This window comes from Modicisalibacter muralis (genome assembly GCF_900102945.1).
GTDB classification, from domain to species: Bacteria; Pseudomonadota; Gammaproteobacteria; order Pseudomonadales; family Halomonadaceae; genus Modicisalibacter; species Modicisalibacter muralis.
In genome coordinates, this window is record NZ_FNGI01000017.1 from 1 (window position 1) to 46,788 (window position 46,788).

At 62.8% G+C, this 46,788-nt stretch carries 46 protein-coding genes and 1 tRNA gene; 20 read left to right on the forward strand and 27 right to left on the reverse strand.

The annotated features are described in order from the left end of the window. On the forward strand, positions 1–64 hold a 64-nt coding region (locus BLR92_RS20185), incomplete at its 5' end, for an integrase core domain-containing protein (protein ID WP_353961332.1). Between the two features lie 95 nt (positions 65–159). Here BLR92_RS20185 and malG read toward each other — a convergent pair. The 3 genes from malG to malE form a co-directional block, all read right to left on the reverse strand. Then, positions 160–1,050, reverse strand: coding sequence for a maltose ABC transporter permease MalG (gene malG / locus BLR92_RS18965; protein WP_089730856.1), 891 nt, complete (start codon positions 1,048–1,050; stop codon positions 160–162). 11 nt (positions 1,051–1,061) lie between these two features. Then, positions 1,062–2,567 carry a maltose ABC transporter permease MalF gene (malF, locus tag BLR92_RS18970; RefSeq protein WP_245704275.1) on the reverse strand — a complete coding sequence of 502 codons (1,506 nt, stop codon included), beginning with the start codon at positions 2,565–2,567 and terminating at the stop codon, positions 1,062–1,064. Between the two features lie 69 nt (positions 2,568–2,636). Then, a complete protein-coding gene (malE, locus tag BLR92_RS18975) occupies positions 2,637–3,827 on the reverse strand; it encodes a maltose/maltodextrin ABC transporter substrate-binding protein MalE (protein ID WP_089730858.1) in 1,191 nt (396 codons plus the stop codon). A gap of 222 nt (positions 3,828–4,049) precedes the next feature. Here malE and BLR92_RS18980 point away from each other — a divergent pair, with 222 nt between their 5' ends. The 3 genes from BLR92_RS18980 (at position 4,050) to BLR92_RS18990 (ending at position 7,715) form a co-directional block, all read left to right on the forward strand. Then, on the forward strand, positions 4,050–5,570 hold the full coding sequence (locus BLR92_RS18980) for an alpha-amylase (protein ID WP_089730859.1): 1,521 nt from the start codon (positions 4,050–4,052) through the stop codon (positions 5,568–5,570). A 130-nt stretch (positions 5,571–5,700) separates the two neighbouring features. Continuing rightward, positions 5,701–6,084, forward strand: coding sequence for a DUF2946 domain-containing protein (locus BLR92_RS20190; RefSeq protein ID WP_353961333.1), 384 nt, complete (start codon positions 5,701–5,703; stop codon positions 6,082–6,084). Positions 6,085–6,242: 158 nt separating this feature from the next. Further along, on the forward strand, positions 6,243–7,715 hold the full coding sequence (locus BLR92_RS18990; protein ID WP_245704276.1) for a PepSY-associated TM helix domain-containing protein: 1,473 nt from the start codon (positions 6,243–6,245) through the stop codon (positions 7,713–7,715). Positions 7,716–7,789: 74 nt separating this feature from the next. Here BLR92_RS18990 and BLR92_RS18995 read toward each other — a convergent pair whose 3' ends face one another. Next, on the reverse strand, positions 7,790–8,275 hold the full coding sequence (locus BLR92_RS18995) for a GNAT family N-acetyltransferase (protein ID WP_089730862.1): 486 nt from the start codon (positions 8,273–8,275) through the stop codon (positions 7,790–7,792). A gap of 142 nt (positions 8,276–8,417) precedes the next feature. Between BLR92_RS18995 and BLR92_RS19620 the strand changes: the two genes are divergently transcribed. Continuing rightward, the gene (locus BLR92_RS19620) at positions 8,418–8,576 is read left to right on the forward strand and encodes a YhfG family protein (RefSeq protein WP_139171626.1); all 159 of its coding nucleotides are present in this window, start codon (positions 8,418–8,420) and stop codon (positions 8,574–8,576) included. A 5-nt stretch (positions 8,577–8,581) separates the two neighbouring features. After that, positions 8,582–9,193, forward strand: a complete 612-nt coding sequence (locus BLR92_RS19000) for a putative adenosine monophosphate-protein transferase Fic (protein ID WP_217636616.1) — start codon at positions 8,582–8,584, stop codon at positions 9,191–9,193. 54 nt (positions 9,194–9,247) lie between these two features. Here the strand turns inward: BLR92_RS19000 and astB are convergent, their stop codons facing one another. The 5 genes from astB to BLR92_RS19025 are packed head-to-tail and all read right to left on the reverse strand — an operon-like array spanning position 9,248 to position 15,421. Further along, positions 9,248–10,609, reverse strand: a complete 1,362-nt coding sequence (gene astB, locus BLR92_RS19005; RefSeq protein ID WP_089730864.1) for an N-succinylarginine dihydrolase — start codon at positions 10,607–10,609, stop codon at positions 9,248–9,250. After that, positions 10,606–12,075, reverse strand: a complete 1,470-nt coding sequence (astD, locus tag BLR92_RS19010) for a succinylglutamate-semialdehyde dehydrogenase (protein ID WP_089730865.1) — start codon at positions 12,073–12,075, stop codon at positions 10,606–10,608. Before astD ends, astB begins: the two co-directional genes overlap by 4 nt. A 9-nt stretch (positions 12,076–12,084) precedes the next feature. Further along, on the reverse strand, positions 12,085–13,104 hold the full coding sequence (astA, locus tag BLR92_RS19015; protein ID WP_089730866.1) for an arginine N-succinyltransferase: 1,020 nt from the start codon (positions 13,102–13,104) through the stop codon (positions 12,085–12,087). Continuing rightward, positions 13,104–14,168, reverse strand: coding sequence for an arginine N-succinyltransferase (locus tag BLR92_RS19020; RefSeq protein ID WP_089730867.1), 1,065 nt, complete (start codon positions 14,166–14,168; stop codon positions 13,104–13,106). Before BLR92_RS19020 ends, astA begins: the two co-directional genes overlap by 1 nt. 38 nt (positions 14,169–14,206) lie before the next feature. Next, positions 14,207–15,421: an aspartate aminotransferase family protein gene (locus BLR92_RS19025; RefSeq protein ID WP_089730868.1), complete on the reverse strand. Its 1,215-nt coding sequence runs from the start codon at positions 15,419–15,421 to the stop codon at positions 14,207–14,209. A 250-nt stretch (positions 15,422–15,671) separates the two neighbouring features. On the opposite strand from BLR92_RS19025, the gene BLR92_RS19030 reads away from it, so the two are divergent. After that, positions 15,672–16,466, forward strand: coding sequence for an SDR family NAD(P)-dependent oxidoreductase (locus tag BLR92_RS19030; RefSeq protein WP_089730869.1), 795 nt, complete (start codon positions 15,672–15,674; stop codon positions 16,464–16,466). 3 nt (positions 16,467–16,469) lie between these two features. Here the strand turns inward: BLR92_RS19030 and BLR92_RS19035 are convergent, their stop codons facing one another. Further along, positions 16,470–18,005, reverse strand: a complete 1,536-nt coding sequence (locus BLR92_RS19035; RefSeq protein ID WP_089730870.1) for a C69 family dipeptidase — start codon at positions 18,003–18,005, stop codon at positions 16,470–16,472. Positions 18,006–18,136: 131 nt separating this feature from the next. Between BLR92_RS19035 and BLR92_RS19040 the strand changes: the two genes are divergently transcribed. Next, positions 18,137–18,769 (forward strand): class I SAM-dependent methyltransferase, encoded by a 633-nt coding sequence (locus BLR92_RS19040; RefSeq protein WP_089730871.1) that lies wholly within the window; start codon positions 18,137–18,139, stop codon positions 18,767–18,769. Between the two features lie 15 nt (positions 18,770–18,784). On the opposite strand, the gene BLR92_RS19045 is transcribed toward BLR92_RS19040, so the two are convergent. From BLR92_RS19045 to fabV, 5 genes are all read right to left on the reverse strand, one after another. Beyond that, positions 18,785–19,750, reverse strand: a complete 966-nt coding sequence (locus BLR92_RS19045; protein WP_245704277.1) for a GlxA family transcriptional regulator — start codon at positions 19,748–19,750, stop codon at positions 18,785–18,787. Between the two features lie 16 nt (positions 19,751–19,766). Further along, the gene (locus tag BLR92_RS19050; RefSeq protein ID WP_089730873.1) at positions 19,767–20,324 is read right to left on the reverse strand and encodes an isochorismatase family protein; all 558 of its coding nucleotides are present in this window, start codon (positions 20,322–20,324) and stop codon (positions 19,767–19,769) included. Positions 20,325–20,441: 117 nt separating this feature from the next. Then, positions 20,442–21,326: a 23S rRNA pseudouridine(2604) synthase RluF gene (gene rluF, locus BLR92_RS19055; RefSeq protein WP_089730874.1), complete on the reverse strand. Its 885-nt coding sequence runs from the start codon at positions 21,324–21,326 to the stop codon at positions 20,442–20,444. 52 nt (positions 21,327–21,378) lie between these two features. Beyond that, positions 21,379–22,344 carry a GlxA family transcriptional regulator gene (locus BLR92_RS19060; RefSeq protein WP_175488856.1) on the reverse strand — a complete coding sequence of 322 codons (966 nt, stop codon included), beginning with the start codon at positions 22,342–22,344 and terminating at the stop codon, positions 21,379–21,381. 11 nt (positions 22,345–22,355) lie between these two features. Next, the gene (gene fabV, locus BLR92_RS19065) at positions 22,356–23,570 is read right to left on the reverse strand and encodes an enoyl-ACP reductase FabV (protein WP_089730876.1); all 1,215 of its coding nucleotides are present in this window, start codon (positions 23,568–23,570) and stop codon (positions 22,356–22,358) included. 197 nt (positions 23,571–23,767) lie between these two features. On the opposite strand from fabV, the gene BLR92_RS19070 reads away from it, so the two are divergent. Further along, the gene (locus tag BLR92_RS19070; protein ID WP_089730896.1) at positions 23,768–24,163 is read left to right on the forward strand and encodes a DUF7079 family protein; all 396 of its coding nucleotides are present in this window, start codon (positions 23,768–23,770) and stop codon (positions 24,161–24,163) included. Positions 24,164–24,174: 11 nt separating this feature from the next. Here BLR92_RS19070 and BLR92_RS19075 read toward each other — a convergent pair whose 3' ends face one another. Further along, positions 24,175–24,669 carry a glutathione peroxidase gene (locus BLR92_RS19075; RefSeq protein ID WP_089730877.1) on the reverse strand — a complete coding sequence of 165 codons (495 nt, stop codon included), beginning with the start codon at positions 24,667–24,669 and terminating at the stop codon, positions 24,175–24,177. 220 nt (positions 24,670–24,889) lie between these two features. Between BLR92_RS19075 and BLR92_RS19080 the strand changes: the two genes are divergently transcribed. Both BLR92_RS19080 and BLR92_RS19085 read left to right on the forward strand, forming a co-directional pair. After that, positions 24,890–26,533, forward strand: a complete 1,644-nt coding sequence (locus BLR92_RS19080) for an acyl-CoA dehydrogenase family protein (protein ID WP_089730878.1) — start codon at positions 24,890–24,892, stop codon at positions 26,531–26,533. Positions 26,534–26,548: 15 nt separating this feature from the next. Further along, complete coding sequence (locus BLR92_RS19085; protein WP_217636615.1) at positions 26,549–27,025, forward strand: copper chaperone PCu(A)C; 477 nt, start codon at positions 26,549–26,551, stop codon at positions 27,023–27,025. 11 nt (positions 27,026–27,036) lie between these two features. On the opposite strand, the gene BLR92_RS19090 is transcribed toward BLR92_RS19085, so the two are convergent. The 4 genes from BLR92_RS19090 to BLR92_RS19105 form a co-directional block, all read right to left on the reverse strand. Next, positions 27,037–27,645, reverse strand: coding sequence for a LysE family translocator (locus tag BLR92_RS19090; protein ID WP_089730880.1), 609 nt, complete (start codon positions 27,643–27,645; stop codon positions 27,037–27,039). A 7-nt stretch (positions 27,646–27,652) separates the two neighbouring features. Next, positions 27,653–28,099 carry a DUF2501 domain-containing protein gene (locus BLR92_RS19095; RefSeq protein WP_089730881.1) on the reverse strand — a complete coding sequence of 149 codons (447 nt, stop codon included), beginning with the start codon at positions 28,097–28,099 and terminating at the stop codon, positions 27,653–27,655. Between the two features lie 75 nt (positions 28,100–28,174). Then, the gene (rnk, locus tag BLR92_RS19100; protein ID WP_089730882.1) at positions 28,175–28,585 is read right to left on the reverse strand and encodes a nucleoside diphosphate kinase regulator; all 411 of its coding nucleotides are present in this window, start codon (positions 28,583–28,585) and stop codon (positions 28,175–28,177) included. 232 nt (positions 28,586–28,817) lie between these two features. Beyond that, positions 28,818–29,357 (reverse strand): PRC-barrel domain-containing protein, encoded by a 540-nt coding sequence (locus BLR92_RS19105; protein WP_089730883.1) that lies wholly within the window; start codon positions 29,355–29,357, stop codon positions 28,818–28,820. A 438-nt stretch (positions 29,358–29,795) separates the two neighbouring features. Between BLR92_RS19105 and BLR92_RS19795 the strand changes: the two genes are divergently transcribed. Together BLR92_RS19795 and gdhA are read left to right on the forward strand one after the other, a co-directional pair. Next, positions 29,796–29,951, forward strand: coding sequence for a hypothetical protein (locus tag BLR92_RS19795; RefSeq protein ID WP_175488857.1), 156 nt, complete (start codon positions 29,796–29,798; stop codon positions 29,949–29,951). 119 nt (positions 29,952–30,070) lie between these two features. Beyond that, complete coding sequence (gene gdhA, locus BLR92_RS19110; RefSeq protein WP_089730884.1) at positions 30,071–31,423, forward strand: NADP-specific glutamate dehydrogenase; 1,353 nt, start codon at positions 30,071–30,073, stop codon at positions 31,421–31,423. A 57-nt stretch (positions 31,424–31,480) separates the two neighbouring features. On the opposite strand, the gene BLR92_RS19115 is transcribed toward gdhA, so the two are convergent. From BLR92_RS19115 to BLR92_RS19130, 4 genes are all read right to left on the reverse strand, one after another. After that, positions 31,481–32,155, reverse strand: coding sequence for a metallophosphoesterase (locus BLR92_RS19115; protein WP_089730885.1), 675 nt, complete (start codon positions 32,153–32,155; stop codon positions 31,481–31,483). 45 nt (positions 32,156–32,200) lie between these two features. Continuing rightward, positions 32,201–32,452, reverse strand: coding sequence for a HigA family addiction module antitoxin (locus BLR92_RS19120; RefSeq protein WP_340148227.1), 252 nt, complete (start codon positions 32,450–32,452; stop codon positions 32,201–32,203). Between the two features lie 73 nt (positions 32,453–32,525). After that, the gene (locus BLR92_RS19125; RefSeq protein WP_089730887.1) at positions 32,526–33,416 is read right to left on the reverse strand and encodes a methylenetetrahydrofolate reductase; all 891 of its coding nucleotides are present in this window, start codon (positions 33,414–33,416) and stop codon (positions 32,526–32,528) included. A 15-nt stretch (positions 33,417–33,431) separates the two neighbouring features. After that, positions 33,432–34,628, reverse strand: coding sequence for a glycine cleavage T C-terminal barrel domain-containing protein (locus BLR92_RS19130; RefSeq protein ID WP_089730888.1), 1,197 nt, complete (start codon positions 34,626–34,628; stop codon positions 33,432–33,434). 236 nt (positions 34,629–34,864) lie between these two features. Here BLR92_RS19130 and BLR92_RS19135 point away from each other — a divergent pair, with 236 nt between their 5' ends. Further along, on the forward strand, positions 34,865–37,432 hold the full coding sequence (locus tag BLR92_RS19135; RefSeq protein WP_089730889.1) for a GcvT family protein: 2,568 nt from the start codon (positions 34,865–34,867) through the stop codon (positions 37,430–37,432). Here BLR92_RS19135 and BLR92_RS19140 read toward each other — a convergent pair. Further along, on the reverse strand, positions 37,429–38,496 hold the full coding sequence (locus BLR92_RS19140; RefSeq protein ID WP_089730890.1) for a GlxA family transcriptional regulator: 1,068 nt from the start codon (positions 38,494–38,496) through the stop codon (positions 37,429–37,431). The genes BLR92_RS19135 and BLR92_RS19140 overlap by 4 nt on opposite strands. 188 nt (positions 38,497–38,684) lie before the next feature. Between BLR92_RS19140 and BLR92_RS19145 the strand changes: the two genes are divergently transcribed. Further along, entirely contained in the window at positions 38,685–40,412 is a 1,728-nt protein-coding gene (locus BLR92_RS19145; RefSeq protein ID WP_089730891.1) for a formate--tetrahydrofolate ligase, read from the forward strand. Between the two features lie 249 nt (positions 40,413–40,661). On the opposite strand, the gene BLR92_RS19150 is transcribed toward BLR92_RS19145, so the two are convergent. Further along, positions 40,662–40,748 (reverse strand) — tRNA-Leu (locus tag BLR92_RS19150). A 160-nt stretch (positions 40,749–40,908) separates the two neighbouring features. Here BLR92_RS19150 and queA point away from each other — a divergent pair. The 5 genes from queA (at position 40,909) to secF (ending at position 46,363) form a co-directional block, all read left to right on the forward strand. Next, complete coding sequence (gene queA / locus BLR92_RS19155) at positions 40,909–41,955, forward strand: tRNA preQ1(34) S-adenosylmethionine ribosyltransferase-isomerase QueA (RefSeq protein WP_089730892.1); 1,047 nt, start codon at positions 40,909–40,911, stop codon at positions 41,953–41,955. Positions 41,956–41,988: 33 nt separating this feature from the next. Continuing rightward, the gene (gene tgt, locus BLR92_RS19160; RefSeq protein ID WP_089730897.1) at positions 41,989–43,107 is read left to right on the forward strand and encodes a tRNA guanosine(34) transglycosylase Tgt; all 1,119 of its coding nucleotides are present in this window, start codon (positions 41,989–41,991) and stop codon (positions 43,105–43,107) included. 87 nt (positions 43,108–43,194) lie between these two features. Further along, the gene (gene yajC, locus BLR92_RS19165) at positions 43,195–43,524 is read left to right on the forward strand and encodes a preprotein translocase subunit YajC (RefSeq protein ID WP_089730893.1); all 330 of its coding nucleotides are present in this window, start codon (positions 43,195–43,197) and stop codon (positions 43,522–43,524) included. Between the two features lie 70 nt (positions 43,525–43,594). Continuing rightward, positions 43,595–45,442 carry a protein translocase subunit SecD gene (secD, locus tag BLR92_RS19170; protein ID WP_089730894.1) on the forward strand — a complete coding sequence of 616 codons (1,848 nt, stop codon included), beginning with the start codon at positions 43,595–43,597 and terminating at the stop codon, positions 45,440–45,442. Between the two features lie 12 nt (positions 45,443–45,454). Next, a complete protein-coding gene (gene secF, locus BLR92_RS19175; protein ID WP_089730895.1) occupies positions 45,455–46,363 on the forward strand; it encodes a protein translocase subunit SecF in 909 nt (302 codons plus the stop codon). A 119-nt stretch (positions 46,364–46,482) separates the two neighbouring features. Here the strand turns inward: secF and BLR92_RS19180 are convergent. Next, positions 46,483–46,788, reverse strand: a 306-nt coding sequence (locus BLR92_RS19180) for an IS3 family transposase (protein WP_139171627.1), incomplete at its 5' end; no start/stop codon positions are given.

A 46,788-nucleotide genomic window follows, 5' to 3' on the forward strand; every position in this document is an offset into this window, starting at 1 on the left:
CAAGGTGAAGCTAAAAGGCCTGAGCCCCGTACAGTACAGGACTCAGGCCTTGAGCGCCGGCTAAATGAACCGTCCAACTATTGGGGGTCAGTTCACAATGGCGAGGGCAAGGCAGCGCCATGCTCAGTGACGGCTGCGGAACCAACGTGGCTGTGGGGTTTAGCCCTTCACGCCTCCGGCGGTGAGCCCGCCGACGATCCAGCGCTGGCAGAGCAGGAAAACCAGGGTGATCGGCAGGCCCGAGAGCACCGCGGCGGCGGCGAAATCGCCCCATAGATAGTTCTGTTCGTAGAGATACTGCTGGGCGCCAACCGCCAGGGTCAGTTGCTCGACGTCGAGCAGCAGCACCGAGGCCATTGGGTACTCCATGATCGACATGATGAAGGCGAGGATGAACACCACCATCAGGATCGGCACTGACAGCGGCAGCAGGATGTGCCAGAACGCCTGCCAGGTACTGGCGCCATCGACGATCGCGGCCTCCTCCAGCGAACCGTCGATGGATTCGAAATAGCCCTTGATCGTCCAGATATGCAGCGCGATGCCGCCCAGCGAGGCGACGATCACCGCGCCATGGCTGTTGATGCCCAGCCAGCCGACGAAGTTGCCGAGCTTGTCGAACAGCGCGTACAGCGCCACCAGCGAGAGCACCGGCGGAAACATCTGGAAGATCAGCATGCCCTTGAGCAGCGGCGACTTGCCGGCGAAGCGCATGCGCGCGAAGGCGTAGGCGCTGGTGGTCGAGAGCAGCAGTATCAACAGCGACGATACGGTGGCGATCTTCACCGAGTTCCACAGCCATAGCAGTACCGGGAACGGCGGCTGCACCACGCTGCCGTCGGGGTTCTCCCAGGGAATGCCCAGTGCCAGCGCCCAGTGTTGCAGCGAAAAGTTCTCGGGCAACAGGCTGCCGGTGGCGAAATTGCCCTCGCGAAACGAGATCGAGATCACCATCAGCAGCGGAAAGACGATCAGCGCGATAAAGCACAGCAGTATCAGGTGCGCACCTAGCCGGCGGGCGCGAATCGAACGGGGTTGAACCATGGCCATAACGGGTTCTCCTAGACCTTGATCTTGGACAGGCGCAGGTTGAGCAGCGACAGCCCGCCGACGATCAGGAAGATCAGCGTGGCGATGGCCGCCGCCAGACCGAAGTTCTGACCGGTGCTCTGGAAGGCAATGCGATAGGTGTAACTGACCAGCAGGTCGGTGGTGCCCGCCGGGGTACTCGCACCGATGATGTCGGGGCCGCCGCCGGTGAGCAGAATGATCAGCACGAAGTTATTGAAGTTGAAGGCAAAGGCGGCTATTAACAGCGGCGCCAGCGGCTTGATGATCAGCGGCAAAGTGATGCGCAGCAGGTTGGTGATCGCGCCGCCGCCATCCATCGCCGAGGCCTCGTAAAGATCGCGCGGAATCGACTGTATCAGGCCCATGCACAGCAGTAGCATGTAGGGATAGCCCAGCCAGGTATTGACGATCAGCAGCATGGTCCGCGCCAGCCAGGGGTCGCTGAACCACGCCGGCTTGATCCCGAACAGGCTCTCCAGGATCAAATTGATCTCGCCGAAATTCTGATTGAACAGGCCCTTGAAGACCAGAATCGAGATGAACGCCGGCACCGCGTAGGGCAGGATCAGCAGGGTGCGATAGACCGCCTTGCCACGCAGTTGATCCCACTGCAGCAGCGTCGCCAGCACCAGCCCCACCGCTAGGGTGAACGCCACGGTCAGCAGCGAGAACGCCAGCGTCCAGACGAAGATTTGCAGGAAAGGCCCACGAATCGAGGGATCGCTGAGTACCCGCTGGTAGTTGTCGAAGCCGATCGCCACGGTCCAGCCGGGAAAGACCCGCTCGCCCTCGGCGGTGATGAAGAAGCCGGTATCGTGGTTGGGCGTCAGCAGCGCACCGCTCTGGCGGTCGGTCAGCGTGCCGTCGGCGTTGGCCACGTAGCGCGGCAAGATCGGCGCGAAGCTGCGTAGGCTGGCCAGGGACAGTTCAATACCTTGCGGTGTGATCAGCGTCAGCGCGGCGAGCGCCTGCTTGGCCGCGATGATCTCGCGCAGCCCGGCCGCCTCGCCTATGGGCGGCACAGCAGTTTCGCTCACCCCGATCCGGCGTGGCTCGGCGTCACTCAGGTCGAGCGGCGGCGAGACGAAGCGCACCGCGTCGTCCAGCCCGCCTTCCAGGTAGAGCCGATACATTCCGTCCGCCGGGTATAGCCGCAGGGCGTACTCGACGTCCGCCTCCTGATAGGTGCGCGAAAGCAGTATCTCGCGCACCCGCTCCTCCGAGAGCAGGTTGCTGCCGCTGTAGTTGGTGAAACCGATGCCGACGGTGTAGGCCAGCGGAAACAGGATGAACAGACCCATGCCGGCCAACGCCGGAAAGATGTAGCGGTGGCGGCTGAGCGAGCGCTTGGTGAAGACCACGGCCAGCGCCGTGGCCAGCACCAGGAACAGTAGCGCGAAGATCCACTGGCCATGCCAGTAGAAGGCCATCACCAGCCATAGGATCGCCACGACGATGAGGCCAAGCAACGCGCGGGAGAAAAACGTCTTGTGCATTCGTAACATCCGACCGCTGGCCGATGCCATGCTTCGGCATCGGCCATTGCGGCTATCGTTGTGGGCGGCTTAATTGACGATGCGCTTCGCGGCTGCGTCGAGCGCCGCCTCGGCATCCTGTCGGCCCGAAGTGATGTTCTTCAGCGCCGGTTCCATGGCCGACCAGAACGCACCCATCTCCGGTACGTTGGGCATCGGCGCGCCAAGACGCGCATTGGCCATGGTCGCGGCGATGTTAGGGTTCTGCGACAGCTTGCGCATGTACGCCTTGTGCGCCACGGCACCCAGCGGTACATCGGCATTGACGGTCTTCAGCCCCGCCTCGGTCAGCAGGTAGTTCTCGATGAATTCGGTGGCCAGCAGGTCGTTGCTACTGGCCGAACTGATCATCGCCGTCAGCACGCCGACCATCGGTTTGGCACGCTCCTCACCGACCTTGGGCAGCAGTGCCACGCCGAAGTCGATGCCGCTCTTTTCGAGATTGCTCCATGCCCAGGGGCCATTGATCATCAACGCCACCTCACCCTTGTTGAAGCGCGAATCCATGACGCTGTAGTCGACGCCACTGGGCATCACGCCCTCGTCGATCAGGCGCTGCAGCAACTCGGCGCCCTGCAGGGCACCGGCATTGTTGACGCCGGTATCGGTGACGTCATAACCGTTCTCGGTCTTCTTGAAGGCGTAACCACCATTCGCGGCCAGCAGCGGCCAACTGAAATACGGCGTGCCGTAATCCCACAGGATTGCCTCCTTGCTTTCCTTGGCCAGTTTCGCGTCCAACGCAATGATCTCCTTGAAGCTCTCCGGTGGGGTCTCGACCATATCCTTGTTGTAGATCAGGCCCAGCGACTCGACGGAGATCGGATAGCCGTAGGTTTCACCATCCCAGGACACTGCGTCCCAGGTGAAGTCGAACATTCGCCCCCATACCTCGGCGGATGGAGAAACCGGCTTGAGCAGGCCGCTCTGGGCCCATTCGCCCAGGCGGTCGTGGGGCCAGATGACAATATCGGGACCGTTGCCGCTGGCCGCGGCCTGCTGGAACTTGTCGGTCAACCCGTCGGGGTGCGCCACCTCGACCGGTATGCCGGTATCGGCGGTGAAGCGGTCGCCGACTTCCTGCAAGCCGTCGTAGCCCTTGTCGCCGTTGATCCAGACGACCAGCTTGCCCTCTTCGGTGGCGGCAGCGGCGGGCAATCCCAGCCCGGCGCCGATGGCAGCGGCCAGCAGCGGAAACAGGATGCGTTGGCGTGATTTCATCGCGTGTGTGCCTCTTGTTGTTGTCTTCATGTAACGCCCCACGGTCATACCGCGGGGCTTACCCAGGCAATAAGATTCGCCAATCCGCGCCAAGGGTGGCTCATCCCCGGCGGGGGCGTAGCCGGTGTATGCACAGGGCGTAGCGGCGGCGCGTCGGGATGAGGGCAGCGCCGCCGCGCCTCGCTAACATCGCCGGACGATCACCCTGAAGAGGAACTTACGATGCGCAACCGCAAATCCCCATTCCTGGCGATTCTCGCCGGCGCCGGATTGATCGCCGCCAGCACGCTCGCTGCCGCAGCCAACGCACCGGCACCGGCACCGGCACCGGTACCGGTATCAGGCATCGACCTCGAGGCACCGGGAACGGTCATGGTCCATCTGTTCGAGTGGCGCTGGGACGATATCGCCGCCGAGTGCGAAAACGTGCTCGGGCCCAGCGGCATCGATGCCGTGCAGGTCTCGCCGCCCAACGAGCATATCACCCTGGCCGACGTCGACGGCGCCTGGTGGGCGCGCTACCAGCCGGTCAGTTATCGGCTCGACTCACGCAGCGGCGACCGCGCCGCGTTCGTCGCCATGGTCGAGCGTTGCCGGGCCGCCGGCGTGGGCATCGTGGTCGACGCGGTCATCAATCACATGGCCGGCATCGGCGAGGGCGAAGGCATCGCCGACACCCGCTTCACGCCGTTTCGCTATGGCGAGTTATACACCGAAAGCGACTTTCACCATTGCGGGCGCAACGGCAACGATCAGATTCAAAACTATCAGGACCGCTGGGAAGTGCAGTACTGCCATCTATTGGGTTTGGCCGACCTGGCCACCGAAAAGCCCGAGGTACGCGAGCGAATAGCCACCTATCTGCAGTCGCTGGTGGACATCGGCGTGGCCGGCTTGCGCATCGATGCCGCCAAGCACATCCCGCCCGAGGACATCGCCGCGATTCTCGGACGCGTCGACGGCGAGCCCTACGTCTTTCAGGAGGTGATCGATCTGGGTGGCGAGCCGATCAGGGCGCAAGATTACCTGGCCAACGGCGACGTCACCGAGTTCCGCTACGGTCGCGACCTGTCGCGGGCGATGATGAGCGGCGACCTGGCGCGCTTGAAGACGCTCGGCGACGCCGACAGCTGGGTGCCCGACGAACGCGCGCTGGTGTTCGTCGACAACCACGACAACCAACGCGGCCATGGCGCCGGCGCGGTGATGATGCACGCCTTCGACGAGCGCTACCGACTCGGCGTGGTGTTCATGCTCGCCTGGCCCTACGGCACGCCACGCATCATGTCGAGCTACACCTTCGACGACAGCGATCAGGGCCCGCCGAGCGTGCCCGGCGACGCCACCTGGCGCACCGCTCGGGTACATGGCGAAAGTGGCCTGGGCTGCCTGGCGCCGGACTCGCTGGATCGACGCGGCTGGGTCTGCGAGCACCGCTGGCCGGATATTCTCGCCATGGTTGGCTTTCGCGACATGGTCGGCGACGCGCCGCTCGGCCATTGGCAGCAGGACGGCGAATCGCGCATCGCCTTCGCTCGTGGCAAGCGCGGCTTCCTGGCCATCAATCGCAGCGACGACGCCTGGCAGGCGACCCTTGAAACTGCCCTGCCAGCCGGGCGCTATTGCAACATTCTCGCCGACGACTGCACCCAACCTGTCGTCGTCGACGCCAATGGCCAGGCGCAACTGCACGTTCCCGCCAACGCCACCGTGGCGCTGCATATGGGGCGGCAGGCCCGCTAGGCAACAGGGTGGCGGCATCTTGCGACAAATGGCCACGGCTCGAGGTTAGGCCATGCCGAACACTTGCTCTATAGTTTTATCGCTAACTGGCTTCTTTACCTAGACGGATCGAATGTAACCCATGTCGCTAATGACGCGTCGCGGACAAACTTACCTAACTTGGCTTGGCCTATTCGCCATGCTGATGGTGTTTGTCGGCCCGCTAGTCAGCCAGTCACAACGCATGCTCGAGCATGGCCCGCCTGTCGCCCGGTCGGCGTCCGGCCATGCGAGTCATCATGCTCAATCCAGCATGGCCATGCATGACGCGGACGCTCTGGCCGCCTGTGGCTATTGCACGCTGTTCGCTCATGTCCCGGGAATCAATCCGACTCTCAGCCTGCCGCCGTCGCAAGCGATAGCACGGCCTCACACGACGCTGACCAACACCTCGGGTGTTTTGCAGCACGCCCGTTACTTCCGATTCTCGCCACGCGCCCCACCTCGGATCCTCCGACTTCCGCTTATGTCTTGAGGAAATACCGAATAGTGCCCATGCCGATAAGCACTACCTGGGCTCTTCGATAACCCTCTGCGACGACAGGTATTGCATCGCCGATAACGCCTGACCCGGTCTGAAACCGGCAACGTTGTTGCGCATGCATGAATCATTCGCGTAGCGAGAGAATTCCCGTGTCAGACAACAACGCTTCCCGCAACTCATCGTCAACCGCCCCACCGGGCTCCCCGGGCGCAACGACCGCTCCCCCCGTCGGATCACTGCTCAAGGCCCTGCTCATTCGGCTGCATTTCTATATCGGCCTGTTCATCGGCCCATTCATCCTGTTCGCGGCGCTTTCCGGTTCCCTGTATGCGTTATCGCCGCACCTGGAACAGTGGCTCTACCACGATCAGCTTTACACCCCACAGCGCGGGCCGGCTCAGCCATTGGCGGAACAGATCGCGGTCGCTCAGCGCGTCATCGGTGACGATGCTCAGTTGAGTGCGGTGCGCCCCGCTCCCGAGCCGGGAATGACCACTCGCGTGATGTACTCGGCCCCCACGCTGGGGCCCTCCGAGAGTCGAGCCATTTTCGTCGATCCCGTGACGCTTGAAGTGCGCGGCGACCTCGTTGTCTACGGTACCAGTGGCGCCCTGCCACTACGCAGTTGGATCGATCATCTGCACCGCAGCTTGCTGTTGGGCGATCTCGGCCGTCACTACAGCGAACTGGCGGCATCGTGGCTGTGGGTCGCCGCACTCGCTGGACTCGCCATCTGGTGGTTCGGCCCCCGACGCGCGCGCCGCCAGGCGGCACGCAACGCGGCCGTAAAAGCATCGCCCAGTCAACGTCGCGCCAGGCTTCGCTGGCGGCATTCGACCCTCGGGCTGTGTCTGCTGATTGGCATGCTGTTTTTCTCGGCCACCGGGCTTACCTGGTCGCAATGGGCGGGCGGTAATATCGGCGTGCTACGTGCCGCCTGGGGCTGGAGTACGCCCAGCGTTTCCACGCAGCTTGATCCCAGCGCCAAATCCGATATGAGCGGTCATCAACACCATGCCATGGCAAGCATGGATACTCAGCCACACGTCTCATTTGCCTTGGCCGATTTCGACGCCGTCCTCGCCGCGGCGCGCGCCGCTGGCCTCGATGCGGGGCGCATCGAGATTCAACCCGCAACGTCTGCGAGTGCCGCCTGGAAGGTCAAGGAAATCGATCGACGCTGGCCGACCCAGGTCGACGAAGTGGCCATCGACGTTCGCGATATGGGCGTGGTGGATCGGGTCCGTTTCGCTGAATACCCGCTCGCGGCAAAACTGACCCGCTGGGGCATCGATGCACACATGGGCGTGCTCTTCGGCCTGCCCAACCAACTCGTTCTGGTCACCTTCGCCGTGGGTATCTGCGTGATGGTGATCTGGGGCTATATGATGTGGTGGCGCCGACGCCCGCGTTTCCCGACCACCGCGGGTAGCGATGGCACGCTCTCGGCAATCGCCGCCAGATTGCCGGTATCCGTCAATCTCGGGATTCTGCTGGTGGCGTTGGCCCTAGGGCTGGCGTTGCCCGTCATGGGTGTCAGCCTGGCCGCTTTCTTGCTGATCGACGTGATACGTGGGAAGCACGCCGCGCGGCGTGCTAACGCGGCCGTGAAAGGCGCATGAGTACCTAGGCCAGACAACCTGGAATGAGAAAACGACCGTTCGTCATAACCGCTACGAACCCGGAAACCTGAGGCTCAGTCGGGAGTGGCGAGCTGGCGCATCATCACGCTTACATCCTCGCCACGATAGCTCATGCCCTCACGCTCCACCCAGCCGAGTCGGCGATACAGCGCTTGCTGGTCCGGCGTGTAGAGATAGAGCGTCTCGATGCCCGCCTCGTGGGCCTCCTGCTCAACCCGCCGCACCAGGCGCGAGGCGATGCCCTGCCCGCGCCATGCGGGTAGCACGAAAACAGAAGCCAGCCATGGTGTCAGCTCGGGGCGCGACTCCATGTCGTCCACGGTCAGACTCGCCGTGCCGACCGGCCGGTCACCGGCCATCGCGACGAACACCTGGGGAACACCGCCCTGACCGCATTCGCTGCGCACCTCGTCGCAGCGGCCCTCGAAGCTGAGCGCCGTATTGAGGTGTCCCCAGGCTTCATGCTGCCAGGTGGCAACGGTTTCCAGATGTGGGGAGGCGGGGGTCAACGGCACAATCGTCGTCAGGATATCGGTCATGCATCGTCGTCCTGGATTTGGGGGGAATGATGAGTAGTTGCAGGATAAAATCCTCCTAGCGTTAGCGGTACAAGGCGTACAGCTCACTCACCCCGTCGTGGTTGGTGATGGTAGAATAGGAAAAACGCTTGCAGGAGTCCCCATGCCAAACGTATCTCTGAAAGCAAAGCAAGCCTATTTCGCCAAGGTAAAACGAGCCAATTATGCGGCCAGCCTGCGTCTCGAAGGGGTAAACATGGTTTCCTCACCCCAGCCCATGGGCAGCAAGGCGGCTGTGCTGAAAAGATACCGTCAGAGCTAGTCTTGGTGGATAAGTACGGTGTTGGCCAGGATCCTTATTGCTATGCGGGTACTCCCATACTCAGGAATCTACTGGGTATTCGTGACGATCCTACCCTCGAAGCAGCAGAGCGCGATCTGACGGTTCTCACCGCAGAAGAAATCCAGTTCGCTCCGCCGCCTTACGAACTCGATTATTTGAAGAGCCTTCATCACCAGCTATTTTCCGACCTTTACCCCTGGGCTGGCGAGATTCGCACCATCGACATCGCCAAGGGCGAAACGCGTTTCTGTAATGTGCAGCGTATCGAACCCGAAGCAGGCAAGCTATTCACCCGCCTGAAGCGTGAGAATTATTTCACCGACTTGCCTCGTGACCAGCTAGTTAGCGCTGTTGCAGAGTTTTACGGCGACCTGAATGTGGTACATCCCTTCAGAGAGGGCAATGGCAGGACGCAGCGCATGCTCTTCGAGCATCTCGTCATCAACGTCGGCTACGAAATTTCCTGGGAAGAAATCCAACGTGAAGAATGGCTGCACGCCAATATAGCGGCCTACTATTGCGACTACGATGCGATGATCGCCATCTTCGATAGGTGCATCGGCCAACCGCTGGATGAGCTACCTTCCGATCCGTAATCATTCCCGGCGATCGCGCCAGCATCAGTGCGGCGCGATCGCAACAGGTCCCGCCTACCCTAACTGAAACGGATAGACGTCGCCGAGTTTGAGAATGCGGGTCAGTTCGTCGAGCGCAGTCAGCGTCTCCTCGGCGAGTTGCGGGTCGGCGAGATCGTCCGGGCTCAGGCGGTCGCGGTAGTGCTTCTCGACCCAGCCGGTGAGTTCGCCGTACAGCGCGTCGTCGAGCAGCACGCGGCCGGATAGTCCGCTGCGCTCGGCCTCGGAGAGCACCACGCGCAGGCGCAGGCAGGCGGGACCGCCGCCGTTGCGCATGCTCTGCTTGACGTCCTTGACCACCACGTCGTTGATCGGATTGTTACCGCCCAGCAGCAGGTCCTGGATGGACCGCCACACCGCCTCGTTCTCCTGGCATTCGCCGGGCACGACCAGTGTCATCGTGCCATCGGGATTGGAGAGCAGTTGCGAGTTGAATAGGTACGAGGCCACGGCGTCGTCCATGCTCACTGCGTCCATCGGCACACGCACCGGGATCAGCGGCGTCGCCATCTTGGCGCGCAATTCATCGAGGGTCCGCTGCTCGTCGAGGAAGGCCATCTCGTGATAGAGCAGCACCGGGCCGTTGCCCACCGCGATCACGTCGTTGTGGAACACGCCGGCGTCGATGGCGTCGGGGTGCTGCTGGGCGAACACCGTCTGCGCATCACTCAAGCCGTGCTGACGCGCCACCGCCTGGCTGGCCTCCAGGGTCTGACGCGCCGGGAAGCGTTTCGGTTCACGATTCCCATCGGCGCCGGCGAACGCCTGGCGTCCGTAGACGTAGAGATGCACGCCACCTTCGCCATGCTCGCCACACAGCCGGGTGTGGTTGGCCGCGCCTTCGTCGGAGAATGCCGGGGTCGCCGGTAATGCCGGATGATGGGCGAAGCGCGCCTCGTCGCGGAAGATCGCCGCCAGCACGCGCCCGGTGGTCTGCGGCTCGAGGAAGCGATGGAAACTCGACTGCAGATTGGCCGGGGTAAAGTGCGCGCGGCCATCAGCGGCGTCCAGACTCGGCGTCACGGTGGCGGCGTTGGCCGTCCACATCGAGGACGCCGAACACACCGCTCGCAGCAGTTGCGGAGCATCCTCGGCGGCACGCTCGAGTACCTGGGCATTGCTACCGGTAAAACCGAGATCGCGCAGCGCACCCAGATCCGGACGCTGCTGTGGCGGCAACACGCCCTGGGCGTAGCCCGCGTCCTTCAACGCCTTCATCTTGGCCAGGCCCTGCAGCGCGCCCTCCTTGGGATTGGAGTCCAGCCCGCCGTGGCGCATTGACGCCACGTTACCGTGGGCCAGCCCGGCGTAGTTGTGGGTTGGACCCACCAGGCCGTCGAAATTGACTTCGCGAACATCGAGCTTGGCATCGCTCATAGGATCACTCCCGGCGGCAGCTTGTCGGGCATGGCCAGCGAATCCGCCTCCATTGAGGCGATCGGGTAGGCGCAGTAATCCGCCGCGTAGTAGGCGCTGGGGCGATGGTTGCCGCTGTCGCCGATGCCGCCGAACGGCGCGTCGCTCGAAGCGCCGGTGGTCTGGCGGTTCCAGTTGACGATGCCGGCGCGGATGCGCAGCAGGAAGTCGTCCCAATCGGCGCGCTCGCCGCCGATCAGCCCGGCGGAGAGGCCGTAACGGGTATCGTTGGCCAGGGCGATGGCCTCGTCCCAATCGCGGTAGCGGTGAATCTTGAGCAGCGGCCCGAAGTGCTCCTCGTCGGGCACCGCGATGCCGGTGACGTCGATCAGCGCCGGGGTGAGCAGGCTGGTGCCATCGCTGACACGCTGCATGCGCGAGAGCACCGTGGCGCCCATGGCTTCAAGTTCATCTTGTGCCTTGAGCAGGCCGTCGGCCGCCTCGACACTGACCAGCCCACCATAGAACGGCGCCGGCTCGCTGAACGGCGCGGCGACGTGCAGTTTGGCGATGGCATCGGTCAACGCATCAATCAGGCGGTCGCCGACCTCACCCTCGGGCACCATCAGGCGGCGCGAGCATGTACAGCGCTGGCCACCGGAGAGATACGCCGATTGCAGAATGGTCAGCACGGCGGCGGCCTGGTCGGGCACGTCCTTGACCACCAGCGGATTATTGCCGCCCAGTTCCAACGCCAGAATCTTGCTGACCTGACCGGCGAACTGTTCGTGCAGCAACTTGCCGATCTTGGCGCTGCCGGTGAACAGCAGGCCGTCGATATCGCCGGCACCGGCCAGCGCCTGACCCACCGGCGCCGCGCCCTGCACCAGGTTGATCACGCCGTCGGGCAAGCCGGCGGCCTGCCAGCATTGCAGGGTCAGATCGGCGGTCATCGGGGTCTGCTCGCTGGGCTTGAAAACCACGCAATTGCCGGCCAGCAGCGCCGGGACCATGTGCCCGTTGGGCAGATGGCCGGGGAAGTTGTAGGGGCCGAACACCGCCAGCACGCCGTGCGGGCGATGACGCAGCACGGCGCGGGCGCCGGCCACGTCGCGACCACGCTCGCCGGTGCGGTCTTCAAGGGCGGTGACCGAGATGGCGACCTTGCCGATCATCGCGCCGACCTCGGTACGCGCCTCCCACAGCGGCTTGCCGGTCTCATGGGCGATACACTCGGCGAGTGGCTCGCGGTTCGCCTCGAGCTGGTCGCGAAAGCGCTCGATGATTGTCTGGCGCTCGGCCAAAGCGAGACGCGCCCAGCCCGGGAACGCTTCGCGCGCAGCGGCGATGGCCCGCTCGACCTGGTCGGCGCTGGTCGCGTTGGCTTGCCATAGCGTTTCTCCGCTCACCGGGTCGAGCTTGGAGAAACGCTCCGCGTCGCCGTCGACCCAGGCGCCGCCGATCAGTAGCTGTTGCTTGGCTTGCATAGTGTTCTCCTAAGTCTCCAGGATGCGGAGGGAATCGCCCGCGCCGACGTTCAAGCGCCGCGCCTCCTCCTCGGTCAATGCCAGGGTGCCGTCCGCATTGGGGCCACGGCCGACCCAGGCCGCGCGAAAGTCGGCCATGCCGGTGGTCGCGGCCAGCCAGGATGGCCGTTCGCTGGTTTCGAGGTTGGCGGTCACCTCGACCTGGCACAGTGTCGACAAGCGTACCGCGCGCACGTCGTCGATATAGGCTTCCACCGTCGGGCCGCCGTCGAAGATGTCGACGTAGCCTTCCCAGCGCAGGCCTTCCTTCTTGAGCATTTCCAGCGCCGGGCGGGTGTGTTCGTGCACCTGGCCGATGCAGGCCCGCGCATCCTCGGGAAGAAACGTGGTGTAGATCGGGAACTTGGGCATCAACTCGCCGATGAAGCTCTTCTGACCCATGCCGGTGAGGCGGTCGGCTTCGTTGAAATCCATCGGGAAGAAATGGCTGCCCAGGCACTTCCAGAACGGGCTGATGCCGTTCTCGTCGAACACCCCGCGCATCTCGGCCAGCACCTTGTCGGGGAAACGGTCGCGGAACTGGGCCATGAACAGCCAACGCGCCTTGGACAGCAAGGCGCCGTTGCGTTGGCCGCCGCGATATTCCGGACGCAGATACAACGAGGCCACCTCGGCATCGCCGGTGTGGTCCGAGCTCAGAAACAGCGTATCGATGGTGCGATGCAAATCGAGCTGCACCGAGGAGTGCGCCAACGTGCCGAGCCGGTAATGATAGAACGGTACCTCGCGGCCCACTTGGCCCTCGATGGCGCAGCAACCGGCCAGTTCGCCGCTCTCCTCGTCTTCGAGCACGAAGAAGTACAGGCGGTCGTCGACCGGGGTGCGCTCCTCGAAAGCGAGCGCCGCGGATTCGATCTTGCTGGCCAGGAACTCGCGGTTGTCGGGCAACGAGGTGAAACCGACGCCGGTCTCCTGGGCCAGTTGCTGCAGCCCGTCCAGGTCGCCGCGCGCGATCGGTCGAATGCGCATTACAGTTCTCCCTCGTCGAAGACATCTTCCCCGGCGGATAGCGCCAGCGGCGCGGCCAGCACGGCGCGGCCCTCTTCCACGCCGAGCAGCGCGGCGTGTTCCGGCGACAGCATCAACTGGCCGGTGGGCGACAATGCGTAACGCGCCACCACGCAGCGGAAGCCATCGAGTTTCTGGTTGGCGATCATCGCCGGCTCGGCGTCGGGCAGCGCCGCTGCCGGGCGAATGCGTACCGGATGCCAGGTACTGCGGCGGAAGGTCTCCAGCCGCTCGCGCTCGGCCTTGATCACCGGGCCGGCGTCGAAGATATCGACGTGGCGCGAACGCACGAAGCCTTCGGCGAGCATCTCGCCCAGCGCGACTTCGTGATCCGGGTGCTCACGGCCGATAGCGGCGCGTGCCGGCGGCGTGAGCAGCGACAGATACAGCGGGAACTGCGGCATCACCTCGGCGATGAAACTCTTCGAGCGCACCCCGGCGAGGTGGTTGATGTCCTGATAGCCACGCACGAAGAAGTGGCGACCCACGCTGTTCCAGAACGGCGACTCGCCATCGGCGTCGAGATAGCCGGGAAAGGCCACGGCGAGAATCTCGGCGAAGCGCTCCGGGTACTGGGCGATGAACATCAATCGCGCGCGACGCAACAGGCTCTCGGCACTGGTGCCCTTGTAACGCGCGTCGAGCGACAATGCGCACAGCAGGCTGGCTTCGGAGACCTCATGCGACAGCGACAGCGTCTGCACCTCGCGACGCACGTTGAGCTGCTGCGAGGCGTGAATCAGCGTCTCCTGACGATAGGTATAGTAAGCCTCCTGGGCGCCGGCCTGGGCACGGATGGTGGCGGTGCCCACCACTTCGCCACGCTCCAGGTCCTCGAGCACGAAGACATAGCTTTCATCACCGGGAAAGTCGATCTCGCGCGCCAACGCCCGCTGCGAACGGGTGATACGCTCTTCCAGACGGTCGCGATGCACGGGCAGATTGGTCAGCCGCGGCGTGGCGGATCCGGCCAGGCGCTCCAGCCCAGGCAGATCCGCCGGTTTGGCAGGACGAACGACCAGCATGGTGTTCCCTCTTGGTTGGTCCCGATCAGGCACTGACGTCATGCGTTCTTGACGAAACGCGCGATGGCCCGCTCGAGGCGTGCCATGCCCTCGGCGATGTCGCCCTCGGGAATGACCAGCGACGGCGCCATGCGCAGCACGTTGGGGCCGGCGATCAGTGCCATCAGGCCTTCCTCGATGGCCAGCGGCAGAATTTCCTTGGCGCGGCCCTCGAACTCGGGTGCCATCTGCGCGCCGATCAGCAGGCCCATGCCGCGTACCTGCTGGAACACGCCGTGCTTGCTGTTGATGATGTCGAGGTGTTCACGGAATAGCTCGTGGCGGCGCTGCACGCCTTCCAGCACTTCCGGGGTATCGATGTATTCGAGGGCCGCCAACGCCACGGCGGAAGCCAGCGCGTTACCGCCGTAGGTGGAGCCGTGGGTGCCGATGACGAAGACCTTGGCGATATCCTCGGTGGTCAGCATCGCGCCGACCGGGAAGCCGCCGCCCAGCGACTTGGCGCTGGTCAGGATATCCGGGGTCACGCCGTAGCGCATGTAGGCGAACAACGTGCCGGGGCGGCCCATGCCGGACTGCACTTCGTCGAAGATCAGCAGCGCCTTGTGCTCATCGCATAGCGCGCGCAGACCCTCGAGGAATTCCTGGGTGGCGGGCAGAATGCCGCCCTCGCCCTGCAGCGGCTCGACCATCACCGCGCAGGTATCGTCGTCGATCAACTCGCGCACGCTGTCGAGGTTGTTGAACTCGGCATGCTGGATGCCGCCGGGCACCGGCCCGAAGCCCTGGGAATACTTGGGCTGGCCACCGACACTGACGGTGAAGAAGGTACGACCGTGGAACGATTGGCGGAAGGAGATGATCTTGTCCTTCTGCTCGCCGTGATTGTCATACGCCCAGCGCCGCGCCAGCTTCAGCGCGGCCTCGTTGGCTTCGCCACCCGAGGAGCAGAAATACGCCTTGTCGGCGAAGGTGCGTTCGACCAGCGACTTGGCGAGCTTGAGCGCAGGCTCGTTGGTGTAGACGTTGGACAGGTGCCAGAGCTTATCGGCCTGTGTCTTGAGCGCATTGACCAGCACCGGATGGCAATGGCCCAGCGAGTTGACGGCGATACCCCCGGCGAAGTCGATGTACTCGTTACCCTCCTGGTCCCACAGGCGGCTGCCCTCGCCACGCACGGGGATGGTCTTCTGCGGCGCGTAGTTGGGCACCATGTAACGATCGAAATCTTCGCGGGTCGGGGTATAGGCCATGTCATGCTCCATCCTGAAGGATTGGCTGAAGGATTGGATAGTGCAACGAGTATAAGGAGAGCGGCTGCACAAGGCTTTCAGCGATGGGACGGTGAATTATGAAAAGCGGTTGCGGGCTTTTATAAAAAGCGGCGGCGGGCTTTATGGAAAAAGCGGTTGAAGTCTTGACGATTCGACCCATCCTTTTAGCAGGCTATAAATTCCGCTGGCGACAGCAGCCTGCTTTCGTCGCGAACCGCCAAGGAGCCCCATGCGTATCGATCTTTCCGGCAGGCATGCCATCGTCACCGGCTCCACCGCCGGCATCGGCTTCGCCATCGCCAAGGGACTGGCGAATGCCGGCGCCGAGGTGACGATCAGCGGCCGTACCCAGGCGCGCGTCGATCAGGCCATCGAGGCCATCAAGCAGGATCATCCCGATGCCCGGCTCAGCGGCGTGGCTGCCGACTTGGGGTCCGCCGAGGGTTGCCAGGCACTGATCGAAGCACAGCCCGACACCGACATTCTGATCAATAACCTGGGCATCTTCGGCCCCCAGGATTTCTTCGATATAACGGACGCAACCTGGGAGCAATTCTTTCAGGTCAACGTAATGAGCGCGGTGCGCCTGTCGCGCCATTACGTACGGGGCATGAAGCAGCGCGACTGGGGCCGCGTGCAGTTCATCTCGAGCGAATCGGCGCTCAACATTCCCACCGAGATGATTCACTACGGTATGACCAAGACCGCGCTGCAGTCGATCTCGCGGGGTCTGGCCAAGGCGCTGGCCGGCACCAACGTCACCGTCAACGCCATCCTGCCGGGGCCGACGCGTTCCGAGGGCGTGCTCGGCATGATCGCGGAGGCCGCCGAGGAGGAAGGCGTCTCGCAGGAGGAAATGGAGTCGCGCTTCACTCAGGAAAACCGCCCCTCCTCGATCATCCAGCGCCTGGCCACACCCGACGAGGTCGCCCACATGAGCGTCTATGTGGCCTCCGAACAAGCCAGCGCCACGACCGGCGCGGCATTGCGCGTCGAAGGTGGCATCGTCGACACCATGGCCTGAGGGCTACTGCGCCGCCTGCGGCTTGTCGGGGTCGGCATCGACCAGGCAGTTGACCGTCTCGCCGCCCTGGTCGTTGATCTCGTCGCCCGTGGGACGCCGCAGCCCATCCCTCAGCGCCAGCGAGGCATACAGCCAGTCGACCAGCGTCCCGCCCAGGTCCATCGCCGCGTCCGCGCGGCTGTGGCTGTAGAAGGTCAGCATCTCGCGGGCCGCATCGCGTTGCTCCTGGGCGACCAGCGTTTGTGCGGCTCGCTCGACCCAGCCCAAGTCCTCGAAGCTGTCGCGCTCGAAGCCCTCGAGCAGTTCGGTGACCTGCGGGTGGAACCGCTCGGGCTGTTCGCACATCAGGTACAGCACCTGCTTGAAGCGGCGCCCGGCGAAGTCGCTGCCCTCCTGGACCTGGAAGTCGGGGTTGAGAAAGTTCGACGCCGCGCCCTTGGTCAGGTAGCGGTGCTGGGCGAACTCGAGCGGCACGGAGCGCACACCCAGCCACCAGGGCAGAAACGGTGCCGCCACCGAGCCGGTCGGCGCCACCCAGATGCGGATCAAATCGCTGTCCACCCCGTGCTTGAGGCTCACCACCTGGCCGTAACCCGCTTCGTCGTCGGCGATGCGGTGATCGCGCACGCGGGTCATCATGTCGCGTTCGCTGACCGGCGCCATCTCGCGCACGGCCTCTTCCAGCGCGGCCTGGGTCATGTACTTGTAGCCGCCGGTGCGCGCCTGGGTGTCCTGACGGCCGTAAACCTCGAACACGTTGAAGGCCTCGTCGTTTTCGGGGTCGAACCAGCCCTGCTCCTCGGCAAACGAGACGAGATTATCCGAGCCCATGAAATCGGGGTTCTGCTGATAATCGAGCGGGAACTCCTCGATATAGCCCGGATAGAGCACGCGAATCTCATCGGGACCCAGACGTTCGGCGGCCCATAGCCCCTGGCTGCCGGCAAACTCCCAGACTACCCACGCCTCGTCGGGATCGGCGATCAGGTGGGTGTTGCCGCCGTAGGTGGAATAGCCATGCTTAGCGATCAATTCACCGATCAACTCGACACCTTCGCGAGCGGTGGTCGAACGCTCCAGGACTAGCCGGGCGAGGTCGCTGTATTGCGGGCCCTGCTGTGGCGTCTGGGTCATATCGATCAGTGCTTCGCGATTGGTCGCCCACACATCGCGCACCGCCACCTGATGCTCGTTGACGCCGCCGTTGGTCAGCGGCGCCGGGAAACCGGCATAGTCCGAATAGGACATCGAGAGATAGCGAAAGGTGTGCTCGACCTGCGGGATCTCGCTCAGCTCGCCGGGAATCGACGCCTCGGCGGTGACGCCCACCTCGATCGTGGCGTCCGGCGCATGGTCCCGGGCGGGCACGATCTCGAGCCAGTGACTCGAGACCTCCTCGCCGGTGCCGCCGACGATCACCGCCTGGTTCTCGGTCAGGTTCTTGCCCACGTAGAAGGCGTAGCTCGCCCAACCGGACTGGCTCAGCGCGAGCAGCGGCACGGTCAGGAGCCACGCCGCCCCAGCGTGACGAATCGTCATGGTCGTTGTCTCCCCTGGATAGCGCCGACACGGGTGCGAGCGGCGCTGTGGCTCGCGGCGTCTTTTCAACATAGCAGCGCTGGCGCATGATACGACCATGATCGCCCCGCAACGGGCCCTGGAGCCTTTCCATGCTCAACACCACCGCCTGGAACCGCCTGCGCTATACCCTCTACGCGCCGGTCTACGATGCCGTCGCCGACCGCGCCTTTCGCCGCGCGCGCCGCCGTTCGCTCGACGCCGTGGACTGGGCGCCCGGTCAGCGGGTGTTGATCGTGGGCGCGGGCACCGGGCTCGACCTGCCTTACCTGCCGCGCGCCATCGAGCTGCACGCCGGCGACCTCTGCCCCGCCATGGTCGAGCGCTTTCGCGTCCGCGCGGATGGCCTGGGCTTCGATTTCAGCGTGCGCGAGATGGATGCCGAACGCCTCGACTACCCCGAGGGGCATTTCGACGTGGTGGTCATGCATCTGATTCTGGCGGTGATGCCTAATCCCGAATGCGGGCTAGGGGAGGCGCATCGCGTGCTCGCCGACGACGGTCAGCTCTGCGTGATGGACAAGTTCCAGCCCGACGAGCACCGCGCTGGCTGGGTGCGACGCACAGTCAACCTCGTCACCACCGCCATCGCCACCGACATCACCCGCCAGGCTGGGCCACTGTTGAGCAACGCCGGTTTTATTGTCGAGCGCGACGAAGCAGTGATGATGGGCACGCTGTTTCGGGCGCTGCTGGCGAGAAAGTCACGAGCGCCAGACCGCTGAGGCCTGGCATGGAGTCTACGTTTCGTCCACGTGGCGATGGATTCGACGCCACTCCCGTGGCGAACCGCTCTCGAAGCGCTGCCAGGCACGGCGCAACTGGCGATCCTCACCCAACCCGACTTCCTCGGCGATACGTGCCAGGCTCCAGGCGGTCTCCTGCATCAGTTGTCGGGCCAGTTGCAGGCGCAATCGAGTCAGGTATTCACTCAACGAGAGCCCGGTCAGCGCCTTGAAGCGCCGGCGCAGGTGGCGCTCGCTCATCGCCGCCTCGGCGGCCATCGCCGGCAGCGACCAGGCGTGTTTCAGCCGTGAGCTCAGTGCATCCTGCAGGCGATGAATACGCGCATCGACATGATTGCGCCCCTCCAGCCAGCAGCCCAGTTGCGGCTCATGGCCGCTGCGGCGCAGATACAGCACCATTTCGCGGGCCACCGCCAAGGATAATGCGTGGCCACAACGCCGCATCAGCCAGTGCAGCATGGTGTCGATGCCGGTCGAAATACCCGCGCTGGTCAGGTAGCGGCCATCCTCGGTGAAAATGCAGTCGCCCTGCACGCGCGCCGCCGGCGCGATTTGGCTCAGCGTCTCGAGCAGCGCGTGGTGTGTCGTGCAGCGTCGGCCGTCCAGCAAGCCGGCCTGGGCCAGCAGTAGCGTTCCCGAGCAGACGCTCATGATCGTTTCAGCACTCGTGGAATGGACGCGCAGCCAGTCGGCGCAGATCTGCTGCAACGCCGTCTCGATGGCGTTGCGGTATTGTCCCGGCACGAGTAGCAAATCGAGTCTTTGCGGCGTTTGCGGCAACGGTTCGATGCCCGACAAGGTCAGCGGCCCCAGCCAATCGAGCGACGGGCTGGGGCCGAAATAGCGAATCGACAAGCTGCCAGCGATGCGCTCGGCGCTGTGCAGCACCTGCAAGGGCCCGATCAGGTCCAGCGGCACCTGACCGGGCAGCATCAGCACGCCGACTCGCAGCGTCGGCATGCTCGTTGGCGGCACCTCAGGCGGCATCGCGACGCCATTCTTCGCTCAGCGCCGCCACATCGACGATCCGTGCGAAGCGGTCTTCCAACACCAGTTCGGTGCGCGCGCGAATCTCCTCGGCGGACCAGGTCCGGCCATGGCGGGTCATCGGAAAGGTCAGCGTGGCTTCGCTGACGAAATCGACCGTGAACCCCAGATCAGCGGCGACTCGCGTGGTGGTCTCGCAGCATTGTTCGGTACGGATGCCGCTGATCGCCAAGCGCTCGATGTCACGCTCGCGCAGCCAGTTCTCCAGCGTCGTATCGGTGAAGGCGTTATGCACCCGCTTGTGAAAGGTCGCCTGGCAGTCGTCCTCGAAATCCGCCAACGGACGAACCAGGCCATTGGCAGGATCGAAAGGACTGGAACTACCCGGCTCTTCATGAAGAATACGAACTAACGGTATATTTCCCGCGACGGCGGCATCGATCAATGCGCGCTGGCGTTCACGCCACGGCGCGGCCAGTGCTTCATCCCAGTAATCGCGGACGGGGAAAGATGCCTGAATGTCGACAAGCAGCAGTGCGGTACGCATCGAAACGGTCTCCCAATGAAAACGAGCGGTACGAGTCGATAGAGTAGCGACGCTATCATTGCACGACGAGGCGCAATCCGGCTCCGATGCGGACAATTTCGGCCAACACGTCGTCGATCAGGAGCGCTTGGGCTTCGCTCGCTTGCCGGGGCGCGGCTTGCCCCGCGAGGCGCCGGGCTTGGTGGTTTTCTTGTGGCTGGGCTTGCCCGCCCCCCGGTTGGCATCGCGAGGCTTGTTCGAGCGCTGCGGGGTTTTGCGCCGAGGGGATGAAGCTTCTTCGGTCTTGCTGGAATGCGACAGCATCCCGTCCAGCACACCCATTTCGGTCGGGCTCAATTCGCGCCATTGCCCGACCGCAAGCTTGCCCAGGCCGATATTCATCAGCCGCACGCGCTTGAGGTGGGTGACGTTATAACCCAGATACTCCGTCATGCGGCGAATCTGGCGATTGAGCCCCTGGGTCAGCACGATGGAAAAGCTGTTGGAGCCGGTCTGTTTGACCTGGCACGGCCGGGTGACGGTGCCCAGAATGGGGATACCTGCCGCCATGCGCTTGACGAAATCGGTGCCGATCGGCTTGTCGACGCTGACGCGATATTCCTTCTCATGGGCATTGCCGGCGCGCAGTATCTTGTTGACGATATCGCCGTCATTGGTCAGCAGGATCAGGCCCTGCGAGGGCTTGTCGAGGCGACCGATCGGGAAGATGCGCTGGGGATATTTCACGGCATCGACGATATTGCCGGCAACCGTCGGATCGGTCGTGCAGGTGATGCCGACCGGCTTGTTATAGGCGATATACACCGCCTTCGGCTTGGCCCGCAGGGGCTTGCCGCGCACGGTGATTCGATCGTCGTCGGACACCCGCATGCCCATCTCGGCCTTGCGGCCATTGACCTTGACGGCGCCCTCTTCGATCAGGCGGTCCGCTTCGCGCCGCGAGACGATGCCGGTCTCGCTGATGTATTTGTTCAGGCGGGTGTCGCTGCCTACAACGGCCATGGAAGAACCACCTATAGCCCGGTTTGGAGTTGCTTGAATGAAGTGAGCGGCCTCACGTCAGCCGCTCTTCGCGTGGGGTCATGCCGAAATGATTGCGATAGGCGGTGGAGAAGTGCGCACCGGAGGAAAAGCCGGTCTGCAACGCGATATCACCCACCGCATGATCGGTTTCGCGCAGCAACTTGCGGGCCCGCTGCAAGCGCAGGTCCAGATAGTAACGGCTGGGTACCGCCTGTAGATACTTCTTGAAGAGTCTTTCCAATTGACGCCGCGAGATACCCAAATGCTCGGAAAGCTCATGGGTGGTCAGCGGTTCCTCAATGTTCGACTCCATCAGCGTCACCGCGTCGATCAGGCTTTGCGGAGCATGGCCCAGGCGCAAGCGCAGCGGTACGTGTTGGGGCTCGTCGCCCATGCGAATGCGCTCGCAGACGAAGTGCTCGGAGACACGCTCGGCCAGGCGCTGACCGTGGTGCTGGGCGATCAGCGTCATCATCATGTCCATCGCCGCGGTACCACCGCCGCAGGTCAGCCGGTCGCGGTCGATCTCGAACAGCTGATTGCTGACCCGCACCGCCGGGTGAGCGCGGGCGAAGGATTCGCCATGCTGCCATGGCAGGGTGGCACGATAGCCATTGAGCACCCCGGCACGCGCCAGCACTTCGGTGCCGCCGGCGATACCGCCCAGTGCCACGCCACGCCCGGCCAGACGAACCAGCCAAGCCAGCAGCGTCGCATGATCGCCGCTGGCCTGGCTGGCGGCGCACACGAATAGCATATCCAACTCACCGGCATCGCTACCGGCCACGCTGTGAGGCGATAGCGACAGCTCGGCGGCGCTTTTCACCGCGCGGCCATCCAGCCCGAAGGTCAGCGGCGTATAGAGGCGCTCACCGGCGAGCTGGTTGGCGACGTGCAACGGCTCCAGGGCGCAGGCCTGGGCAAGCAGCGAGAACCCCGGCAGCAGCACGAAGCCGACCTGCCGAGGAACCGCCGAATGGGGACTCTCAGGAGGCATTTTCAGGGCAGTTACATCTGCACGACGTCGAAATCGGCCAGGGTGTCGACCTCGGCATCGTAGTCGACATCGTCGCGCTCGAAGCCAAACAGCTTGAGAAATTCGTGCTTGTAACCGGCATAGTCGGTGATGTCGAACAGGTTTTCGCTGGTCACCTGCGGCCACAGATCCTTGCAGGCCTGCTGCACGTCGTCACGCAGTTCCCAATCGTCGAGACGCAGGCGGCCACAGTCGTCGGTCGCGGGTGCCTCGTCGGCATACAGCCGATCGCGGAACAGCCGGTTCAACTGATCGATGGTGCCCTCGTGCAGGCCCTGTTCCTTCATCACCTTGTAGACCATGGCGATGTATAGCGGCATGACCGGGATCGCCGCGCTGGCCTGGGTGACCACCGACTTGAGCACCGCAACGTTGGCGCTGCCGCCGTTCGCGGCGAGGCGCTTGTCGATCTCGCCGGCGGCGCGGTCGAGATCCTCCTTGGCCTTGCCCAGCGCGCCATGCCAGTAGATCGGCCAGGTGATCTCGGTGCCGATGTAGCTGAACGCCACCGATTTCGCGCCCTTGGCCAGCACGCCAGCCTCGTCCAGCGCATCGATCCACAGTTCCCAATCCTCGCCGCCCATCACTTGGGTGGTATCGGCGATTTCCTGCTCGCTGGCCGGCTCGACTTCGGCCTCGATGATCGTATCCTTGTTGGTGTCGATGGCGGTGGCGCGATAGGTCTCACCGATCGGCTTGAGTGCCGAGCGCTTGAGTTCGCCGCTATCGGGCAGCTTGCGTACCGGCGAGGCCAGCGAATAGACCACCAGATCGACCTCGCCGAGATCCTGCTTGATCAGTTCGATGGCCTTTTCGCGGGTTGCGTGGGCGAAAGCATCGCCATTGATCGCCTTGCTGTAGAGGCCTTCTTCCTTGGCGTAGCGATCGAAGGCGGCAGAGTTATACCAGCCTGCGGTGCCCGGCTTCTTCTCAGTGCCGGGCTTTTCGAAGAACACCCCAAGGGTGCTGGCGCCGTAACCGAAAGCGGCGGTGACCCGTGCGGCCAGGCCATAGCCGCTTGAGGCACCGATCACCAGCACTTTTTTGGGGCCCTGGGTCTGCGTCGCACCGTCACCGTGCCCCACCGCGACGCGGGTGGCCTCGATCTGTTCGAGCACGTTCATCGCGCAGCCGGCCGGATGGGTGGTAGTGCAGATGAAACCGCGAACCTTGGGTTTGATGATCACATCGGACCTCGACTTTGCATGGACTTGTCAGAGACTTGGCTTCTGCGCACCGAATACCGAGGGGCGCAGAGCGAGTTAATGCGGCTATTCTAGCGGCTCACTGGCGAACTGTCCGCCCTGCTTGCCTTGTGCTGACCTTGTGCTCGCCGAGCCCTTGTTCGAAGATGCCGTCGTTGCGGCAAGGGAGCATTACCATGATGGATATCGAGACGCTGGTCGCCGAGCGCGGTGAGCTATGGTTGGCGCTGGCCCCGCTGTGGCTCGAGCGCGAGCCCGGCGAAACCGACTACGCGCGCATGATCGAAGTCATCGAACGCCACGATCTGAGCCTCGATCAATTGGAATGGATCTTCCGTCTGGAGCTGGCACCGGTGCTCTCACGCCATCAGGTGTCGGTTGCTGGCAGCGAATGGCGGTCCTTCAATGAAGACCGCCTGCTGCGCCAATTGGTGGGCCATTACCGCCGTCTGCGCGGCTGGCGCAAGGGCTTCTGGACGCTATTTTCGGGGCTCACCACGATGATGACTCGCCACCGCTGGAACCAACTGATGACACGGCTGATGGCCGCGCGTGGCGAACAGCCACCGACCTAGCAGCCCGTATCTCAAGCCGAAAAAGGCGTATCCAGCGCCGCCTCCAACGCCGGCATCATGTGCCGCCTGCCATCGCGGGGGCCGAAACGGCGGATCACCTGGCCATCGCGACCGACCAGGAACTTGGTGAAATTCCATTTGATCGTCGTACTGCCCAGCACGCCGGGCGCCTGGCGACGCAACAACACGAACAACGGATGCGCGCCACGACCATTGACGCGCACTTTCTCCATCAGCGGAAACGTCACACCGTAATCGCGCTCGCAGAACCGGGCGAAGGCCGTCGAGGATTCCGGCGATTGCCGCGCGAACTGATTGCAGGGAAAAGCCAGCACGGTGAAGCCCTGATCCCGATAGCGACGATACAGGCGCTCCAACTCGGCCAGTTGTGGCGTATAGCCACAACGGCTGGCGACATTGACGACCAACAACACCTGGCCGCGCAAGGCACGCAAATTGAAAGGTTCGCCGCTTTGCGTGCGACAGTCCTGATCGTAGATATGCATAACGAGCCGATTCGCAGTGTTCGAGCGAAAAGATGCCATGTCTATCAATATCATGCCAGCCACCGCGGATGCGCCGCCGGCGATTCAGCGTTTTTTACAGGATAGCCGCGACGCGCCAAGCCGGCCCGTATGCGTCGCAGCGTCATCTCGCCCACGTCGGGATTGACCGGCGTGCGGCGCGGCGCCATGCTCAAGGCGATACTCTCAGGAGTTACTGCTTATGGCCGATCGCGCGCCACGCCACCGCCTGGCGACCCATAACGTCGAAAACCAGCCGTTGCCCGCCGACGATCGTGATTTTCTGGCACTCGACACCCCCCTGCGCGAAGCGCTGGCTCGCGAAGCGCCAGACTGGGTCGCGCGCCGGCTCGCGCCGCTCGGCGCCGCGGTGGGTAGTGCCGAAGTACAGGCACTCGGCGAAGACGCCAATCGCTACCCACCCCAGCTACGCCTGTTCGACCGCCATGGCCGCCGCCTCGATGAGGTTCGCTATCACCCCGCCTATCATCAATTGATGCATCTGGCCTTCGATCATGGCTGGCATGGCGTGGCCTGGGAGGAAGAGCATCGCGGCGGCCACCAGGCGCATATCGCCGCGATGTATCTGCTCACCCAGGCCGAGCCGGGCTTTTGCTGCCCGCTGACCATGACCCACGCCGCGCTACCGGCGTTGCGTCGCGAACCGCGCATCTACGATGAATGGAGCGCACGGCTGCTGGCCTGGGATTACGACGAGCGCGCGGTACCGGCCTGGGAGAAACCCGCCGTTACCTTCGGCATGGCGATGACCGAAAAGCAGGGCGGCAGCGATGTACGTGCCAATGCCACCCAGGCCGTTGCCGTGGGGGAAGGCTTCCTGCTTACCGGCCACAAGTGGTTTTGCAGCGCGCCGATGTCGGACGCCTTCCTGACCCTGGCGCAGACCGACGATGGCCTGGGCTGCTTTCTGGTACCGCGTTTCACGCCCGACGGCGAGCGCAATGCCATCGAGTTGCAGCGTCTCAAGGACAAGTGCGGCAATCGTGCCAATGCTTCGGCCGAAATCGAGTATCGTGGCGCCTTCGCCGAAGCCGTCGGCGAGCCCGGACGCGGCATCGCGACCATATTGGAAATGGTCCAGCAGACCCGCCTGGATGCCGCCACGGCCCCGGCCGGCATGATGCGCCAGGCACTGCTCGAGGCCTGGAGTCATGTCAGCGAGCGTCAGGCGTTCGGTCGGCGGCTCAGCGATCAACCCTTGATGCGCCGGGTGATCGCCGATCTGGCCCTGGAAACCGAGGCCAGCCTGGCTCTGGTGATGCGTACCGCGCGCACCTTCGATGCAGCCGATGACGAACGCGAACGCGCCCTGGCACGCCTCGCCCCCGCGCTCGGCAAATACTGGCACAACAAGCGCGGCCCGGGCTTCATGGCCGAAGCCATGGAGTGTCTGGGCGGCATCGGCTACGTTGAGGAAACCCCGCTGGCGCGACTGTATCGCGAGGCACCGGTGAATTCGATCTGGGAAGGCTCGGGCAACGTGATGTGTCTGGACGTGCTGCGCGTGTTGGAGCGTCACCCGGAGAGCGTCGTCGCGCTGCGCGACGAATTGAATGCCGCGCGCGGCGGCTCGCCCGACTACGACACCGCCGTCGAGCGGCTGGAACAGGCACTCGGCCAGCCCACCGAGACCCTACAGGCCAACGCCCGCTGGCTGACCCAACGCATGGCGCAATGCCTGCAAGCCTCGTTGCTGCTCAGGCATGCGCCCCACGCCATCGCCGAAACGTTCTGCCGCAGTCGGCTGGGCGATGGCGCCAGCCCGGTCTACGGTGTGCTGCCTCCCGATGCGCCGCTGGAGGCCATTCTTGCCAGAATCGCTTAATTCAGGATGAAAGATATGCCGCGTCTGCTTGCCCTATCGCTACTCGCAGCGCTTCTTCTAGCGCCCGCCGCCCAGGCCCACGAGGTCAACGATAACGGAGTGCGCATCGCCCACCCGTTCGCCACGCCGACCCCGCCGGGGGCACCCAGCGGAGCCGCCTATCTGGATATCAGCGCCGAGGGCGATTCGGTCAGCCTGGTGGGTGCCAGTTCACCGATCAGCGAAGCGGTAGAGATTCACGCCATGTCGATGGACAACGGCATCATGCGCATGCGTCGGCTAGAAAGCCTGGACGTGTCACCGGGTGTGACCGTGAAGATGCGTCCCGGTGGTGGCGCGCACTTCATGCTGATCGGGCTGAAAGACGCGCTGAAAGTCGGCGACAAATTCCCGCTGACGCTGGAATTCGCCAATCGTGGCAGCCTGGAAGTCGAAGTCCGAGTACAGCGAGCCGGTGCAGGCGTCTCCGCCGCCGACGGTCATCATCATTGACCGCAAGCGAGTTAGCCCAGCACAACCTGTAACGCCACGCCGATCAACAACACCCCGGTAACGCGGTTGATCCAGTGGGCGCGAGCCTGAAGCCAGGGCAGCACCGCCGAATGGGAAAGCGCCACCGCCACCAGCACGTACCAGGCGCCATCGATCAGCGTGGCGGTGGCGACGATCAGCGCCTTGGCATTCCAACCCATGTCGGCGCTCACGAATTGGCTGAGCAAAGCAACGAAAAACAGAATCAGCTTGGGATTGGCCAGCGCCACCAGCACACCGTCACGCGCGGCCTGGGCATGATTGGTCACCACCGCCCGAGCCTCCAGCGCGCCACCGCGCCCCGCGCGTAATGCCTTGACACCCAGCCACGCCAGGTAGGCCGCGCCGCCCCAGGTAATCAACGTGAACAGTAATGGCTGGTGAGTGATCACCGCGCCTAGCCCCCACACCGTCAGCAGCGCATAGAGCCCTACCCCGAGTGCGTGACTGACGCTCGCGATAACCCCCGGCGTGCGCCCGCCACCCAGCGTGTGACGCAGCACCATGGCCAGGCTCGGCCCCGGCGACATCGCCCCCATGGCGCAGACCGCCGCCAACGACAACCACAGTGACAGCGGCATCAGTCGGTCAACCCCCGAGAAACGATGATATGGCCTGATCGGCCACGGTATTGCAGACCTTCTCGCCGACCTGATCCTTGACGCCGCCCAGACTGAAGCTCTTATCCCCCTCGCCTTGCAGAATACCGCTTAGCCCTTGCTGATAAGCGCTATCCTGGGAAGCTTCCTGCTGCCCGCCTATCTGTTCCATTAGCCTATCCTTGGCCATCTCGGTGGCACTCGAGGTATAGCCCTGCTCCTGGCAGTAACCGAGTACGCCAGCCACGTTTTCCATGCTGCCGAGAGAAAACGAGCCGGACCCAAGCGAACCGAGAAACGAAGCGCCCGATGCACTTTCGGAGCCACCGGAGAAGAGATCGCCGGCGCTCTCCTTGAGGCTATCCAGGCTCTGCGCCGAGGCCGTGGTCGTCATGGCAAACAACATGGCCAGCATGGCTGAATGACGGATGTTCATTGATCGTCTCCTTACGACGTGGGTGCCAGGATAAGTTAGTTCGGCCCCGCTTCCGGCGTCCAATCGCGGCCCACCTCAGCGATGATATTGCTGGGCGGCTTCGGGCTGCCAGAGAATCGCATCGACGCGCAGGTGCGTGGTGCGCCCATCCGGCAGCGTCCAGTCGATCGTATCGCCGGCGCGCAAACCGAGTAGCGCCGCACCGACCGGCGCCATCACCGACAAGCCATCCTCGGTATCGGCCAGCGCATGTGGATAGACCAGCGTACGCGTCAACTCGCTGTTACGCGTCAACTCGGTGAAGCGCACCTGGCTATTCATGCTGACGACATCGACAGGCATTTCCTCGGGTTCGACCACCTCGGCGCGTTCCAGCTCGATTTCGAGTGCTTCGGCTACGGCGTAGTCCTTTTCCGTGGCGCCGTCGATCAGCCGCTGTAAACGTTCGGCATCCAGCCGACTAAGGATAATCACGGGACGTTGCATAGAGTCTCCCTCTCTGTAGTACCCAGGAAAATTCTGTATTCATCAGAATTAACCAGAAAAAAACAGTCCTTCGCCTGCGAGAGGCGAAGGACTGCGGTCATGCTCGATGATAAGCGCTTATGAGAGCGACGGTAAGACACAAAATATACGACTAAAGTAGTACATCTCACTGCCACTCAAAACGATCAATACGCCATCGGCACAAGAGCTTTCATTAATTTGACGATTCGCGTTATTGATTAGCCTGCTCGGGCGATTGCCCAACTTGCTGCTTTTGCTTTTCGAGTTGCTCCTTCCTGCGCTGCTCGGCTTGCTGCTTCTCCTCCGTCTTGAATTCCGGGGCCTTCTCAAGCGCGGCTCTGTCGAGGGTCGTTCTTACCTGATAATTGGCCTCGCCCTCGGCACTGGTAATTTCGACGGCCCCCCAATCGAGCGCGACGTGCTTCTCGCCGATGCCAAGAAAACCGCCGACACCGACGATGATGCCTTCGACTTGCCCCTGTTTGCTCAGTAAAAGGCCATCGATCGTGCCGATCTCTTCATCCGACGCATTGACGACGGCGCTACCGACGAGTTGGGCGGAGCGCACCTGCTCGCCGGACTGCTCTTCCACTACCTCCTCGGGGGCAGCCTGGGACTTACCCGACTTTGCTTGATCCGCTTTGGCCTGCTGCTGCGAATCGTCGGTTGCAGGCTGGGAATTGGATTCCTGCGCCAAGGCCATGACCGGAATCAGCAGAACGCAGAACAGTAGGACTTGGGACTTTTTCATGGGACTTCTCCCTTAGGCCAGCATTCAAAAGATGGGAAGCGAAGCGAACGATCCTTCTATCCGTAACGGGTACGGTTCCCCTCCCTTACTATCGGCCTATATTAGAAATCGCAAAACGTCAAGTTTCGCCAAATAGCGCACGAACCGACCATGGCGAAGCAAGGGTCATATGGGGTTGGAGCGACCAATCGGGCAAAAAAATCCCGGCGCCGTTAGGCAGCCGGGTAAAAGGAAACTCTGACTTAGCCTCATCTATTTTACCGATCGCCGCACCCTGCAAAACCGCGAAAAGGGCCTGTTAAGGTAGTTACTTGTATAGCAAAGGCTATTTTAGCGTGCCTGGTGAATAACGAGCGAAGCCGCACAACTTGACCCCGCGACCGATTGCCTCCATATGATTAGATGAAAGCAGCGGACCGAACAGGCCAGGAGAATACGATGAAACGAATTATCGGCGCGGCAGTCGCCAACTGGCTAAGAAAGCCGGAGAACCGCGAGAAGGCCAAGCGCACGGCCAAGCAGTTTTGGAGCAAATACCAGAACCGCAAGAATACCCCAGGGAACAAGCCGGGCAACAACGATCCCCGGAAATGACTACGTCATTACCATTTCGCATGCGCCATGCCTTTGCTGCATAATGTGGCACTAACTTCTGTGGGTGCACCATTTCTGGGCATCGCTTCACACTGGCTTTGGCAAAGGCGACCTCACTTATGTCCTACGTTCACAATACGCTTGTACAGCTACAGCAGAGCAGTCCGGCACAAGTCGAATTCTATCAGGCCGCCGAAGAGGTGCTCGATTGTCTAAGCCCCTTGCTTGAGCTTAATCCGCACTACCATGATCACAGCATCATCGAGCGTATCGTCGAGCCAGAGCGTCAAATCATGTTTCGTGTCAGTTGGGTCGACGACCAGGGCAAGGTCCGGGTCAACAAGGGTTACCGCATCCAGTTCAACTCGGCACTCGGCCCCTATAAGGGTGGGCTACGTTTCCACCCCAGCGTCAACGCCAGCATTATCAAGTTCCTGGGTTTCGAGCAGATATTCAAGAATGCACTAACCGGCTTGCCCATTGGCGGCGGCAAGGGCGGCTCGAACTTCGACCCCAAGGGCAAGTCGGATGGCGAGATCATGCGCTTCTGTCAGGCGTTCATGTCCGAGCTCTATCGGCATATCGGTCCGACGACCGACGTACCGGCGGGCGATATCGGGGTCGGCGCACGCGAAATTGGCTATCTATATGGCCAGTACAAGCGCCTTACCGGCCGCTACGAAGGGATTCTCACCGGCAAAGGGTTGAACTGGGGCGGCTCCCTGGGGCGCAAGGAAGCCACCGGCTATGGTGCCGTTTACTTCGCACGGAATATGCTCAAGGCACGTGGCGACGATATCGTCGGCAAGACCTGCCTGGTTTCCGGTGCTGGAAACGTCGCCATCTACACCATCGAGAAACTATACCAGCTAGGCGCCCTACCGATTACATGCTCGGATTCCCAAGGCACGATCCATCACTCGCAAGGCATTAACCTCGGCACTCTCAAGCTGCTCAAGGAAGTCAAACGCTGCTCGCTTCGCGAGTATGTCGAGCACCATCCAGAGGCAACCTACATCGAAGCTCCGAGTTACCCACAGAATGGCCATGCCGTGTGGCGTTTCAAAGCACAGCTTGCCTTCCCCTGCGCGACTCAAAATGAGCTGACTGAACTGGATGCTGCGGCCATGCTCGACAATGGCATTTATTGTGTCAGCGAGGGGGCCAACATGCCATCTACCGCCGACGCCGTAAATCGCCTGCTTGAAGCCAAAATAGCCTATGGTCCCGGCAAGGCCGCCAATGCCGGCGGCGTCGCCACGAGCCAGCTGGAAATGGCCCAAAACAGCAGCATGCAGCAATGGTCCCTGGAAGAGGTCGACACCAAACTCCAGGTCATCATGGCTAATATCCACCGACACTGTGCCGAGGCGGCCACTGAGTTCGAGCAGCCGCATAATCTGGTATTGGGAGCCAATATCGCCGGCTTCCGCAAGGTTGCCGATACCATGATCGAGCAGGGAGTTTACTGAACGACGCCCAGCCCTCCCGCGCGGGAGGGCCGAGTACGCGCCAGTTCATGCCCGGCCCTACTTGACCATCGCGAGTACCTCTTCAAGCGAAACCAGGGTGAGATACCCGCCGCTTTTGGAGGCAAAGGCACCGGTGTCGATGAATACCACGTTGCCGAGTACCTTGTGCGCCTCGAGAATCGTGTGTCCGACCACCACGGCATCAATACCGGAAACGGGTGTCTCGTCCGCGTTGGCGATACGGCTGCGCGACCACAGCATATCCTGCACCCCGGCTTCATCAGCCGTATACACATCGCGCCAAGCGGCCGGCGGCTGGGCGTGAACGATACCCACCCGACTGCCGGCGACCTCGACTTCCATCACATAGGGCATCCGCTCCAGGGCATCCGCAAGAACCACACGAACGTCGCCGGCCTGCTCGCCCAGGAACCAGCTGCCGCCATTCATCAGCCATGAATCCATGCCTCGCGGAGAAGGATGGAGCAGCGCCTTGCGCGCCAACTCTTCATGGTTGCCACGCACGGCGTGGAACCAGGGCTCATGAACCAAATTCAGGCAGTCGAGGGAGCGCGGCCCCCGGTCGATCAGGTCGCCGACGCTGAACAGCCGGTCACGTGCTTGATCGAAGCCAACGCTGCGCATGGCCTGCATGAGCTGGTCATAGCAACCATGAATATCGCCGACGACGTAATCGCTACCACTCCTGTTCTCAGCGTAGGTCTTGACCATGGATGGACCGCTCCGGGTTTGCCGGGGCTGTCCGGCTCTTTACCCTCACCCCAGCGGGACAACCGGTGCGCGCGGGCGCAACGAGGCTTGCCACAGCTCATGCTTTAGCTGCATTTCAAGCCACATCTCGGCGCTGGTGCCCAGTGCCTGCTCCAAGCGTAGCGCCATACCGGCGCTGCCGTTGAGAATCCGCAAAAGCGCGGCGCGCGTGACGCCAAGGCGCAAGGCCGCCTCGGTAACCGTAATATCGCTGAGGTACTCACGCAGCACGGCACCGGGATGTGCAGGGTTATGCATGCGAGTCATACACTCAAAATCAGTGGCCAGATTCACTATGCCACTACAAAGGTCCGCTCACCACAACATGGCCCTACTTGCAGGGCACTCTCTTCGCCTCTGGGGACGATGTAAGCTGCCGATCGCCCAACTCTTCCAGCCAGTTGCGGGTGGCGGCGACCTGATTGAAGGTATAGACATGCAGCCCGGCAAAGCCGCTGACAGAATCGCCCAATCTCGCCCCCAACTCGTCAACCAGGGCGTCGGGGCGATAGGCGAGGGGTCCCAACAAGCGGCTCATTCGCCCCGATTGGCGTCGCAACGCCTGCACCGAAGACCCAATCCCCAGGCGTAGGGCAATGCCCAGCAGGCGCTTGCGCTCGATCACTCCGGGTACGCCGGCATGCACCGGCAACCGCAGACCGAGGCGCGCCTGCCAATCGCGCCAGTCCAGCAGTGGTCGCGCCTCGAAGCACAGTTGAGTGACGGCATAGTCGGCGAGCGCTGCCTTGGCCTCCAGGTCCTGCTGCAGACAGGGCGCCTCGATACGATGATGGCCTTCGGGGTACGCGGGCACCCCAATGCGCACAGGGCGCAAGGCCAGTCCGGCCATGGCCTCCAACAGCGCCAGCCCATGGGGATAATCCCCTACCGCTCGCGGTACATCACCGCCCACCACGAAAACATCCTCGATACCCAGCGCCTCCACACGCTGGAGCAGACGCTTCAGATGGCCATGGTTGCGCACCAGACGCGCGGCGAGATGTGGCACCACCCGGAAGCCCTCCCCGACAAGCCACTCGGTAGCCTCAAGGGTCCGTTCAAGACCGTGGCGCGGCGAGCAGGTCACCGTCACCACGGCTCCCTCGGGCAGTTCACGGGCGGCTTTCCGCAGGCCGGAGATCGGCAACAACTCGAAGCGGATCGCCAACCGAGCGGAAGACTCAAGGGCTGCTGTCAAAGCAGCACGATTGATGTCATTCATGGCGTCTCCACCGGCTCAGGCCTTGGGGATTTCCTTACTGGGATCGTGGAAGGGCTTGGCTACCACCAGCGCATCCTGTGGGCCGGTATTGGCCTCGATGCGTAACGGCGTACCCAGCTCGGCATATTCCACCGGCACCATGGCATAGCCGATGTTGCGCTCCTGACGTGGTGAGCGGGTCGCCGAGGTGACCTGACCGATGCGTTTACCATCGGGGGTCAATACCGCAAAGACATCGATCATCGAGCCGTCGGTGAAGTAGCCGACACTGGGACCATCGATCTCCACCCCGACCAGTTTGCGCGATACCCCCTCAGCTTTGATCCGCTCGAGGGCGCTCCGACCGATGAAATCATCATCGCCGCGCAGGTCGACCATCCAGTCATAGCCCATACCGACCTCGAAGGGATTGGTGTCGTACCAGATGTCACAACCGAAGGCGAGGATACCGCCTTCGATGCGGCGAATATGGCAGGGGCCGATCACCTGCATGCCGTGAGGACGCCCGGCCTCGAAGACCCGCTGCCAGAGCGCCTCGCCGTGGAGGCTGGCGTCGCGCAGGTAGATCTCATAGCCGATCTCGCCGGAGTAACCTGTACGCGAGACCACAACCGACATGCTATCGAGCTCGGCCTCCATCAGGTGATAGTAGGGCATCGCCAGCACTGCCTCGCCGAACAGATCGACCATCACCGCCTTGGCTGCGGGCCCCTGTACCTGAACCGGCGCCACATCCACTTCCTGGATGGTGACATCAAGACCGGACTGCCAGGCCAGGCCACGGCACCACAGCAGGATGTCGCTGTCGGCCAGCGACAACCAGAAGCGGTTCTCCTCGATACGCAACAACACTGGGTCATTGAGAATGCCGCCGTCAGGGCCGGTCACGAACACGTACTTGCACTGCCCCACCTGGCACTGGCGCATATCGCGGGGTACCAGCCGCTGGATGAAGGTGAAGGCATCGGGGCCACTGATCTCGATCTGGCGCTCCACTCCCACGTCCCACAGCGTCACCCCCTGCACCAGAGCCCAGTATTCATCCACCGGATCGGTGTAGAGACGCGGATGGTAGTGATGGTTGTAGACGCTGTACTTGCGTACCCCATGACGGCGTGACGCATGAAAGAACGGCGACTTGCGGATGCGTGGATACAGCAGGATTTCCGGCGCCGCCGGGGGGTGCTGGATGTCTTCGATGGCAGGGTTCATGACCGCCTCCTCCACTATCTCGATGCCGGTGAGCGGCCTCCATCGGCCACTCTTGAGTTCGACACTAGACCGGCCTGCCACAGTGCATCTCGCTGTGGACGTCGAGCTTTTTGGTGTGGGCGACAGCTTTCCGCCTCCCTGTCGTCGCGAGGCAAGGGGACGTCGCCGCGGGATAGCGTGCCCCACTACCCCTGCCCTATCCTGCGGAAGTGCGATCGGCTCCCGGGAGGACGGCCATGGCGACCCAACCCTCGCAAGCGGACGCGGTGATCATTGGCCTGGGCGGCATTGTCGGCGCCTCGGTGGCTCACCACCTGATCGAGCGAGGCTGGACCAACCTGGTGGGCCTCGACGCTTCCGCGATTCCCACCGACGTCGGCTCCACTGCCCACGCCTCCGATTTCTGCTTCATGACTTCGCACGACCGCATGGCGTGCTACACCACCACCTACAGTCGCCAATTCTACGAGTCGATGGGGCACTATCACCGGGTCGGAGGCGTAGAGATCGCGCGAGTCGGTGACGAGGCGCGTTTCGCCGAACTCCAGCGCAAGGTCGCCTCGGGCAGGGCCTTCGGCACCAATGTCAGCATGATCGATGCTGACGAAGTGGTGGAATGTTTCCCGCTCCTCGAACGTGAACTGGTGCTGGGGGGTATGTGGGACCCCGACGCCGGTCTGGTGGTACCCCGTTCGCAGCGAGTGGCCGGCACACTGATCGAACGTGCGCTGGAAAGCGGTCATCTGCGTGCCTTCGCCGATACGCCCGTGCAGGACATCGACGTCCAGGCCGGTCGGGTATGCGGTGTCCACACTGCCAGGGGATATATCGCCACGCCGGTGGTGATCCTCGCCTGCGGCATCTGGGGTCCCCTACCAGCGGCCATGGCCGGGGTGGCGCTGCCACTGATGCCGGTGGAACACCCGCTGATGTTCTTCGGCCCCTTCGACACTTTCGCCGGTACCGGCAAGGAGATCGGTTACCCGTTGATGCGTGACCAGGGAAATTCCGCCTATATGCGCGACACCGGCGACCCCACCTCCACCGAAGGGGGGATGCTGGAATGGGGCTACTACGAGACCACCCAGCCTCGCCTGGTTCACCCTCACGACATCCTTCCACGGGATCAGGCTCGGCTCTCTCCTTCGATGCGCGATCTGGAGGTCGATCAGATCGCCGAGCCCTTCGAGCGAGGCGTGGAACTCACGCCACTGCTCGGCGAACTGGGCTGGGATGAGAAGCACTCCTTCAACGGCCTGCTCTCGGTCACCTCGGACGGTGGCTCGCTGATAGGCGAGGCATCGGAAACCCGTGGCCTGTGGTGCTGCGAAGCGGTGTGGGTCAAGGACGGCCCGGGCATGGGCAAGATACTCGCTGACTGGATCACCGACGGGCGTCCGGCCATGGATCCCTGCGGTATCGACATTGCCCGTTTCTATCCCGTGCAGAAAACGCCGCATCACGTGTATGGCCGCTGCCTGGAGATCGCCCGCAAGATCTACGATCCACCGGTGCATCCTCGCGAGCCTTTCGAGAGCGGGCGCAACCTGAGACGTAGCCCCTTCTGGCCTCGGGAGAACGAACTCGGGGGCTATTTCATGGAGGCCGCGGGCTGGGAACGAGCCCACGGTTACGCCAGCAACGAAACCCGGCTGGCACACTATCTCGAGCAGGTTCCCGAACGTCCGGTGGAGTGGGATAGCCGTCACTTCTGGCGAGTCTCGAATGCCGAGCAACTGGCGCTCAGCGATGACGTGGGAATGATCAATCTGTCCCATTTCGCCATTTTCGATATCTCCGGCCACGACACCGAAGCACTGCTGGAACGCTTGTCGGTGGCGAGGGTGGGCGGTGACACTCCTCTCGGCAAGGGGGTATATACCCACTTTCTCGATGCCTTCGGCGGTGTCCACTCGGACCTGACCATCGTCCGTCTGGCCGCAGACACCTACCGGGTCATCTGCGGTGGAGACACCGGACACCGTGACCTGATGTGGATCACTCGTCAGGCCGAGGCCTTCGGGCTGACCCGTTGGCACCTGGAAGACCGCACCGATAGCCTGGCCACGCTGGGCCTGTGGGGCCCCAATGCCCGGCGTACATTGCAGGCACTAGCCGACGATCCCGAGGGGCTGAGCGACGAGCACTTTCCCTTCGCCACTGCCCGGGAAATCCGTGTACGAGGTCTACCGGTGTGGGCCTTTCGCATCTCCTATGTGGGGGAACAAGGCTGGGAGCTTTACGTGCCCTTCAGCTACGGCCTGACACTCTGGGACATGCTGTTCGAGGCCGGAGTTCCGCCGGTAGGCATCGAGACCTATGCCAACAGCCGCCGCCTGGAGAAGAGCTTGCGGCTACAGAATGTCGACCTGCTCACCGACTACAACCTGGTTGAAGCGGGCCTCGCCAGACCCAGGGTCAAGGCCGTCGATTTCCATGGCAAGACCGCCTATCTGGAGCAGCGTGCCCGTGACCGCCAGCCGGCTTATCTGTGTACGCTGGTGATGGAGCAACATCTCGACGCCTCCGGCCAGGCTCGCTATCCCGTCGGCCAATCGCCCCTGCTTGACCCCGAAAGTGGCGAGGTTCCGGTGGATAGCCTTGGGCGGAGGTCCTATACCACCAGCATCGCCTATGGGCCCTCGCTAGGCCGCAACATCGCGCTGGGCTATCTGCCAGCCGACCATGCCGAGCAAGGGCGCACTCTGCTGCTGGAATATTTCGGCAAGCACTATCCACTCAGTGTCGCGGCGGTGGGCTATCGAGCGCTCTACGACGAGGAAAATTCCCGACCACGCAGCTAGTCACCGCAGGGAAGTGATTCACTCTCCCCCGTCCCGTCGAGCGGTGGCTCGCTTGCCTCTGGCGGCTCGACGAGATCTGCCTGGCGATCATGACGCCGCTTGCGCTCACTACTCGGCGAATGGCCGAAATAATCGTGATAACACTTGGTGAAGTGCGGGGGCGAAACGAAACCGCAGGCCATGGCCACCTCGGTAATCGGCATATGGGTCTGTGACAACAGCAGCCGTGCTCGGGCCAGGCGTAGCTCCAGATAGAACCTGAGCGGTGGACAGCCGACATAGCGCTGGAACAGCCGCTCCAGTTGACGCCGCGATAACCCAGCGTAACTGGCCAGTTCATCCAGTTCCAGCAGCTCCTGCAGATTGGCTTCCATCAGATTGGCCACCTCCTCCAGCTTGGGATGACTGTGGCCCAATCGCACCCGCAACGGAGTACGCTGACGATCCCCCACGCCACGAATGCGCTCGTGGATGAACTCTTCAGCGATCGACTCGGCCAGCGCCAGCCCCTGCTGGCGGCCAATCAGGTTGAGCATCATGTCCAGCGGCGCGATGCCTCCCGAACAGGTATAGCGGTCGCGATCCATGACAAACAGTTGCGAGGTGAAGGCCACACCGGGGAAGCGCTGAGCTTCATGGAGGCTAGAAATGTGTTCCCAGTGCAGGGTACAACGATAACCGTCGAGCAGCCCCGCTCGAGCCAGTACATAGCCACCGGTGCACACCGCCCCCAGAGGAATGCGCCGCTCGGCCAGGCGCTTGAGCCACGCCAGGGTCGCACGATCATCGTATCGCTGTACCTCGACGCCTCCGCATACCAGCAACAGGTCCAGGGCCGGCATCGGCTCCAGCGCCTGATCCACCGCGGTGGCCAGACCACTGCTGGCCTCCACAGCCGCACCATCGCGACTCACGAGATGCCAGGTATAGAGCGTACGATCGGCCAGATGGTTAGCCATGCGCAGCGGTTCCAGCGCCGAGGAGAAGGCGAGCTGGGAGAATCCCGGCAGCAGCAGGAAACCGATATCGTAGTGCCCCTTGGCCGGTATGGGGGGTGTCATCATACCTCCTTCCTCTTATGGGTGCCGACGGCTGCATCAGCGTCTCCACAGGCATAGACCATCCCTTCGGCCACTGCCACGGTTCCGTCATGTCGCTGTGCCCAAGGCCCCTGACGCCACCAGGCAAACCCCTATCTGGTGACGCGCAATACTGAGCCTGAAGACCCACTCCGTCCCGAGGAGGCACGCCGATGGCACCCCAGGCGACCGAACCGGCCCCAATCGGGGCAACCGACAATCTGAGTATTGCTCGGGCAGCAAGACTCTGGCCCATCGAGGAGATCGCGCACCAGCTGGGCCTACCCGGCGAGGCAGTGGAACCCTACGGCCGGGGAATCGCCAAACTCGACCTGTCGGCGATGGCGGCCCGCAACGGTCACCCGCGTGGACGCTACGTGGTGGTAACCTCGATGACCCCGACCCCACCCGGGGAAGGCAAGACCACCACCGCCATCGGCCTGGTGCAGGGCCTGCAGCGTCTCGGACACACCGCCACCGTGGCCCTACGCCAGCCTTCCATGGGGCCCACTCTGGGACTCAAGGGCGGAGCCACCGGCGGCGGCTACAGTCAGGTGCTGCCCATGGAACGCATCAACCTGCACCTGACCGGCGATCTCCATGCAGTGGGCGCAGCCCACAACCTGCTGGCCGCCATGGTGGATAATCATCTGCACCATCGCCTGACACCGGAGCTGGATCCTCGCGAGATCCACTGGCAAAGGGTCATCGATCTCAACGATCGAGCCCTGAGACACATCGTGCTGGGCCTTGGCGGACCCGGTGATGGCATGCCCCGCCAGGCGAGCTTCGAGATCACCGCCGCTTCGGAGGTCATGGCGGTACTGGCGCTGGCAGACTCACTCGCCGACCTGCGCCAACGACTGGGGCGTCTGGTGGTGGGTCTGGATCGCGAGGGAGAGGCCGTCACCGCCGAACAGGTCGGTGCTGCCGGCGCCATGACCGTGCTGCTCAAGGAAGCGCTCAAACCCAACCTGCTACAGACCCTGGAGCATGCTCCGGCACTGATCCATGCCGGGCCCTTCGGCAATATCGCCCATGGCAACTCCTCGATCATCGCCGACCACATCGGACTGTGCGCCAGTGACTTCCTGGTCACCGAGGCGGGATTCGGTGCCGACATGGGCGCCGAGCGCTTCTTCAACATCAAGTGCCGCGCTTCCGGCCTGACACCAGACGCCGCCGTGATAGTGGTCACGGTACGTGCCCTGAAGTACCACAGCGGCCGTCATCCGGTGGTCGCTGGCCAGTCCCTCCCCGCCTCGCTGCTGGCGGAGCATCCGGAAGAGGTCCACGAAGGCGGGGCCAATCTCCTCAAGCAGATCGATAATGTGCGCGCTCATGGACTCACTCCGGTGGTGGCAATCAATGCCTTCCCCGGCGACCATCCCAGCGAGTACGCAGCGATCCGTGATCTGGCGGCTTCAGTGGGCGTACGTGCCGAGGTCTCCACCCATGTAAGTGACGGTGGTAACGGGGCCCTGGCGTTGGCCGAGGCGGTGGCAGAAGCCACCGAAGCCGACAGGAATTTCGACTTTCTCTACCCTGACGAATTGCCCTTGGCGGCCAAGATCGAGCGCGTCGCGACCCGCATCTACGGTGCCGACGGCGTCGACTTCGCTCCCCAGGCTCGAGAGCGGCTGAACACTTGGCAGCGCCAGGGACACGGCAGCCTACCGGTATGCATCGCCAAGACCCACCTATCACTGTCCTCCGATCCGACACGGCTCGGTGCGCCTGGTGGGTGGCGCCTGCCGGTACGCGAGGTGCGTCTCTCCGCCGGGGCCGGGTTCGTCTACGCACTGGCCGGGGATATACGCACTCTGCCCGGATTCAGTACGTCACCGGCCGCCACCCGGATAGATATCGACGCAAACGGCGAAACCGTCAATCTCTACTGAGGCAGGTCAGATATGTCGGCGAATCCATCGACAGCGCCGTGATCGAGATTGGCGGAGGCCAGGGCGGCGGTGCTTGATGCCGTCGTCGGAGCCTTCGGTACGCGACGCGTGTCAACCATATGCGGGTATGCTGCTGGCATACAGCATATTCCCTATGCATACGCTCCGAAGGTGCGTAGACACAATGTTGACACTTGAGGTTTTGCTAAAAGAATCAAGCAAGAAAGGAACCGCTAAGCGCTTGATTTGTGGTGCCGGTGGGGAGACTCGAACTCCCACGCCTGTTACAGCGGCGGATTTTGAATCCGCTGCGTCTACCAATTCCGCCACACCGGCAGCGCGATGCATTATACGTAGACCGGGTCAGAGGTCAATCATGACATGGCGTTATACGCCTGACGCAGCGCCATGGAACGGGTATCCTATGCCGCCTGCCCGAATGGTTAAGCTTCGGGCTGCCCGTTTCCTGTCGTTATCGTAGCGAGCCGATACCCGAATGCAGCGCGCCGATTTCCATTTCGATCTACCCGACGAGTTGATCGCCCGTTACCCCTCCGAGCAGCGTAGCGATTGCCGCCTGCTGTGCGTGGATGGCGAGAGCGGCGCATTGGCGCACCGGCGTTTCGCCGATCTGCTCGAGTTGCTCGATCCCGGCGATCTGGTGGTATTCAACGATACCCGGGTGATCCCCGCGCGGCTGCATGGCCACAAGGCCAGCGGCGGGCGTGTGGAAATGCTGCTCGAGCGTCCGCTGGACGCACATAGAGGCTTGGCGCATATCCGCGCCAGCAAGTCGCCCAAGCCAGGCACCGAGCTTATCTTCGAAGGCGGCATCAACGCCGTGGTCGAGGGCCGAGTCGATGCGCTGTTCGAGTTGCGCTTTCTCGGCGATACACCGTTGATCGAGTTGCTCGAACGCCACGGCCATATGCCATTGCCGCCTTATATCACCCGCGAGGACGAACTCGCCGACCGCGAGCGCTACCAGACCGTTTACGCGCGTCGCGATGGCGCGGTGGCCGCGCCCACCGCCGGACTGCATTTCGACGAGCCGCTGATGGCGGCGATGCGCGAGCGTGGCATCGAGACCGCCTTCGTCACCCTGCATGTCGGCGCCGGTACCTTTCAGCCGGTACGTGTCGATAACATTCGCGAGCATCACATGCACAGTGAATGGATCGAGGTCGATGAAGCGGTGAGCGAGCAGGTACGCGCCGCCAGGGCACGTGGCAACAGAATAGTCGCGGTGGGCACCACCAGCGTGCGCTGCCTCGAGAGTGCCTGCCTGCACGACCCCGATGGCGAGATCGCCCCCTACAGCGGCGAAACCGATATTTTCATCTATCCGGGCTATCAATGGCGCTGTGTCGACGCGCTGGTGACCAACTTCCATCTGCCGGAATCGACGCTGTTGATGCTGGTGTCATCCTTCGCCGGCTACGACAACACGATGCACGCCTACCGCGCAGCCGTCGACGAGCGGTACAGTTTCTTCAGTTACGGCGATGCCATGTTCCTGACTCGCACCCCACAAGATTCCTGACTTTTCGAGAACCCCATGCGCAACGAATGCTTCATGAGTTTCGAGCGTCTGGCCAACGACGGGCGCGCCCGCCGAGGCCGGCTGAGCTTTCCTCGCGGTACGGTTGAAACCCCCGCGTTCATGCCGGTGGGCACTTACGGCACCGTCAAGGGCATGACGCCGCAAAGCGTCAAGGACATCGGCGCCGAGATCATCCTCGGCAATACGTTCCACCTGTGGCTGCGTCCCGGCGTCGAGGTGATCGAAGCGCATGGCGATCTACACGATTTCGCCCAGTGGGACAGACCGATTCTCACCGACTCCGGCGGCTTCCAGGTGTTCTCGCTGGGCGCGATGCGCAAGATCACCGAGCAGGGCGTGCATTTCCGCTCGCCGGTGGATGGCGCCAAGGTGTTCATGGGCCCCGAGGAATCGATGGCCGTGCAGCGCTCGCTGGGCTCGGACGTGGTGATGATCTTCGATGAGTGCACGCCCTACCCGGCCACCGAGGAAGAAGCGAAGCATTCGATGGAGCGTTCGCTGCGCTGGGCCGAACGTTCGCGTATCGCGCATGGCGACTCGCCTTCGGCACTGTTCGGCATCATCCAGGGCGGCATGTATCCTGAACTGCGTGAGCGCTCGCTCAAGGGCTTGCTGGAGACCGGCTTCGACGGCCTGGCGATCGGCGGGCTGTCGGTAGGCGAACCCAAGGAAGCGATGATCGAGGTGCTCGACTATTTGCCGACCTGGATGCCGGATGAGATGCCGCGCTACCTGATGGGCGTGGGCAAGCCCGAGGACCTGGTCGAGGGTGTGCGGCGTGGCATCGACATGTTCGACTGCGTGATGCCGACCCGCAACGCCCGCAATGGCCACCTGTTCAGCGCCGAAGGCACGGTCAAGATTCGCAACGCCAAGCATCGTCATGACACGCGCCCCATCGAGGAAGGCTGCGATTGCTATACCTGCCAGCACTTCTCGCGCGGCTATCTTCACCATCTGGATCGCTGCGGCGAAATGCTCGGCTCGATGCTCAACACCATCCACAATCTGCGCCATTACCAGCGTGTGATGAGCGGTTTGCGCGGTGCTATCGAAGCGGGTACATTGGCGAACTTCGTGGAAACGTTCTATGCGCGCCGTGACATGCCGGTACCCGACGCGCCGAGCTAACCGTTAGCAAGACCCGTTTATCGACCGGACGCCTGGCGTTCGGTTCTGCTTCGCAACCTCTGTAACCTGTCCGGGAGACGACAACCCATGCTGGATTTCTTCATTTCCGAGGCGCACGCCGAAGGCGGTGCGGCCGCGGGCGGCGGTATCGCTCAGATCGTCATGCTGGTCGGCTTCGTGCTGATCTTCTACTTCCTGCTGTGGCGTCCGCAATCCAAGCGCGCCAAGCAACACAAGCAGTTGATCGGCGGGCTCGCCAAGGGTGACGAAATCGTCATCGGCGGTGGCTTGATCGGACGCATTACCAAGGTAACCGACGACTTCATTTCCATGGAAATCGCCGAAGGCACCGAGGTCAACGTGCAGAAGAGCGCCGTGGCCGCGGTTCTGCCCAAGGGCACGCTGAAGTCTCTCTGATTTCCCTTTTTCGTTGCCGGTCGCTCGATCGGCAACGATTTTCCGCGTCAGCAACAAGGACAGGGCTTCCATGCTCAACCGTTACCCCCTGTGGAAGTATCTGCTGATACTTTGCGTGCTCGTCGCCGGCCTGATCTACGCGCTTCCCAACCTCTACCCCGAGGATCCGGCCATTCAGGTCAGCAGTTCCGGCGGCGCCACTCTGGAAGAAAGCCAGGTCGAACGCCTGCGAGATGCCCTCAGCGAGGCGGATATCGCCGTCAAGCGCGTCGAGAGCGATGACAACAGTGCGCTGTTTCGCCTGAAGAGCGACGACGATCAACTCGAGGCACGCGATATTGTCGCCGAGATGCTCGACGACGACTACACCGTGGCACTGAATCTGGCCGAGTCGACACCCGCCTGGCTCGAAAGCCTGGGTGCGGCGCCCATGAACCTGGGTCTCGACCTACGCGGTGGCGTGCATTTCGCGCTGCAAGTCGACATGCAGGCTGCGCTCACCCAGCGTCTCGAGGTCAACGCCAGCGCCATTCGCCAGCTCCTGCGCAGCGAAAACATCCGTTATCGCGATACCCAGGTCGAGGGCAACTCCCTGACGCTGGCCTTCGCCAACGCAGAGGATCGCAGCGAAGCGCGCGAGCTGATCGGCAATCAGTTCCCCGATTTCCAGTACGAGAATCGCGATGGCGGACAGACCGCCGTGCTGGCAATGAGCCTGACTCAGCAGCAAATCGACGAAATTCAGGATTACGCGATCAGCCAGAACATCACCACCCTGCGCAATCGTGTCAATGAGCTGGGTGTCGCCGAGGCGCTGGTCCAGCGCCAGGGCCCCGATCGCATCGTCGTCGAACTCCCCGGGGTTCAGGATACCGCCGCCGCCAAGCGCGTGGTCGGCGCCACCGCCAATCTGGAGTTCCGCCTCGCGGCACGCCCGGATACACCGGATTCCGAAACCGAGACCATCGCCTTTCGCAACGACGAATCGCGTACCGCCGAGGTAATGCGCGACGTCATCATCACCGGCGACAGCGTTTCCAGCGCCAGCACCAGCTTCGACGAGAACGGCCGACCGCAGGTCAACATCAACCTGGACGGTACCGGCGGCACGCTGATGAACAATGCCACCCGCTCGAATATCGGACGCGGCATGGCGGTCATCTATATCGATAACAAGACCCGCACGCGCATGGTGATGGAGGACGGCAAGCGGGTCGAAAAGCGTATTCCCTACGTCGAGCGCGGCATCATCAGCCTGGCAACCATTCAGAGCGCCTTGAGCAATCGCTTCCGTATCACGGGGCTGGACTCGCCCACCGAGGCCGACGAACTGGCTCTGCTGCTGCGCTCCGGGTCGCTGGCGGCGCCGATCTACTTCGTCGCCGAACGCACTATCGGACCCAGCCTGGGACAGGCCAATATCGAGCAAGGCGTTCTCTCGGTACAGATCGGCATGCTGCTGGTGGTGCTATTCATGCTGGTGCGCTATCGCGCCTTTGGCGTGGTTGCCAACCTGGCACTGATGACCAACCTGATTCTGCTGGTCGCGGCGATGTCGATGCTCGGCGCCACGCTGACCATGCCGGGCATCGCCGGTATCGTACTCACCCTGGGCATGGCGGTGGATGCCAACGTGCTGATCTTCGAGCGAATACGCGAGGAGATACGCGCCAAGTTGCCGATACAGCAGGCCATTCATGCCGGTTACGAGCGAGCCTTCACGTCGATTCTCGATGGCAACCTGACCACGCTGCTGGTCGCGGTGATTCTGTTCTCGATCGGCACCGGGCCGGTCAAGGGCTTCGCCGTGACCCTGTCCCTGGGCATCCTGACCTCGTTGTTCACCGGCATCATGGTGTCGCGGGCAATGGTCAACCTGAGCATCGGCGGCAAGCCGTTGAAGAAACTCTGGATTTAAGAGGCTAACGCGATGCGACAGTTCGATTTCATGGGCAAGCGCCGCCTGGCCTTCTTCGTCTCCGGGGCGCTGATACTGATCTCCGTGGCGGCGCTGCTGTTCCAGCAGCTCAACCTGGGCCTGGACTTCACCGGCGGCACCTTGGTGGAGGTGCGCTACGCTGCGCCCGTTGCGCTGGATACGATACGCCAATTGCTGGAAAGCGCCGGCTATCAGAACGTCTCGGTGCAGACCTTTGGCGCCACCACCGATGTGCTGGTGCGCCTGCAGCAAGCGTTCGACCCCGCCGTCGGTGAGCAGGTGATACAGGCCCTGCGCCAGGGTGGTGAGAGCGTCGACCTGATACGCGCCGAGTTCGTCGGTTCGCAGGTCGGCGACCAGCTACGCGACCAGAGCGGCCTGGGCATGCTGGTGGCAATGGCCGGGGTGGCGCTCTACGTAGCGATTCGCTTTCAATACAAGTTTGCCATCGGCGCGCTGGTGGCGCTGGTTCACGACGTCATCATCGTGCTCGGCGTGTTTTCGATATTCCAGCTCGATTTCGATTTGACCGCGCTGGCGGCGGTACTCGCGGTGATCGGCTACTCATTGAACGATACCATCATCATCTTCGACCGCATCCGCGAGAACATTCGCAAGTCGCGTAGCGAAGACATGCCGATGATCTTCAACGAAGCCATCAACCAGACCCTGGCCCGCACCCTGGCGACATCGGGCACCACCTTGCTGGTGTTGCTGGCGCTATTGCTGCTTGGCGGCGACACCATTCACAATTTCGCCCTGGCGCTGATCATCGGTGTCGGCATTGGTACCTTCTCGTCGATCTATGTCGCCTCGGCGCTGTTGCTGGTGATCGGTTTCAGGCGCGAGGACATGATTCCGGCACCCAAGGAAAATGCCGAGGAAGATGAGCTGCCTTGACCGAGCTCGAAGCTCGAAGCTCGAAGCTCGAAGCTCGAAGCTCGAAGCTCGACGGAGCATAACTAGAACCGCCCCCATGGCCATGCCATGAACTGACCCCCAATAGTTGGACGGTTCATTTAGCCGGCGCTCAAGGCCTGAGTCCTGTACTGTACGGGGCTCAGGCCTTTTAGCTTCACCTTGATGCGTTCGTGGTTGTAGTAATGGATGTACTGGTCGAGGCCCTGCTGCAACTGCCCAATGGTGTCGAATCGGTGCAAATGGAAGTACTCGGCCTTCAGGGTGCCGAAGAAACTCTCCATCGCGGCATTGTCCAGGCAGTTGCCCTTGCGTGACATGCTCTGGGTCAGCGCCTGTCCTGCCAACAGGGCACGATAGGCGGGATGCTGGTAATGCCATCCCTGATCAGAATGCAGCAGTGGCCG

What these genes read in the sequence shown, in the direction of transcription:
- malG (WP_089730856.1), bottom strand. Translation starts at nt 1,050, where the DNA reads ATGGCCATGGTTCAACCCCGTTCGATTCGCGCCCGCCGGCTAGGTGCG.
- malF (WP_245704275.1), bottom strand. Translation starts at nt 2,567, where the DNA reads ATGCACAAGACGTTTTTCTCCCGCGCGTTGCTTGGCCTCATCGTCGTG.
- malE (WP_089730858.1), bottom strand. Translation starts at nt 3,827, where the DNA reads ATGAAATCACGCCAACGCATCCTGTTTCCGCTGCTGGCCGCTGCCATC.
- BLR92_RS18980 (WP_089730859.1), top strand. Translation starts at nt 4,050, where the DNA reads ATGCGCAACCGCAAATCCCCATTCCTGGCGATTCTCGCCGGCGCCGGA.
- BLR92_RS20190 (WP_353961333.1), top strand. Translation starts at nt 5,701, where the DNA reads ATGACGCGTCGCGGACAAACTTACCTAACTTGGCTTGGCCTATTCGCC.
- BLR92_RS18995 (WP_089730862.1), bottom strand. Translation starts at nt 8,275, where the DNA reads ATGACCGATATCCTGACGACGATTGTGCCGTTGACCCCCGCCTCCCCA.
- BLR92_RS19620 (WP_139171626.1), top strand. Translation starts at nt 8,418, where the DNA reads ATGCCAAACGTATCTCTGAAAGCAAAGCAAGCCTATTTCGCCAAGGTA.
- astB (WP_089730864.1), bottom strand. Translation starts at nt 10,609, where the DNA reads ATGAGCGATGCCAAGCTCGATGTTCGCGAAGTCAATTTCGACGGCCTG.
- astD (WP_089730865.1), bottom strand. Translation starts at nt 12,075, where the DNA reads ATGCAAGCCAAGCAACAGCTACTGATCGGCGGCGCCTGGGTCGACGGC.
- astA (WP_089730866.1), bottom strand. Translation starts at nt 13,104, where the DNA reads ATGCGCATTCGACCGATCGCGCGCGGCGACCTGGACGGGCTGCAGCAA.
- BLR92_RS19020 (WP_089730867.1), bottom strand. Translation starts at nt 14,168, where the DNA reads ATGCTGGTCGTTCGTCCTGCCAAACCGGCGGATCTGCCTGGGCTGGAG.
- BLR92_RS19025 (WP_089730868.1), bottom strand. Translation starts at nt 15,421, where the DNA reads ATGGCCTATACCCCGACCCGCGAAGATTTCGATCGTTACATGGTGCCC.
- BLR92_RS19030 (WP_089730869.1), top strand. Translation starts at nt 15,672, where the DNA reads ATGCGTATCGATCTTTCCGGCAGGCATGCCATCGTCACCGGCTCCACC.
- BLR92_RS19035 (WP_089730870.1), bottom strand. Translation starts at nt 18,005, where the DNA reads ATGACGATTCGTCACGCTGGGGCGGCGTGGCTCCTGACCGTGCCGCTG.
- BLR92_RS19040 (WP_089730871.1), top strand. Translation starts at nt 18,137, where the DNA reads ATGCTCAACACCACCGCCTGGAACCGCCTGCGCTATACCCTCTACGCG.
- BLR92_RS19045 (WP_245704277.1), bottom strand. Translation starts at nt 19,750, where the DNA reads ATGCCGACGCTGCGAGTCGGCGTGCTGATGCTGCCCGGTCAGGTGCCG.
- BLR92_RS19050 (WP_089730873.1), bottom strand. Translation starts at nt 20,324, where the DNA reads ATGCGTACCGCACTGCTGCTTGTCGACATTCAGGCATCTTTCCCCGTC.
- rluF (WP_089730874.1), bottom strand. Translation starts at nt 21,326, where the DNA reads ATGGCCGTTGTAGGCAGCGACACCCGCCTGAACAAATACATCAGCGAG.
- BLR92_RS19060 (WP_175488856.1), bottom strand. Translation starts at nt 22,344, where the DNA reads ATGCCTCCTGAGAGTCCCCATTCGGCGGTTCCTCGGCAGGTCGGCTTC.
- BLR92_RS19070 (WP_089730896.1), top strand. Translation starts at nt 23,768, where the DNA reads ATGGATATCGAGACGCTGGTCGCCGAGCGCGGTGAGCTATGGTTGGCG.
- BLR92_RS19075 (WP_089730877.1), bottom strand. Translation starts at nt 24,669, where the DNA reads ATGCATATCTACGATCAGGACTGTCGCACGCAAAGCGGCGAACCTTTC.
- BLR92_RS19080 (WP_089730878.1), top strand. Translation starts at nt 24,890, where the DNA reads ATGGCCGATCGCGCGCCACGCCACCGCCTGGCGACCCATAACGTCGAA.
- BLR92_RS19085 (WP_217636615.1), top strand. Translation starts at nt 26,549, where the DNA reads ATGCCGCGTCTGCTTGCCCTATCGCTACTCGCAGCGCTTCTTCTAGCG.
- BLR92_RS19090 (WP_089730880.1), bottom strand. Translation starts at nt 27,645, where the DNA reads ATGCCGCTGTCACTGTGGTTGTCGTTGGCGGCGGTCTGCGCCATGGGG.
- BLR92_RS19095 (WP_089730881.1), bottom strand. Translation starts at nt 28,099, where the DNA reads ATGAACATCCGTCATTCAGCCATGCTGGCCATGTTGTTTGCCATGACG.
- rnk (WP_089730882.1), bottom strand. Translation starts at nt 28,585, where the DNA reads ATGCAACGTCCCGTGATTATCCTTAGTCGGCTGGATGCCGAACGTTTA.
- BLR92_RS19105 (WP_089730883.1), bottom strand. Translation starts at nt 29,357, where the DNA reads ATGAAAAAGTCCCAAGTCCTACTGTTCTGCGTTCTGCTGATTCCGGTC.
- BLR92_RS19795 (WP_175488857.1), top strand. Translation starts at nt 29,796, where the DNA reads ATGAAACGAATTATCGGCGCGGCAGTCGCCAACTGGCTAAGAAAGCCG.
- gdhA (WP_089730884.1), top strand. Translation starts at nt 30,071, where the DNA reads ATGTCCTACGTTCACAATACGCTTGTACAGCTACAGCAGAGCAGTCCG.
- BLR92_RS19115 (WP_089730885.1), bottom strand. Translation starts at nt 32,155, where the DNA reads ATGGTCAAGACCTACGCTGAGAACAGGAGTGGTAGCGATTACGTCGTC.
- BLR92_RS19120 (WP_340148227.1), bottom strand. Translation starts at nt 32,452, where the DNA reads ATGCATAACCCTGCACATCCCGGTGCCGTGCTGCGTGAGTACCTCAGC.
- BLR92_RS19125 (WP_089730887.1), bottom strand. Translation starts at nt 33,416, where the DNA reads ATGAATGACATCAATCGTGCTGCTTTGACAGCAGCCCTTGAGTCTTCC.
- BLR92_RS19130 (WP_089730888.1), bottom strand. Translation starts at nt 34,628, where the DNA reads ATGAACCCTGCCATCGAAGACATCCAGCACCCCCCGGCGGCGCCGGAA.
- BLR92_RS19135 (WP_089730889.1), top strand. Translation starts at nt 34,865, where the DNA reads ATGGCGACCCAACCCTCGCAAGCGGACGCGGTGATCATTGGCCTGGGC.
- BLR92_RS19140 (WP_089730890.1), bottom strand. Translation starts at nt 38,496, where the DNA reads ATGATGACACCCCCCATACCGGCCAAGGGGCACTACGATATCGGTTTC.
- BLR92_RS19145 (WP_089730891.1), top strand. Translation starts at nt 38,685, where the DNA reads ATGGCACCCCAGGCGACCGAACCGGCCCCAATCGGGGCAACCGACAAT.
- queA (WP_089730892.1), top strand. Translation starts at nt 40,909, where the DNA reads ATGCAGCGCGCCGATTTCCATTTCGATCTACCCGACGAGTTGATCGCC.
- tgt (WP_089730897.1), top strand. Translation starts at nt 41,989, where the DNA reads ATGAGTTTCGAGCGTCTGGCCAACGACGGGCGCGCCCGCCGAGGCCGG.
- yajC (WP_089730893.1), top strand. Translation starts at nt 43,195, where the DNA reads ATGCTGGATTTCTTCATTTCCGAGGCGCACGCCGAAGGCGGTGCGGCC.
- secD (WP_089730894.1), top strand. Translation starts at nt 43,595, where the DNA reads ATGCTCAACCGTTACCCCCTGTGGAAGTATCTGCTGATACTTTGCGTG.
- secF (WP_089730895.1), top strand. Translation starts at nt 45,455, where the DNA reads ATGCGACAGTTCGATTTCATGGGCAAGCGCCGCCTGGCCTTCTTCGTC.